Source organism: Campylobacter sp. IFREMER_LSEM_CL2256 (assembly GCF_025771645.1).
GTDB lineage: Bacteria > Campylobacterota > Campylobacteria > Campylobacterales > Campylobacteraceae > Campylobacter_D.
Genome location: NZ_JAKMQQ010000007.1, coordinates 56,114 through 104,402, shown reverse-complemented (window position 1 = coordinate 104,402; position 48,289 = coordinate 56,114). Strand labels below are relative to the sequence as shown.

The window sequence follows — 48,289 nt, the reverse complement described above, 5'->3', positions numbered from 1 at the left end:
GAATATCCGAGTTTTAAAGCTCAAGCAAAAACTATAGATTATATAGATGATTTTAGCATTAAAGTAAGTGGCTTATTACCAAATTCCACTATTGATAAAATTACTGGAAGTAATGGAGTAAAAGCTAAAAAAGACAGCTTTAATGTTAATGATAAGGGTGAAGCTGTTTTAGAATTTAATGGTATTGGTGATTTTAGTGTTAAAGAACTTACTATTAAGTTTAGTTATACTAAACAAGGTAGCGTTAAAGAGGAACTTAATTTAGATAAAATCAAACTTTATCAATATAATCTACAAATACAGTCAAATCGAAATTGGTTTTACAATAAACTCAATGAACAATCTGAAATAAAAATTACTGGAGGACGATTAAATTCTGAAATCACATGGAACATCCAAGGAGATGGGACAATAATCAATAAAGATAGCAAATTCAATTCTCAGGGTGAAGCTAAAGCAACTATTACTTCTAAAGATCCATTTGAAAATGAAATAACAATAAATGCTTCGACATTAGGAAAAAAATGGATCAAAAAATTTCCTATAAATGGGAAAAATTTTTCTTGCCAAAAATTATATTTCCTTATGGTTTGTTATATCCATATGAAGTTTATTATGTGAAACATTTTCCGGTAACAATAACTCATTTAAAGCCGGGATTTATTAAAGTTATACTGCCAGATGGAGTTAAAAGCGAAAAAGATCTTAGCAGATTATATACCAATGGAGAAACAACCATAAATCTATATGTTGATGACCCACATCTTAGATATTTTAGAATAGAACTTGAATGTGAATATAGAGAAAGTACAAGCGAATTAAAAAAATTTAAATCTGATGACGTTAAAGTACTGTTCCCAGAAGTTTATTTAGATAGAAAAAATTGGAGAGTAGGATACAATCCTATGACTCTTTTTTCACAATTTTCTTTAAAATTTAAAGATGAAGACATAAAAAATTCTCCAGATTGCAGGATAACTTCGTATGAATTAAAAAAATATATGACTAGGGTATCAAGTGGAGGTATAGGATTTAGTTCCATTACCTTTGTTAATAATGACGATGCGGGAAGCTATGATGAAGGTAAAATTAACTTCTCTTGTTTTGATGGGGAACGAAATTTTGGATTTACTGTAGAAGGAATATAAAATTTGCCATTTTACAATTTTATGCAATTTATATCTCTGTTAGCTCAACTTTCAGAGGTAGAAATTAAAACTCTTATGGAATATAAAGATTTATTATTAAAAGCATTGTCATCTTTAAATGAATCAAAAACATTTGATGTAAAAGAATGCGCGCGACTTGTTAACACTCTTGAAGAAACTTTTTTAGATAAACTACAAATAGAAGAAAGCAAAAAGAAAGAAATTTGCAAAAATATCATCAAAATACTAAAAAATCATTGGAAAATGTTTTTTTGAAAGCTAGATGGTGTCAAGGGGGAGACTTGAACTCCCGACCTCCGGCTTATGAGACCAGCGCTCTAGCCAGCTGAGCTACCCTGACATAAAAAGAAGTTAAAATTATACTTTATTTTGCTTAACATTTTATAAAACATTTATTTTATAAATTTTTCAACTTTTTTGTGATAAAAATATGAAATTATATTAGAAAGGATTTTTATGCAAATAAGCTCAAGTTATAGCAATGCTTTTTATACACAAAATCCTTATCAAAACAAAGACAAAGAAGAAATCAAAGAAAACATTTCTGAAAAAGAAAATCCACAGCAAACAAAAGAAGATAAAAACGATCAAGAAAAAGAAGGAAAAACTCAAAAAGTCAACGGCAAAGACTTAAACTCTGAAGAGGTAAAACAAGTACGAGAACTTGAAAAAATCGACAGAGAAGTAAGAGCTCACGAAGCAGCCCACCAAGCAGCTGGTGGAGCTTTAGCTGGTGCTGCGAGCTTTGGCTATACAAGAGGTCCTGATAATAAAATGTATGCAGTCGAAGGAGAAGTGCCTATAAGAATGCAAAAAGGCAATACTCCTGAAGAAACTATAGTAAATGCCATGCAAGTAATTGCTGCAGCTATGGCACCAGCTGATCCTAGTCCACAAGATTACAAAGTAGCAGCTAATGCTATGCAAATGCAAAATGACGCACGCGCTGAACAAGCTAAAATAAAGGCAGAAGAGTTAAAAGCACAAAATGAAAAAAGCGAAAATGAGAATGAGGAAAAAACAAATTCAAATTCCAAAGCTATAAAATCATACACACAAAATGTATCACAAGATTACATAGGAAGTCAGTATAACAAAAGTGCATAGTGGCAGAGAGGAAGGGATTCGAACCCTCGGTGAGTTGCCCCACACACGCGTTCCAGGCGTGCTCCTTCGACCGCTCGGACACCTCTCTAAAATTAAAAATTATAACTTATTTTTTTAAATTTATAATAAAAATTTTATAGACTTTCTGGGTATTTAATCTTGAGTATAAAATTTGCAGTCAAGATATGATTAAACTTTATAATGTTAAAATAAAAATAAAATATTTATTTTATTATTTAAAAACAAAAAGAGAATAGTTATGATAAAAAAACTACTTATACTTTTTTTTAGTCTTGTTTGTACTTATCAAGCACAGGCTGTTTTAAACAAAGAAAGCCTTGGAGAAGGCTTTGGAAATACAAGAAGCGAAGCGATTAAAAATGCTATTAATGATGCCTTGGGAAAAACAGAAGGTTTAAAACAAGTCAAATTAAAAAAATTTGAATTTAATTTTAATGGAAATTTTAATATAGGTTATGATGAAGAACTTGACTTTGTTAGTAATGGTGTTTTTAATAGTTATGATATAAAGTCTCTAACTCAAACAAATCAAAGTGAATTTCATGCAAAAGTTTTAATCTATAAAAAACTTTATAGCGACAAAAGTCTTGAAAACAAAAGCTCTCTAATCATCATTAATAGAATCAAAACTGGACTTTCAACCAAATTTGAACAAGAACTTTTAAGTGTTTTACTTCAGAATAAAAAATTTAAAATCTTAGACAAAACAAATCTTGATCTTTATAATCAGGAAAAATTTTTACTTTCTAAAAATTCAAGCGATGAAGAACTTGTAAAGCTTTATAAGACTTTAGAAGCTGATTTTTTACTCATTTTAAACCCAAAAATAAAACAAATACAAAATGAAAACAACACTCAATCTTATGATATTATCATTGATTATCGTTTAATTGAATTTGCTACAAATAAAAGCAAATCTTCTAATACTCTAGAGTTTAAAATGAGCTCTACAAGTAGTTCAAGCAAACAAAAAGCTCTTAGAGGTATTGCTACAAAAATTACTGAAGATATTTTTAAACATTCTAAAGACAATCAAGAAGAAACAAAACAAGACTTGGATACAAATCATCAAATCAATGATGAAGATGAAATTAATTTAGGTTTTTAGCCTCTAAAAACTCACACCTTTTGCAAAGTTCGGCTTTTAAAATTCCTTGTTTAAAACCTTCTTTTAGTTCTATATATAAAGAGGAATTTAAAAGCTCATTAAGATCTTTTTCAAAGCAATTTCCAAGTTTTATATCCCCTTTAGTATCCAAACAACAAGGTACTAAAGTCCCATCACTTAAAATAGCAATTTGCCCATTTAAAGCATGACAATATCCATTCTCTCTAATAATCTCATCTTTCAAAGAAGGCCATTTAAAAAGTCTAGCTTGGTGTAAGATAATATGCCTTTCTAAGCGATTTTTAGCTTTTTGCTTTTGAATTTTTATTTTAAAAATTTGCTCTAAAAAATCATAAATTTTCTCATTTTCTAAAGGTGGATTGAAATTTTTATCTAAATTCCAAAGTCTTAAGTTGATAAAAGAATTATTTTTATTTTCTAAGTGTAAAAAAATAAGTTTCAAAATAGGTTCAAAATATTCTTTTAAACTCATTTTACTTTGAGATAAAAAAGCACCTAAGGAAATATTGATTTGTCGTACGTTTTTAGAGTCTAAAATGAGTTTTATCTTCTCATCATCAAAATAAAACCCACTTGTAGTAAGCTCTATTTGCATATTAAATTTTAAAGCTATTTTTAGATACTCCATTAAATTTAAAATCCTTAAAGGATCTCCAAGCACGTGAAAAGTAAAAAGCTTGGCATAATTATGCACGCTTTTGCAAATTTTTTCAAAATTTTCAAGGCTCATTTGTTTTCTTTGGGCTTTTTGGCTAGGACAAAAATCACATTTTAACCCGCAAATATCACTTAATTCTATATAAATTTTCTCAAAATGCATAATCACTCTTTTTAAAAAGCTCAAGTGTTTTTAGAGCAAGTTTTGAAAGAGCAAGATGCTCTAAATCTTTATAAGAAAACGCTTTTGCTTTTAAATCTTCAAAATCATCATCTTTTAAAAAATACACCTTAGCATTGATTTTGTATTTGGTATAAGAATGCTTAAATTCTCCTATAAATTTTGCTTTTTTTTGATTTTTATATTCTAAAAAATTATACATATTAAAATACAATTTTTCCTCACTTTTAACAAGTAATAATTGCTCATTTTTTTGCACTATAAGTATTTTTAAAACAATGTTTTCATATTGAATTTTTTTAGATGAGTTAAATTTTTCATGTTCATTTTTTCCAGCACAAAAACCCTTTAAAGGACAAATTTCACATTTTGCATTTTTAGGCAAGCAAACCAAAGCCCCTATATCTAACAAAGCTTGGTTATGATCAAATGCATTATCATGGTTTAAAAACTCTTTTGCTTTTTGCATTAAAAGTTTAGAATTTGGATTTTGCAAACTATAAAATCTACCCAAAACTCTTTTAATATTTGCATCCACAAAAGACTTAGCTTGTAAAAAACCAAAACAAGCTATAGCGCCAGCTGTATATTCTCCAATACCAGGAAGTTTTTGAAGCTCTTTAATCTCAAATGGTAATTTTGCATCAAATTCTTGCACACAAATTTTTGCACATTTGTGCATATTTCTAGCTCTAGTATAATACCCAAGTCCTTGCCAAGCTTTTAAAACCTCATCTTCACTTGTCATAGAAAGTACTTTTAAAGAAGGAAATTTAGCTAAAAACTGAAAATAATAATTTTGCAAAACACTTTTTACCTGAGTTTGCTGAAGCATAATCTCACTGACATAAACAGCATAAGCAATATCAATATTTTTTAGTTTTTTTAAATCATCCTCGCTACCATATTTTCTATACTCTTCGTGTAAAATACGCCAAGGAAGGTTTTTCCTGCCATTTTGTTCATACCATTTTAAAATACTTTCATGAATTTTTTGCATTAAAACTTTCTTTATTTTTAAAAAAATTATACAATCTATTCTTAAAGGCTTTATGTTAAAATTAAAAAATATTTTTAAAAAGGAGCAAAAATGAAAAGTTTTTTAAAAGGCTTAGGCTTAGGACTACTTTGTTTGGTATTATTCGTACTAGGAGTAGTTTTTAACACTGAATTTTTAGGCTTAAAAAATCACGATAAACAAAATATAGAATTTTCAAGAAGCATAGAAGTATCTAATGAAATCATGCCAAATATCTTTAATGCTACTTTAAATTTTAGTGCTAGCGAAGAACTTAGTAAAAAAACCATTGTTTCTAGTGAAGAAAAAAATCATATTGCTAAAACATTTAAAGAAATCTCAGATCGTATTGCTAAAGAAAATTATTGCAAAGGTGGAAGTTATACTTTAGAACCAAGTTATAATTACTATCAAGGAGTAAAAACGCTAAATGGATATAGATTGCACTCTAATTTTGCTTGTCAAATCCCGCAAAACAAAAATAAAGACTATGAAAATCTTATAAAAGATATAGAAAGTATTAGCACTACTAATACTTTAATTTCTTTTAACACCAAAGCTTTGCAAGCTGGTTTTGATGAGGCTATTTTAGAAGCAAATAAAGAAGATTTATATGATCTTGCATTTAAAAAAGCTTTTGAAAAGGCTCAATATTATTCTAAAACTTTGGCAAAAACTTGCGTGATAAAAAACATTCATTTTGATAGTTGCAACATCAAACACAATGCTCCAAGTTTAGCAGCTAGTGCAGATAGTGTTGTATTGCCTATTATTAAAAGTGAAAAACAAAATTTAAGAGCTAATGTGCTTTTTATTTGTCAATAAATTTCATTTTGGCTTTATTTTGAGCTTTTATAATTTCTCATCATTAATTTAAAGGAGAAACAATGAAAAAAATTGTAAGTTTATTTATAGTGGGTTCTTTGGCTGCTTCATTTGCCATAGGAGCTGATTTTTCCAAAAAAAGCAATGATGAGATTTTAAATCTTGCAAAAAGCGTAAAAGCGCAAGATCAAGCTGATTTAGTTATTGAGATGAAAAAAAGAATGAATGAAATGAAATACAAAGATGCAAAAGATTTTCATCAACAATTTAGAGCTAATTTACACGAAAACATCTCTAAACTTTCTACTCAAGAAAGAAACCAAAGAAGAACTATCGTTCAAGAAGATATGCAAAAACTAACCGATGAAATGAGTGGCAAAGAAATAAGAGAGTTAAATTTGCATCATTACAACAATGCCCATTCCCATAAAAATCATCATGGTTTAAGATCACACCATGCAAATTGTCCGATGAGATAAAATGGCAGCAAAAATTCTGCTCTTAGAAGATGATTTAAGTTTAAATGAAATTATAAACGAAGCCTTAAGCGATGAGGGCTTTAAAGTCTCTTGTGTGTATGATGCACAAGAGGCACTAGAAAAAGCTTATGAAGAAAATTTTGATCTTTGGATTTTTGATGTTAAAGTCCCAAAAGGCAACGGCTTTGAAGTTTTAAAAGAATTAAGAGAAAGTGCTAAAAACACCCCTGCTATATTTTTAACTTCTTTATCTATGCTTGATGATGTAAAACAAGGATTTTTATCAGGTTGTGATGATTATATTAAAAAGCCTTTTGATATAGATGAATTAATTATCCGTGTAAAAAATATCATTAAAAGAAATTTTAGCCACCAAAAAGAAGATCTAATTTTGCTTAACTCCTCAAAAAATATTTCTTTTGATCCGCTTAATAAAACTCTTTATCAAGATAAAACAATCATCAATCTTACCAACAAAGAAAAAGAGCTCTTAGCCTTGCTTTTAAAAAAACGCCCACACTTTGTAAGCATAGAAACCATTTTTGATGAAATTTGGAGTTTGGATGAAGAGCCAGCAATTATGAGCCTTAGAGTTTATGTAAAAAATTTAAGAAAAATTCTTGGCAAAGATCTTATTATCAACCAAAGAAATATAGGCTATGCCATAAGGCTAGAAAATGAAAAGTGAAAATTTTAATAATACTATTTTTAAAATTCTAGCCCTTTATATCATCACAAGTGGTGTATTTCTAACGATTTTTTTTATCACTTTTTATCAAAAAGAAGCAAACTACATACGATTAAATCAAATAACACATTCATACACTCACTATAATTATATTTTGCAAAATATCATCGAAGCAAGACACGATAGAACATATTTAAATCAAGAAGATTTTTCCTATATATCCAAAAGACTCAACACTCAATTTGCCATTATCGCAAATAACCAAGTTATTTTTAGCAATTTAACTTTCGATGCTTTAAAAATATTAACACAACTTAAAAAAAATGATTTTATTTACAATGAAAACAAAAGATTATTTATAGATTTTTCAAGGATTAGAAATCTCAACACCTATATAGACACAAGTAATCTAAAAAAACCAAAACACCATTCTCATTTCTTAAGACATAAAAATATTCATATCATTATAGAAACTGATGATCTTGGTTTTAAAAAAGAACAATACCGCAAAGATAATTATAATAATCTAGACATCAATGATTTTTCCCATGAGCTTTGGAAATTAAAATTAAAAACTATTTTTTATACTCTTATATGTATTTTGTTGCTTGCTGTGGTTGCTTACATACTCATCTTACTTGTCTTTAAAAATATCAAAGAACAATTTAAAGCACTGAATGATTTTATCAAAGATACCACGCACGAAATTAATACGCCTTTAAGTGTGATTTTAGCTAGTATTAAAAAATTTGATGATACAAATTTAAATCCAAATAACATAAAAAAACTAAATCATATCAAACTAGCAAGTAAAAATTTAAACCACATCTATCAAAATCTCATAGCCTTGAATTTTTTCTTGCAAAAAGAAAATACAAAAGAAGATATCAATTTAAAAGAGCTTTTGGAACAAAGGTTAGAATACTTTGAAACTTTAATCGCCCAAAAAAATCTCATCATTGAAAAAAATCTTTTAGAGCAAAACTTTTATGCCAATAAAGAAGAAATGCAAATTTTAATCGATAATCTTTTAAGCAATGCCATAAAATACACCAATGCTCATAAAAAAATCTATATTTACTTAAAAGAAAAAACACTTAGCATTAAAGATGAGGGTCAAGGTATGAGTACTAAGGAAATAGCTCAAATTTTTACACGCTATAAACGCTTTAATCAAGATCAAGGTGGTTTTGGCATAGGTTTAAACTTAGTCAAGCAAATAGCTGATAAAAACAATATCAACATTAAAGTTTTAAGTAAAGAAAATGAGGGAAGTGAGTTTATACTTTCTTGGTAAGGATAAAAATGGATATTTGTTTAGAAAAAATAAAAATAGAACAAACTTGGAAAGAATTTTTAAAAGATGAGTTTTTAAAACCTTATTTTTTAGAGATAAAAACTCATTATATCAATGCCTTAAGCGAAGGAAAAACTATATATCCGCCAGCAAATTTAATCTTTAATGCATTTAACCTAGCTCCTTTACAGGATTTAAAAATCATACTTTTAGGACAAGATCCTTATCACAACCCTCATCAAGCTATGGGTTTAAGCTTTAGCGTACCAATGGGAGTTAGAATTCCCCCATCTTTACTTAATATCTACAAAGAATTACAAGATGATTTAAACATTCCTATAGCAAGACATGGAGATCTTAGCAAATGGGCTAAACAAGGAATTTTACTTTTAAACTCTATCTTAAGCGTAGAAGCAAACAAACCTGCTTCACACGCACATTTTGGCTGGCAAAAATTTACCGATGCAGTTATATCAAAACTTAGCGATGAAAAAGAGGGATTAGTGTTTTTGCTTTGGGGAAATTATGCTAAAAATAAAAAAGTTTTAATCAACCCTCAAAAACACTTTATCCTAGAAGCAGCACATCCATCACCTTTAGCAAGGAATGCTTTTTTAGGTTGTAAACATTTTTCAAAAAGTAATGAAATTTTATTAAAACTTGGCAAAAGTCCTATTGATTGGGACTTAAACTCATAATTTACTTTAAACCTATATACTTTAGGAAAATTTTTATAAAGGATAAATATGAATTGCCCAGTTTGTGCAAATACAGCTTTATTAATGAGTGAAAGAAATGGAGTTGAGATTGATTATTGTCCAAAATGCCGTGGTGTTTGGCTTGATCGTGGTGAACTTGATAAAATCATAGAAAGAAGTACATCTCAAAGCACGCCACAACAACCTCATCAACAAAACTATAACCAACAAGCAAACTATCATCATAACAATGGTTATAAATACAAGAAAAAAGAAAGTTGGCTCGGAGAATTATTTGACTTTTAAGCCAAAAGGCTTAAAAGTTTTGCTTAAACCCTCATTTTTACTTCTATATTATTTTTATTTTATCAAAAAATACTTTTTATTAATAATATATGCTACAATAAAATAATTTTTAACAAAAGGAGAGAAAATGAAAAAAATAATTCTAGGATCTTTACTAGCATCAAGTTTTTTAATTGGGGCAAATTTGGAAAATTTTGATCCAAAAGCACAAAAAGATCATTTAGTTATCAAAATGGAAATTCTTGATAAAAATGCCGACAAAAACGCAGGTGAAGTAGTAGCAGTGCAAACTCCTTATGGGGTAGCGTTTTACCCAAATCTTCAAGGCTTAGAAAGTGGAATTCATGGTTTCCATGTTCATGCAAACGCTGATTGTGGAGCAACTGATAAAGGTTTAGGTATGAAAGCTGGTGGTCACTGGGATCCTGAAAAAACTGACGCACACTCAAGCCCATGGGATGATAAAGGCCACAGAGGTGATTTACCACCACTTTATGTAGAAAAAGATGGCAAAGCAACTAATCCTGTATTAGCACCAAAAATCAAAACTCTTGATGAGCTTAAAAATCACTCTTTAATGATACATTTTGGAGGAGATAATCATAGTGATCATCCTGCAGCGCTTGGCGGTGGTGGCGCTAGAATGGCTTGTGGAGTTATTAAATAATACACATACTAAAGGCTTTTTGCCTTTAGTATTATTTAAAAAGCTTAGTAAAATCTAAATCATTCATAAAATCATGGCTTGATCCGCCAAAACTTTGACTAGGACTATAAGTAGCAATAGCCACTGCAAGTTCGCTAAGCATAGAAGCTATTTCTTCTCTTTTATCTATTATATAAGCTTTCATACCTTCATAATCACTAGTTTCTAAAATTTTTAAAGGGTTGTAAATTTCAAAAGTAAAAGCCTTTGAGCCTACATTTACATTATAATTATTATCAAACAAAGCATTGCCTAAAAATGAGCAATTATCTACTATTTTTAAACTTTCACTTGCAATTAATACCTTATCTTGCACATCTTCATAATTTTTATCTTCTAAAAGTTTTGAAATTTTTTTCAACGAAGAATCTAAAATTTGCAAAGCACCAACAAAATCATTTGCATCGGTAATATCTTCGCTAAATTTTTGTGTTTGATGCTTTAAATTTGCACCATCTATATTTAAACCTACTTGTCCTAAATGCTTTTGTAAGATTTCTAATTCATCTCTCATAATACACCTTCCTTGTTATTGCTATAACAAGAAAAGCATTTTTTATTCCAAATTTTGATCTATCCAAACTCTAAAATCTTTAGCAAAAAGCAAAAAAACCTCATCATAATTTTGGATTAAAATTTGAGGGTTATTATCATTTAATTCTTTTTCATAGTAAAAATACTTACTTGCTATAAGTTTTTTAGTGTTTATTTGCACCAAATTTAAATTAATGCCTAATTTTATTTTAGAATGCACCTCATCACTAAAATCTTGCTCTAAAATATCTACTTTACTTTCTAAAACATAATCAGCACTAGCTAGACTATCTTGGTTTAAAACCGCTTTAAATACTCCTAAATCTTGTAAATGAAATTCCAAAAAAGTTTTAATCATCAAAGCAGGATTTTCTTTCCAAAAATGATAAGCATAAGCATTAACAACATGATTTTTTTTATAAAAAATTTCATTTGTATAAGATAAGCCCTTAGGTAAAGAAACCATGATGGTAGAATTTTTTACTTTATTTTGACTTTGCTCTAGCTTTTCTAAATTAATGCTAAAATATTTATTTGCAGGCAAAGTTTGATTTGGACTAATCAAAGAACAAGCACTAAAAAAAATAGCTATTAAACTAATATATAAAAATTTCATTTTATTCTCCTGGAGCATATTGAATAGCTTTATCTTTATAAATCACATCTGAAGGATTTTGCTTTAAATTTTTTAATAATTGTGTAAAATCTAAAAACAAAACTCTTAAAATATCTAAATTTTCATTTAAAAGCATTCTACTTTTATTAAACTCATTAAGTTGGCCATTGGCATTATTTAAAAAATTTGAAAAATCATCTGAACTTTTACCAAGTTTAGAGCTTGTTTTATTTAAATTTTCCAAAAATACTGGTGCTTTAGTATTTAAATACGCAGAAAACTCGGATGTATTTTGTAAAATACGCTCTATGTTTTTTAAATTTTTATCACTTAAGAGACTTTCTAGTTTTATTTTTGAACTGGTAATTAATTCTAATAAATTTGATGTTTGTTTATCTATGCTTGCAAAAAAACTTTCTTTTGATTTTATAATAGGATATACATCACCATCTGCTTTTAAAACACTAGCTTCCTCACTACCCCCTGCAAGCTGAATAAACTTAAATCCTGTTATACCTTGAATTTGTAAACTTGCATAAGTATCTGTTTTAACCGCTAAATCAGAATCAAGCTTGACTAAGATTTTCACTCTTAGTTGATTACTTGAACTATCTATGCTGATATTTTCAACACTTCCAACATCCACTCCTAAAAATTTAACCGGAGCTTTAACGCTAAGCCCTGCAACCGATTCTTCCATATAGATCTCATAATATTTAAAAGATTTTTCATCTTTTAAATTCCCATACCACACTATAAAAAACAAGCTAATAAAAAATAATACACTAACAAAAATTCCAATCAAAATATAATTTGCTTTATTTTCCATTATTGCATAAACCTCTCATAAAGTCTTGGATTTTGCTCTTGTAAAGTCTCAACATTTCCCAAAAAACCAACTTTTTTATTCTCTATAATCAAAAAGCGATTTAATACATTTTTCATACTTTCTTTATCATGAGTAATTAAAACCACACATAATTTAAAGCTTTGTTTTAAACTCAAAAGCAACTCATCAAATTCTCTCGAACTATAAGGATCAAGCCCTGAAGTTGGCTCATCTAAAAAAAGCAATTTAGAATCAAGTGCCAAAGCTCTAGCTATAGCCACTCTTTTTTTCATACCCCCACTTAATTCACTTGGATAAAGCTTAGCTACACTCTCATCAAGTCCCACCATTTTAAGCTTCATCATGGCTATTTCTTTGATATCGTTTTTGCTAAGTTTTGTATATTCAACTAAAGGTATACTAATGTTTTCAAGTATATTAAAAAAGCTAAATAATGCTCCATATTGAAAAACAACACCCCATTGTTTTTGTAAAAATAAAGCATCTTCATCGCTTATATTTTTTAATCTCTTGCCTAAAATTTCATACTCACCCTTGTCAAAATGCTCAAGCATTAACATTTGTCTTAAAAGTACAGATTTGCCACTACCACTACCACCTAAAATACCAAAAATTTCATTATCTTGCACTTCAAAGCTAATATCTTCATGTACACATTTACTTCCAAAATAAGTACTAATGTTTTTAGCCTTTATAATCAAAATCCAGCCTTTGTTAAAAATACAGAAAAAATTGCATCAAAAGCTATCACCCAAAAAATAGCATTTACAACGCTTTTTGTCGTATAAACACCTATGCTTTCGGTGGTTTTTTGCACAAAAAATCCTCTAAAACAAGCAATAGAAGCAATCAAAAATCCAAAAATAGGTGCCTTTATAAGTCCTATGATGATATGTTTTAACTCCACTGCTTCTTTAAAGCGACTCATAAACTCACTCACACTAATTTCTAAACTAAACCAAGCAACTACAATTCCACCTATAATACTTAAAATATCAGCTACTATTACCACTAAAGGCATAGCAAGCGCTAAGGCTAAAACTCTAGGTAAAATGATAAACTCACTTTCTTTAAAACCCATAGTTTTCATCGCATCAATTTCATCAGTGAGCTTCATCACCCCAATTTGAGCTGTATAAGAACTTGCACTCCTACCAGCTATAACAATAGCACTAATTAATGGTGCAAGTTCTCTAGTAGCAGAAATTCCCATTAAATCAACAATATAAATATTAGCTCCAAATTGTGCAAGTTGATACGCAGCTTGATAAGCAAGCACCACACCCACAAGTAATGAGGTTAGCATAATAATAGGCAAAGCATTAATAGCACTATTTTCTACATGGTATAAAAATGCCTTAAAGCGAAGTTTTTTAGGGTTTAAAAGTGTTTTAAAACAAGTATAAATAATAAGTCCTATGAAATTTAAAAACTGCACCAAAAGCGTAAAAGATTCAACAACCTTTTTTCCTAAATTTTCAAAAAAATCTTTGATTGTTTTTTTATTTTCATGAGAATTATGAAAACTTTTATAGTGTTTTTGACAAAGTTCAAAAAGCTTAGCGTGCTCGCTTTTAAGATTTACTCTACTAAGTTCAAAACCTTTTTGCTTAAGTTCATTTTCTAAAGCTAGAAAATACCTAATCCCAGCAGTATCTATAAAATCTAAATTTGTAAAATCAAAAATAATATTTTTTTGAGTAGGAAAATCTAATTTTTCAAATTTTCCTACGCTAGTTTTATCCCATATACCAAAGACGCTAAAAATGCATTCTTGATTTTTAACATCTTTGATGATTTTATTTTTCATTACATAAACTTAAAACATATGAGCTTAATTTTTCCTCACTAAATCCAAAATGCTCAAATACATCTTTATCTTTACCACTCTCACCAAAACTTTCTATACCATAAAGCTCATCACAAATTCTATAAAGCTCGTTTGAATTTGCAGCTTCCACGCCTATAACCTTACCTTGTAAAATTCTTTCTTTATAAGATTTTTCTTGAGCGATGAATAATTCATAACAAGGCATAGAAACAACATTAGCAATCACACCTTTTTCTTTTAAAGCCTTAGCTACTTTTAAACACAACGATACTTCACTACCACTTGCTAAAAGTGTAAATTGCGCATTTGCGTTTTCTTCTAATAAATAAGCCCCATTTTCCACATCTCCAAAAACAGGCTCGCTTAAAGCGCTTAATTTTTGACGTGATAAAACAAAAACGCTTGGCATATTCGTTTTAAGTGCAATCTGCCATGCTTTTACATTTTCAACCCCATCAGCTACTCTAAATGTCAATGAATTTGGCATAGCTCTAAAAGTACTAAGTTGCTCTATAGGTTGGTGTGTTGGGCCATCTTCGCCAACCCCTATGCTATCATGAGTAAAGATGAAAAAGTGTTTAACCCTCATCAAAGCTGCTATTCTTGCAGCAGGTTTTAAATACTCACTAAATATAAAAAAGGTAGCACAATAAGGCAAAAACAAACCATATCTAGCAAAAGCATTTGATATAGCAGCCATTGCATGCTCTCTTATTCCATAGTGGATATTTTTTCCATTTGGAAAATCCCCCATATCTTTAAGTTCAGTTTTATTTGAAGGACCTAAATCTGCACTACCACCTAAAAATCCCGGTAAAGCTTTAGCGATAGTATTTAAAATCATACCATTACTATCTCTAGTAGCTAGATCTTTTCCTTTAAAATCAGGAAATTGTATTTTTGAAAAATCAGGTTCTAAAAGCTCTTTTAATAAAGCTTGTTTTTCTGCATTTAAATTTTGCACTTTTTGATTCCACTTAGCTTGTGCTAAATCTCCAAGCTCTATTGCGGCATTAAAGCGAATTTTAACTTCTTCTGGGATTTCAAAAGTTTTTTGTGGATCAAAACCTAAAGCCTCTTTTGCTTTTTTAATAAGCTCTTCACCCAAAGGCGCTCCATGAGAATGATGACTTCCTTCAAGCTCCAAAGCTCCTTTAGCTATGGTAGTATGAGCGATAATTAAACAAGGCTTTTTACTTTCTTTAGCTGTTTTTAATGCTAAATCAATTTGCTCAAAATCATGCCCATCTATCTCAAGCACTTCAAAATTTTGTGCTCTAAAACGCTCTTTTACATTTTCATTAAAGGCAATAGCCACATCACCTTCGATTGAAATATTATTACTATCATAAATGATGATTAAATTATCAAGTTTGTGAAGTCCTGCTAAAGAACAAGCTTCATAAGAAATTCCTTCTTGCAAATCCCCATCACCACATAAACAATATACTTTGTGATTGATAATATCCTCACCCAAAAGCAAACTTGCCTTTTTAGCTGCCATAGCAAAACCAACCGCATTTGCAATGCCTTGTCCTAAAGGTCCTGTGGCGATTTCAATACCTGGAGTGAAAATTTCAGGATGACCTGGAGTTTTAGAGTGTAATTGACGGAAATTTTTTAAATCCTCTAAACTTACATCATAACCACTCAAATGCAAAAAGCTATAAAGCAAAGCGCTAGCATGACCACCTGAAAAGACTAATCTATCGCGGTTTAACCATGTAGGATCTTTCGGATTATGTACTAAATGAGTACTTAAAACACTCATAATATCTGCTAAACCCATAGGTGCACCTGGATGACCTGAATTTGCCTTTTGTATCATATCCGCACATAAAAATCTTATAGTGTTGGCTTGTTTTTGTAACATTGTTTAACCTTTTAAATATTTATCAATCAAAATTTGAAGCTCATTAGCAAGCTTAGAGTCTAAATTTTTCATTTTTTCTTCGCATAAAGCAATTTTATCATCTTTTGCCTTTTTAGCACCTTCTAAACCCAAAAGTTTTACAAAAGAATTTTTATGCAAGTCATTATGAGTTGGCTTTCCTGCTTCCTGGGTCTCTAAAGTCGCATCGATAATATCATCTTTGATTTGAAAAACTAATCCTATCAAAAGCCCTATTTCATAAATTTGCTCGCATTCTTTTTCATCTAATTCACAAATTTCACAACCCATTTTTAAAGCCGCTGCGATTAATCTTGCAGTTTTATGAATATGTAAAAACTCAACTTGTTCTAAATTTAAAGGTATATCTTCAAAATAACAATCAATAGCCTGACCGATAATCATACCATTAAGCCCTGCATTAAAAGCTAGGGTTTCTATGAGTTTTAATCTAATATTTTCTTTTAAATCAAGTTTTGAAAGTAGTAAAAAAGCTTCAGTATTTAAAGCATCACCTACTAAAATAGCGGTGGTTTCATCGTATTTTTTGTGTAAAGTTTGCTTTCCTCTACGCAAAGAAGCATTATCCATAGCAGGTAAATCATCATGTATTAAAGAATAAGTATGGATAAATTCCAAAGCCAAAGCTGCATTTAAAGCCTTTTCAAACAAAGCAGGATTTTTAGCATTCACTATACCCAAAAGAAGTTGGGCTCTAAAATGCTTCCCGCCAGCTTCTAACATCCATTTTAAAGCCTCATTGAAAAACGGATGAAAGCTTTGAGTTTTAGGAAAATTTTGCTCTAAATGTTGTTTGAATTTTTCTAAAATCACTTATTTAGCCTTATAAAAAAGTCAAAGTATCCTTTATTAAAATGCTCAAAATCATTATTTTTCGCTGAAGGGATATTGCTTGCTTGTCTTGAAACTAAAACATCAAAAGTATTAGCTTGAGCTAAAACAGCTTGAAGTTCATTAAAATTGTTGATTTTTTGATTATTAATTCTTAAAATCTTATCCCCTTTCATAAATCCAGCCATTTGTGCTTTAGAATTTGGAGTTACCTCTGTAACATTCATTTTCATATCTACGCGCAATCCTAGATTACTATAAAAAGAAGTCGGCTTAGCTTGAACTACTTTTTTAGGTTTAGCAAATACACCCAAATCTTTATCAAAAACTGTCGTAGAAATATTGACATCTTTATTATCTCTTAGCATATTAAAATACAAAGTTGCACCGCGATCAGCAAATAAAATTTTCTCATTTAATTTTCTTATATCATCATAAACTTGCCCATCTACACTCACAAGCTCATCATTAAGCAAAAATTGCCCATTTTTACGCACATTTTTTACATAAATTTTACCATCACGCATATCAAAATCCACACCTATATCACCCCAATAAACATCAGGATATTTTGCAAAGTGTTTTAAATAGCGATTGCCTATAAGCTTGCCATCTTCTAAGCTTATACCAAGCATTTTACAACATGGCGAGTTAAGTTCTCCGATTTTAGAAGTAAAATCAAGCTGATCACGCTCTGTTAAACTTTGTCCAAAATACTTCAAATGCCCTATATAGCTTTTATTACTATCTAAAATTCCCACCCAGCTATTGCGCGTTAATTCTTCTTCATTTCCCATAGGCGCAGGGATTAAACTAAAATCTGTCTTTACCAAATATAAATTTAAAAAAGGATCATACTTGGTATAGCTGTTTAATTTCGCGTTTTTAGTTTTAACTACTGCTAAAGTATTTTCATTTAAAGCAAAGGCAGGCAAACCCTCATAAATTAACATACTAGCTTTGTTTTTTTCATAACAGCCCAAAAAATCATTAAAAGTCGGTCTTGGTACAGCAAAAAGTACACAAGTTATACCCAAAATACAAAGTAAAATTCTCATAGCATTCCCATTCCGCTAAATAAATTACTAGCCATTGATTTTTTATTTTGTTCTACCATTTTCATCACATCATTCATCGCTGCTATTAGTAAAATTTGCATAGACTCTTTATCTTCAAGCAAAGAATCATCAATGCTTATATCGATGATTTCACCTTTTCCATTAGCACTAACTTTTACTAAACCACCGCCACTTTTTGCACTAAATTCTTTTTTTAAAGCTTCTTGCTCTAATTCATTTGCTTTTTCTTGAGCCTTAGTTAAAAGCTCGCCCATTTTAGAAAAATCCATATTTTCAAACATTTATTTTCCTTCTTTTAATATCTCTAATACTACTTCTTTATCATTAAAAGGATATTTTACACCCTTAATCTCTTGATAAGTTTCATCACCCTTACCCAAAATCACTACAAAATCATCTTTTGCTTTAAGCTCTAATGCTTTTTTGATCGCTTCTTTTCTATCACATTCTATAAAAACACTCTCATCTTTTTCTATACCACTTAAAATATCATTAATGATATCCATAGGCTCTTCTGAGCGCGGATTATCGCTTGTGATGATGAGTTTTTTGGCATAGTGTTTGGCGATTTTAGCCATTAATGGACGCTTAGTTTTATCCCTATCTCCCCCTGCTCCAAAAACCACAATCAAATCACGATATTTTAAAGTATCTAAAACCTTTTCTATGCCATCAGGCGTATGAGCAAAATCTACAATCACATCTTTTGCAACTACTTGCATTCTACCCTCAATACCACCAAAATTACTAATGGCCTTTTCAAGCTCTTTTAAATTTGGCTTAACAAGTTCATTCACACAAGCACTTGCAGCTAAAAGATTATAAAGATTAAAAAGCCCTACTAAAGAAGAGTCAATCATAAAAGTTTCTTTGCCAAAATTTACCACAGCTTCAATGCCATTTTTTAAAGCATAAGCTTTGATATGATAATAACTTGGATTTTCTACTCCATAAGTAAAAGCACCTTTGACGTTAAAATTTATAGCTTTTGCGTCTTTATTGATAAATTTCATACACTCATCGGTAAAAAAACTTTCTTTTGCCGCTTGGTAGTTTTGAAAGTTTCCATGAAAATCTAAATGATCTTGAGTAATATTAGTAAAAATTTTAGCCTTAAACTCAAGCCCTTCAATGCGGTTTTGTACCAAAGCATGTGAGCTTACTTCCATAATTAAAAATTCACATTTTTCCTTACTTGCTAAAGATAAAAGCTCTAAGGTTTGCAAAATAGGAGCAGTAGTTAAGCCTTTTGGAGTGATATTTTTATCATTTATAAAACTACCCCTAGTTCCCATCAAGGCACATTTATAACCTAAATCAAGCAAGATAGAGTAAATAGCCCCTGCAGTAGTTGTCTTGCCATTTGTGCCTGTAATACCTATGATTTTTATATTTTCATCTATATTTAAAAGTTTCTTGCACTCAGTTATATTTATAACTTTTGCTTGTTTTTCTAAAGCTTGATGGACAAATTTTTCATTTTGAGCAGTTTTTAAGAAAAAACAATCTTTTTCGCATTCATTAGAATTATCACAAATGAAAGTATTTTCAATCTTTACTATCATAATTTAATTCCTTGATTTTCTCACTAAGCTTGATAAATCTATAATTAGAATAAAAATGCACCGAAACATCTTCCATATAAGCTACAAGCATATCTTTATAACCATGCTCTAAAAGTTTTTCTAAAAAATCCACAAAATCTTCTTTATCATTAATGATAAGTTTATTCGATATTATAACATTTTCCAAAGCTTGTTTAAACCCAACTTTTGCTTCACTAAGTAAAAAATCTTGATAACTCAACCCCTCAAAGTCTTCACTTTCTTCTTCATACTGCACACTTTGACTAAGACTAATGAGTTTTTCTAAGTCTTTATCTACTTTAGTATTTTTATAATTTTGCATAAAAAACTCAAAAAACACAAAAGCTTCTTCAGGGCTTTTTAAAGCTAAATCGCAAATGTTGATAAAAGTTAAAAGTCTTTTATTTTTACGCTTTTCATAAGCAAGAGAAAAATACATCTTAGCGTTTTTAAAATCTTTTTTATAAAAGCATTCTATGGCTATTTTTTTATAATTTTGCAAATTCGCTTTCCCCGCCTGCTAAATTTACTATAGTTATATCTGGGTGTATGTCGATTTTAAGCTGTTTTTCTAAGCCATATTTCAAAGTCGTTCCACTTGAAGGACAACCATGACAAGCTCCGGTTAGCTTCACATAAACCACGCCATTTTTAACCCCTAAAAAATCAAGCCCACCACCATCATTTTCTAAAATATGCATAGTTTTAGCCAAACTTGCTTTTACAGGTTCGATTAATTCCTCATCACTAAAAGGCATATTCATAACTTTTCCTTGATTGTTTTTTAATTTAATTTTATCTTATTTGCCTTTAAAAAATGTAAATTATTGTTTATTTTAGACTTTTTGCTATACAATGGTAAAAATATTTTAGGATTTTGTATGCAAAAACGCACTCAAATAAAAGGTTTTGAAAAACTCAAACTCATTTTCATACTAGGCTTTTTATCTGCCATAGCACCACTTTCAACTGATATGTATTTACCTGCTTTAAATGAAGTAGAAAAAAGCTTTCAAACAAATTCTTTTTACACTCAACTTTCTCTTGCAAGTTTTTTTATAGCCTTTTCTTTGGGTCAGCTTTTTTATGGGCCATTAAGTGATGTATATGGTAGAAAAAAACCTTTATATATAGGACTTTTTCTTTTTATTTCTTCAAGTATTGCTTGTGTTTTAGTTGATTCCATTCATGCTTTTATAGCTTTGCGTTTTTTTGAAGCTTTGGGAGGTTGTGTGGGCGTAGTTGTGGCAAGAGCTATAGTAAATGATGTTTTTGAGCTTAAAGAAGCAGCGGGGGTTTATGCTTTGATGATGGTTTTTACTTCTTTAGCACCTATGCTTTCCCCTACTTTTGGTGGGATTTTGCTTGAGTTTTTTTCTTGGCGTAGTATATTTTGACATTATTTATCTTAGGTTTTATTTTATTTTTACTTGTTATTCTTGCTCTAAAAGAAAGCAACCTCAACACCCAAGGTAAAAAATTTAATCACAAAGAAGTTGCAAAAAGTTACAAAAAAATCTTAAAAGATCGTCGTTTTGTGGTGTATTTGCTTTGTGGGAATTTAATCTTTGCAGGATTTTTTGCTTATTTAACCGGCTCATCTTTTGTTTTTACGCGTGTTTTTGAACTCAGTCCTCAACAATACGCAGCCCTTTTTGGAGCTCATGCTTTAAGTTTTGTTGTATGTGCTAATATAAACGCAAGGATAGTTCTTAAACTCTCGCCTTATTATGTTTTACCAAGAGCGCTTATGATGATTACTTTTTTAACTTTTATACTCATTTTAGGAGCAACTTTTGATCTAGGTTTTTGGGCTTTTGAAATTCCTTTGTGTTTTATCATAGCAAGTTTAGGTTTTATCCTGCCAAATACCACCACTTTAGCTATGGCAAGATCAAAACAAAATGCAGGTAGTGCTTCAGCACTCTTAGGGGCAGCACAATTTGCTATGGCAGGAGTAATGGCATTTTTAGTAAGTCTTTTAAATGCTAATACACCTATATTTTTATCGCTTATTTTAGGAACTTGTGCATTTTTATCTTTGATTTCTTATCTGAGTTTGATTAATAAAAGAAAGTTAAGTAAAATCAAAAAGAAGTTAAGCGTGATTTCTCACGCTTAATTAAGCAATATTTTTGAAAAGATTCACTGACTATATCGAACCTTTTTCAAAAAACTTTACATCAACAAATAATATTTATATTTTTCTTGATAATTTTAGTGTTTTTGATCATGATAGCAAAACAAAATATTTTAAATTTACAATGACTAAAACTATTAATAGATGATTAGCTTTATAAATTTTTATTTTAACTTGTCGATATGCAAATCATGCTACTCACTCCTTAAGGCAAGAAAGAAGTGAGTTAGCAATAGATTGAAGGCTTCAAGGTCATCAAGTATTACAAGGCTACCTTGATAACCTTGTAAAGCTTGATCCCAAGGTTTTAAAACCTTGGGTTAGAATTATTGTTTTAATTGAAGCAAAGTATTTAAAAGCTGATCACTTGTGGTAATCGTTTTTGAGTTTGCTTGATAACCCCTTTGGATTACGATAAGCTCGGTTAATGCACGACTTAAATCCACGTTTGACATTTCTATGGCTGAGCCTTTTAAGCCCCCTCTACCACCTTCACCAGCATGGCCTATAGTAGGTGTTCCTGAGTTTGCTGTCGCTTTGAAAAGGTTATTACCCATTTCTTCAAGACCCATATTATTTGGGAAAGTAGCTAGAGCAACCTTAGCTAGAGCTAGAGTTTTACCATTTGTAAATTCTCCATAGATATAACCATTCTCATCAGTTCTTAATGCATCTGGCTTTAAGTTACCCCCTGTGTAACCATCTGTTTCTTGTTTAGTGGTAGCTGAGTCTTTATCATAGCTTGTTAAACCATCAAAACCACCTGTTGTACCAAAGTCAAGTTTTATAACTTGATCAGGTTTTGAGCCATTATTTCCAGTGAAGTTTAATACATTTGGCGTATAGCTTTGAAGCGAGCCATCATTACCAAATCTTAAATTTCCTACTACTATATTTCCTGGAGCTCCATCACCACTAAAATTTATCTCTGCAGGCTCAGGCACTGAGATGATGATAGACCACTCAGCCCCGCCATCTGCTGTTTTACTTTGTTTAGTAAATTGCACAGTTAGCTCATGTCTAGTTCCTAATGAGTCAAAGATTTCTATACTAGCAGTATGAGCTGATAAATACATATCTTGAGAGTATTTTTCATTATTACCTGCATTGAAATTTCCATCTAAGGCACTAAACATAGCTGTGAATTTATCATTAGTAGCTATTTTATTGGCCTCATTAGAATAACCTGTAACTTTAAAAGTCATGTCTTTGGATTCTGTTGTTTTTGGATTTGTGATTTTAAATCTACCATCACTTTCAACTACTACTTCTACAGCAGCATTTGCATCCTCTTTTGATCCTTGGCGTCCATCAGCACTTGCCCAATTTTCTATAGTTCCATCTCCATCATAATCCACTGCCCATCTTGCATCTCTTTGCAAAAGCTCTCTTAAGTCTTCGGTTGTATGAAAAGTTCTTTGACCATTAGCACTAGGCATATTTGCATCAGCTTTATTTGCCGCATTTGGGTTAGGATTTGGTCCTATATCTACACTGTTTGGACTATAAATATACTCATGAGCAGTAATTACTTGTACTTTATCCTTAGCAGGACTACCTGGCTGCCCATCAGTAGTTCCAAGCCAAGCTCTACGAGCTGTTCCCCTAAGAGTTATAACATCATTTAAATTTCCATTTTGCGGGTCATTATTAACAGTAATTTGTCCACCTGCAGTAGTATCTTCATGTATAACAATATCCAAATTTTTAGATTTTGCTGTAGTTCCTGTGCTATTATCGTTTGTAAAAGTGATTTGTCCATTTACTACCGAAGCCACTACACCAGTTTCAGCTGTCTTAGCATTGATAGCGTTTATAAAAGTTTCTTGTCCCACACCTTCTGCTTGAATATTTACACCATTAATGGTAATATTTAATTTTGCATTTTGCACCGTATCGCCATTTTTAAATCCCCAATATGTATATTCAGTATTTGCTGTCCATTTTGATCTATCTTGAGGTAAATCAGAGCTCATTTTAACATTTGAAGTATGCTTCGCATCAGCATAACTTACCCATATACCTTGACCACTTCTTAGGTTTAAGCCTTCACCTTGGGCATTAAATACTACACCCATATCCACACCTTTTTCTGTTACTTGGGCTCCACTTTTTGAAGTAGTGTAAAATTCAGTATGACCAGTATCATTTTCATCTATTACTGTTCCTGTGTCATTTCTCATACCATGAGTAGAATCTAGTGCATAAATGGGTCTTTTAGCAGAAGCATTAGCACCTAGAGTATTACCACTATCTAAATTTGCTGTAAGGCTTACTGAAGTACTTGGTCTAGCAGGCATACTCATACCAGGTGGGATCACTATATCGCCTACTGAGGTTGAAGAGTCGATTTGTCCTGTTTCTTGATTATAGTTCCAACCTTGAACAGTATAGCCATTATTATCTACGAAATTTCCTACTGCATCTGTTTTAAAGTCACCTGCACGGGTATAATACTGAGTAGTACCACCATCATTTGAAACGATGAAAAATCCGTCCCCATTGATAGCCATATCGGTGTTTTTATCTGTGGTTTGGATATTACCTTGAGAGTGAATTCTAGTAGTAGAATTTACACCAGAACCAAGTCCAACTTGCATAGGGTTTTTACCACCTAGGTTACCATCTGGAGCTGTAGCTATCTTAGAAGTTTGACTCATAAGCGTTGAGAAATCCGCACGAGAATATTTAAAACCAAATGTATTAACATTGGCTATGTTGTTACCTTCTACATCCATTGCGTATTGGTGTGCTTGGAGTCCAGAAACCCCAGCCCAAAGAGATCTCATCATAATTAAATCCTTTAAAAAATATTGCTTTGTGAATATCTCACAATCTTCTATTGCTTATGCAGATATAAAGCAATAAGTGTTCCAAAAATACAAATAAAATGAAATTAAAAATTAGAAAATAAATCAAAAATTAGATTTTAATGTGTAAAGTTTTTTTAAAATTACTCGATATAGTCAGTGAATCTTTTCAAAAATATTGCTTAATTAAGCGTGAGAAATCACGCTTAACTTTTATTTCTCTCTTTTAATTTAGCAATCACATCATTTAAACTCAAATCCGCATCAGCTAATAAAACATCTAAATGATAAAGCAAATCAGCTGCTTCATTTATCAGCTCATCTTTGTCTTTAACAGTGGCAGCTAAAGCCGTTTCAACGCCTTCTTCGCCTACTTTTTGTGCTATGCGTTTAGTGCCTTTTGAAAAAAGTTCAGCTGTGTAAGAAGAGCTTGCACAGGTGCTTTTACGAGAATTAATTAGCCTTTCAAGACGCGATAAAAATACAAAATCAGCCTTTTTAGAAAGTGTTTCAAAACAAGAAGTATCGCCTGTATGACAAGTAGCCCCGCTAGGTTTAACTAAAATCAAGATACAATCTCTATCGCAATCAAGCCCCATATCTATAATATGCAAAAAATTCCCACTTTGCTCGCCTTTCATCCACAAACGCTCTTTAGTGCGTGAGTAAAACACAACCTTTTGGTGCTTAAAACTCTCTCTTAGAGCTTGTTCATTCATAAAACCTTGCATTAAAACTTCACAAGAATGATAATCTTGAATGATCACAGGAACAAGGTTATTAACCTTTTGCCAGTTAATGCTTTTTATGAATTCTTCTTCATTTATCTTCATAGCCTTTCCTTTAAATACGAATTTGTATGCCTTGATCTTTTAAAAATAGTTTTAATTCTTTAATATCTATAAGTTTTTTATGAAATACTGAAGCTGCTAAAGCTCCATCAACACCAAGTTTAAAAGCGTCTAAAAAATGCTCTTTAGCTCCTGCACCACCACTTGCCACTAAAGGCACAGGGCAAATCTGTCTAACTTTAGCAAGTTGATCAAGATCATAGCCCTTTCTCATGCCATCTTGATTCATCATATTTAACACGATTTCGCCAGCTCCTAGCTCACATACTTGCTTTACCCACTCTAGTGTTTTTTTACCGCTATGATGAGATTTACTCTCATCTCCGGTGTATTTATAGACTAAAAGCTCGTTGTTTTCATCTTTAAAAGTATCTATGCCTACGACTACGCATTGCACTCCAAAGCTTTTTGCAAGGCGTGAGATTAAATCAGGGTCATTTAAAGCAGGGGAATTAATAGAAATTTTATCAGCACCATTTGCTAAAAGTTCTTTTGCGTCATCTTCACTTTTTATACCCCCTGCAACGCAAAATGGTATAGAGATATTTTGTGCTACTTTGCTTACCCAAGTTCTATCAATGCGCTCATTTTTAGCTGAAGCGGTTATATCATAAAATACAAGCTCATCAATGCCATTTTGTGAGTAAAATTTAGCAAGCTCAATGATATCGCCCATATCTTCATGGTTTTTAAACTGCACCCCTTTAACTACTCTACCATCTTTTACATCCAAACATGCAATTATGCGTTTTGCAAGCATTCTTGAGCCTCCTTTATGCTAAATTCTTTATCAAGCAAGGCTTTACCTACGATGATACCACTTACTATACCATTTAGCTTTTTAAAATCTTCTAAGCTTGCCACACCTCCACTTGCTTGGGTTTGTAAATGTGGGAATTTCTCATGCAAAGCTTTATATAAAGTGATATTTGCTCCACTCATCGTGCCATCTTTAGAGATATCTGTGCATAAAATATGCTTTACATCTTTATAAAAATTTAAAAGCTCAAATAATTTTTCATCGCTTGTTTTACTCCATGCATCAACAGCCACAAAAAACTCATCTTTAACGCAAATACTATCAAGTGCTAAGACTATATTTTCTACGCCAAATTCATTTAAAAGCTCTTGTGTAAAGGCTTTGTTTTTAACCGCTAAAGAGCCTATAACTACGCGTTTAACACCACTATCAAACAAAGCTTTAACCTCATCTTTAGTGCGAATTCCTCCGCCTACTTGAAGATTTACTTTGATTTTAGAAGCTAGATTTTCTATGAGTTTTAGTTGTCTTTTACTAGGATCTTTTGCACCGCTTAAATCCACCAAATGAAGCCAAGCAATGCCTTGAGCCTCATACTCTTGAAATTTAGCTAAAGGATCAAAGCTGTATTCTTGCTTTTTAGCATAATCACCCTTATAAAGCCTTACTACTTTACCATCTATTAAGTCTAATGCTGGAATGATTTGAGTTTGCATTTTTACCTACATATTTATGAAATTTTTTAATAATACTTCACCCGCTTCGCCACTTCTTTCAGGGTGAAACTGCACACCATAAAAATTGTCTTTGTTTAAACTTGCACTAAATTTAGTAGAGTACTCACACTCTGCGATGGTGTATTCATTTAAGCCCACACAATAACTATGCACAAAATAAAAATAAGCCCCATCTAAGTCTTTAAAAAGCTCGTGCGAGCTAAAGACTTGATTCCACCCCATATGTGGGAAAGTAAAATTTGCTTTTTCTTGGAATTTTTGTGTCTCAAAAGGCATAATGCCAAGTGTTTTTTGGTGTAATTCTTCTGAAAATTTACCCAAAATTTGCATACCAAGACAAATACCTAAAAGTGGTTTTGTGGTAGTTTGGATAAAATTTTCTAAATTAAGTGCTTGTAAATTTTCCATTGCTTTAGCTGCTGTGCCAACTCCAGGAAGCAAAAGCTTATCTGCTTGTGAGAGTTCTTTTAAATCATGCGTGATGATACTTTTTTGTCCTAAACGCTCAATTGCAAAAGCAAGAGAAGCTAAATTCGCACAACCTGTATCTATAATAGCTAGTTTCATATCACTCCTTTAGAGCTTGCTAGGTTTTCATTTTCTATTTTTATAGCCATTTTTAAAGCTCTTGCAAAGGCTTTAAAAAGTCCTTCGGCCTTGTGATGATCGTTTTTGCCTTTAACTTTTAAATGCAAACTCGCACCCATAGCATAACTTAGTGAGTAGAAAAAATGCTCTATCATTTCTGTGCTTAATTCTCCAAGCTTTTCTTTTTTAAACTTAGCCTTATAAACTAAATGCGGTCTATTGCAAAAGTCAATCGCACAACTTGCCAAGCACTCATCCATAGGCAAAACAAAGCCATACCTTGCAATGCCTATTTTTTGATCAAGTGCGCTTTTGATAGCCTCGCCCAAAGCAAGTGCAACATCTTCTACGCTGTGATGTTCATCAACTTCTAAATCCCCTTTGCATTTTATCTCTAAAGATATATTTGCATGCGTAGCAATTTGCTCTAACATATGATCAAAAAATGCGATATTTGTTTTTATATCAGCTTTTGCTTTCTCATTAAAAGCTATTTTAACTTGAATTTGAGTTTCTTTGGTATTACGCTCTATACAGGCGCTGCGGTAATTTTGCAAGATAAAATCAGCGATTTGCTCCCAGTTAAAATCGTTTTTATCATATTTTAAACCTTGAATTCCAAGATTTTGTGCCAAAAGCATATCGCTGTCTCTATCGCCTATAACAAAACTTTTATTTTTATCATAAAGTTTATTTTTGATATAGTTTTCAAGCATGGCAGTTTTTGGCTTCCTACAGGCGCAATTTTCATGCTCAAAATGTGGGCATATAAAAATATCTTCAAATTCTATACCACAACTTTGAAAAACACTTAGCATTTTTTCATGAGCCTTGTCAAAATTTTCCCTAGGAAAAGAATCTGTGCCTAGGCCATCTTGATTACTCACCATAACAAATTTAAAACCAAAATTTTTTAACTTTAAAAGTGCATTGATGGCACCTTTTTCAAACTCAAGTTTTTCTAAAGAATCGATTTGAAAATCATCTTTTGGCTCATCAATGAGCGTGCCATCTCTATCGATAAATAAAATTTTTCCACTCATTTTAGACTTTCTAATCTTAAACTCACGGCATTTTTATGCCCATCAAGCCCTTCAGCTGCTGCTAAAATTTCCACCACAGGCCCAAGTTTTTTAAAGCCTTCTTTACTAAGTTCTTGTACAGTCATTCTTTTCATAAAATCAGCAAGCCCTAAAGAAGAATAAGACTTAGTAAAACCATAAGTTGGTAATACGTGATTTGTCCCACTTGCATAATCTCCCATGGATTCTGGAGAATACTCACCTAAAAATACTGAACCTGCGTGCATAATATCATCAAGCAAGCCAGATGGATTTTGTGTATGAATGATCAAATGCTCGGGTGCATAGTCATTTGAAATACTTATGGCATGTTTTATATCTTTTGCAAGAATGATTTTAGAGTGCGCTAAAGATTTTGAAGCAATTTCTTTACGCGAGAGTTTTTCAAGCTGTAAAGCAACTTCACTATCTACTTCTTTGGCTAGTTTTTCACTTGTACAAACTAAAATCGCTTGAGAATCTGCTCCATGCTCAGCTTGTGAGAGTAAATCTGAAGCTATAAATTTAGCATTAGCAAATTCATCTGCTAAAACTAATACCTCTGAAGGTCCTGCTTGCATATCAATAGCTACTCCATGATTATTAACTTGCTTTTTGGCTTCAGTTACAAAAGCATTTCCGGGACCAAAAATTTTATCTACTTTTTGCACACTTTGCGTTCCATAAGCAAGCGCTGCTATGGCTCCTGCTCCGCCTATTTGATACACTGCATCAACTTTGCAAAGTTTTGCCACAAAAGCAATGGCAGGATGAAGTGGTGCTGGGGAAGCTAAGGCTATAAATTTACATTTTGCAATTTTAGCTGGGATAGCTAACATGAGTGCAGTTGAAAAAAGTGGTGCTAAGCCTCCTGGTATATAAAGTCCTACTTTTTCAATAGCTCTTGTTAGCACCTTGCAAGTTACCCCTTCAAAGGTTTGAACTTCTATGGTTTTACTTTCTTGAGCTTTGTGGAATTTATAGATATTTTCATAAGCTATTTTAATAGCTTGTTTTAACTCATCATCAATTTGCTCTGCTAAATTACTAAGCTCTTCATCGCTTAGTTTAATGGAATTTAACTCTACTTTATCAAATTTTACAGCCATTTGTTTTAAAGCTTCATCGCCATTTATTTTGACATCTTCAATGATTTGTTCTACTATGGTTTTAACCTGTGCATTAGCACTTATAGCAGGACGCTTAAGTGCTAATTCTTGTTCGCTTTGGTTTAATTTTTCAAAATCAAGTATTTGCATTTTTATCCTTTAAGAGAGCATTTTTTCAATAGGTAAAACTAAAATCGCACTTGCGCCTTCTTTTTTCAAAGCTTCCATAGTTTCCCAAAATAAATTTTCTTGACTTACCATATGTAGCGCCACTCTAGCTTTATCATTTTCTAAAGGTAAAATCGTAGGTTTTTCAACACCTGGTAATAAAGCTGTGATTTTTTCCAACTTTTCAATAGGAGCATGCAACATGATGTATTTTGACTCTCTTGCTTGCATAACTCCATTAATCCTAATGAGTAGTTTATCGATTAATTCTTGTTTATGTGAAGCTAAACTTTCTTTTCTTTGGATTATGCAAGCTTTTGACTTATAAATCACCATAACTTCTTTAAGTCCGTTTGCTTTTAAGGTAGCACCACTTGAAACTAAATCACAAATTCCATCAGCTAAATTTGCACTTGGCGCTACTTCAACTGAGCCTGTTAGCATACAAGTTTTATAAGGAATGTTATTTTCTTCCATAAAACGCTTTAAAAGCTGTGGATAAGAAGTTGCTATGCGTAAATTTTTAAAACTTTCTATACCTTTATACTCACTATTTTCTGGCAATGCTAAAGACAAACGACACCCACCAAAATCAAGCTTTTTAAGCATTGTAAAATCTGCGTTTTCGTTTTTTGATTTTCTTTCTAGTTCATTTTCTTCTAAAACATTTTCTCCAACTATGCCAAGATCTACTACTCCATCAAAAATTAGCCCTGGTATATCATCATCTCTTACTCTAAGTAAATCAATAGGTAAATTTGTAGAAAAAGCAATCAAGCTTTGATCGTGTATGCGAAGTTTTACGCCTATGGACTCAAGCAAGGCGATAGAGTCTTTACTTAAACGACCTGATTTTTGTATAGCTATGCGTAATCTTGAATTTTCTTGCATTTTTTTCCTTTTTTGTAGTTAAAAAGATTAATAGTAGCAAAAAATGGATAAAAATACAAAAAATAGTAAGTAAATAAAAAAAATTAAGAAGTTTTTAGCCTTTAAAAAGGCTAAAAATTAAGCTACGAATTCGATGAAAGCCATTTCTGCAGCATCGCCACGGCGGATTCTTGTTTTGATAATTCTTGTATAACCACCGTTTCTATCTGCAAATTTAGGTGCGATTTCTGTTACAAGTTTATTTGTAGCTTCTTTATCTTGCAAGCTAGCAAAAACTGCTCTATGGGCATTGAAATCACCTTTTCTTGCACGAGTGATCAATCTTTCAACATAACCTCTTAATTCTTTTGCTTTAGGTAATGTTGTTTCTATTTTACCTGCTTTAATAATAGCAATGGTAAGGTTTTTTAATAAGGCTGCACGGTGAGTAGAAGTGCGACCTAACTTTCTATATCCATGTCTATGTCTCATTGATTATCCTTCATTTTGTGCTTTTAATTCTGTAATTTTTCTTTTTAGCGTTTCTTTTGCACTATCACTGAGTTTTGAATTTCCTATAGGAAAACCTATAGACTCCATCACACTTTTAATCTCATCTAAAGATTTTTTACCTAGATTTTTTAAATCTGCAAGTTCGCCTACACTCATTAAAGCAAGCTCACCGATATAAACCACATTTGCTTTTTCTAGGCAATTAAAGCTTCTTGCGCTTAAATTTAACTCAGTTATATTTTGAAGTAATTTTACATGTTCTACTTCATTATTTTGTGTTTGGCTTCTTACAACGCTTTGAGCATTAGTGATTTTATCAAACACCGATAATTGTTTATACATTGCTTCTAAAGCATTTTTAAAAGCATCACTTGGTGAAATTTGACCATCAGTTGTGATTGTAAAAACAACTTTTTCATAATCTGGGTTATCTTCAAAAAGCACTTTTTCTATATCATAAACTGCATGTTTTACTGGAGTAAAGAATGCATCAAGTGCTATAAATTCAGGATCTAAGAAATTTTGCACTTCTTCAGAAGGTACATAACCTATACCTTTTTCAATGATTAAGGTAAATTCTAAATCTGCATCTTCATTGATCGTTGCAAGATAGCTATCTGCGTTCACAACCTCAACAACATCGTTATCTAAGTCTTTTCCGCAAATTTCTTTTGGTCCTTTAAAACTAAAAGTTATAACTTCTTTTTCAGAATCTGTTTTTAGTTTAAATCTTAATTTTTTTAGATTGATAATAAACAATGCTACATCTTCAAGCATACCACGCATACTATCAAATTCATGTGCTACGCCTTTGATTTTAACTCCTGTTGGAGCAAAACCTACTGTGCTTGAATAAAGCAAACGACGCAAAGGATGCGCCAAAGTAATAGCATAGCCAATTTCAAAAGGCCATGCGCTTACTTTTGCTACTGTATCACTGATATTTTCAATACTAAACTCTGTCGGTGTATAAGCAGAAGTTGTAATATGTCTCATATCAAAAACCTTTATTATTTAGAGTACAACTCAACGATATATCTTTCCTCAACTGGAATGATAACTTCTTCTCTTTCAGGTTTTCTTGTAAAAATTCCAAATCTTTTATCTTTTTCTACATCAACCCAAGCAACTATACCAGTTTGAGCAGTAAGTTCGATCGCTCTTGAAATTTGAGGATTGTTTTTGCTTTTTTCAATCACTTCAATTTTTTGACCTGCTTCTACTCTATAACTAGGAATATCCACTCTTTTACCATTTACTAAAATATGTCCATGAGTTACAAGTTGCCTAGCAAAACGGCGTGTTGTAGCAAAACCCATTCTATAAACAACATTATCAAGCCTTTGTTCTAAAAGCTGGATTAAAAGCGCACCGGTGTTGCCATCTTTTCTAGCAGCTTCGCTAAATAATCTTCTAAATTGTTTTTCGCTAACTCCATACATAAACTTAGCTTTTTGTTTTTCTCTTAATTGAAGTCCGTATTCGCTGATTTTAGCTTTTCTTTGTCCATGCTGACCTGGTGCGTAAGGGCGTTTATCTAAAGCACTTTTACCTGCTAATCTTCTTTCGCCTTTCATTGCCAAGCTTACGCCAAGTCGTCTTTCTAATTTCTCTACTGGTCCTCTATATCTTGCCATTATAATTCTCCTAAATCTTATATCTTATTCTTAGACACGACGACGTTTTGGTGGTCTACAACCATTATGAGCTAATGGGGTAATATCTTTTAAGAAAGTTACTTTAATACCTTCCATAGCACCTACACTCTTAACCGCTGTCTCACGACCACTTCCTGGTCCTTGTACTTTAATACCTACTTCTTTAATACCATGTTCTTTTGCTTTATTTAAAGCATCTTCTACTGCTTGTTGTGCTGCGTAAGGAGTTGATTTTTTAGAACCTTTAAATCCTAAACCACCTGCACTACTCCAAGCGATAGCATTTCCCATTTCATCAGTTACAGTAACCATAGTATTATTAAATGTTGCACTGATATAAACTATACCTTTAGCTATATTTTTTTTAACTACTTTTTTCTTAACTACTTTTCTTTTTGCCATTTTCTATCCTTATGATTTTGCACCAACGGTTTTTCTCTTACCTTTTCTAGTTCTGGCATTTGTTTTTGTTTTTTGACCACGAACCGGTAAGCCTTTTCTATGTCTTAAGCCTCTAAAGCTTCCTAGATCCATTAATGCTTTGATATCCATAGCAACTTGTTTTCTAAGATCACCCTCAACCATATAGTTTTCTTGAATTTCTTTACGGATAGCTGCTGCTTCATCTTCACTTAGTTCATGAACTCTTTTATCATAAGAAATTCCTGTTTTATCTAAGATTTTTCTTGAAGTATGCAAACCTATACCATAAATATAAGTCAAACCATATTCAATTCTTTTTTTCTTTGGTAAATCCACACCTGCAATACGAGCCATAAATTATCCTTGTCTTTGTTTGTGTTTTGGATTTTCGCAAATAATGCGAACTACGCCTTTACGACGAACTACTTTGCATTTGTCACACATCTTTTTAACAGATGGTCTAACTTTCATGCTTTACTCCTGTTATTGTAAATTCCACTTTTTTTACAACTGCACCAGGTTTTTAGAGCAACCAACTATTTTCAAAATAAGTGGTGATTTTGAAAATACTTCTTCATACAGTTTTATTGCAATTTCTGCAAAAGTGCTAATTATACTTTACTTTTGCTTTTAAACAACTTAGACTTATTTGTATCTAAATGTAATACGACCCTTATCAAGGCTATAAGGCGTTAGCTCTACTTTAACTCTATCGCCAGGCATAATCCTAATATAATGCATACGCATCTTACCTGCAATATGACAAAGTATCACATGTTTATTATCTAATTCAACTTTAAAAGTTGCATTAGGTAAAGCTTCGATTACATTACCATCAATTTCGATAATATCATCTTTTGCCAATGCTTTTCTCCTTTCTACAAAATACAAAGCTATTATTTTATCACAATTTTTCTTTTTAAATTTTTAATATTTTTTACAAACTACGGCATTTTTTATTATAATTATCAAAACACTATAAAAGAAAGTATTTAAATGTTAAAAAGTTTAAAAAGAAAAGATTATAAAACACTTTCCTTATCTTCTTTGGGAGGAGCTTTAGAATTTTATGATTTTGTGATTTTTGTCTTTTTTGCTAATTATATTTCAAGAAATTTTTTTCCAAGCGATATGAGTGATTTTTGGAAACTTTTAAATACTTATGGAACCTTTGCAGCAGGATATTTGGCTAGGCCACTTGGTGGTATAGTTATGGCGCATTTTGGTGATAAATTTGGCCGTAAAAAAATGTTTATGCTAAGCATATTACTCATGGTGCTTCCAACTTTTTCTTTAGCTTTTATACCTACTTTTGAAAGCATAGGTTATCTAGCTCCGGTATTTTTACTACTTGTTAGAATAGCTCAAGGTGTAGCTATAGGCGGGGAACTACCTGGTGCTTGGGTATTTGTAAAAGAACATGCGCCTGATGGGAAAGATGGTTTTTGTGTTAGCGCTATTAATGCTTCTATGGCTTTTGGAATTCTTTTAGGATGTGCTGTTGCATTGGTAATTAATCATTGTTTTGAGCAAGAATCAATTTATGATTATGCTTGGCGTATTCCTTTTGCTATTGGTGGATTTTTTGGCATTATTTCTATATATCTTAGAAAATTTCTAGAAGAAACACCGATTTTTCAAAAAATGCATCAAGAAAATAATTTAGAAAAATTTCCGCTAAGGACACTTTTTAAAGAAAAAAATATTTTTTTAGACATCATCGCCTCTATGCTTTTAACATGGATGCTTACAGCTTGCGTGATCATACTCATTTTACTTATGCCAAATTTTATACCTGAGGTTTTAGTTCTTGATAAAACAGATGCTATTTTAATACAAATGATTGCGATAATAATTTTATCTTGTGGAACTTTGCTTGCTGGAATTTGGGTAGATAAATTTGGCTTTTTAATCACTAGTTTGATATTTACAATAGGTTTTAGTCTTTCTTGCTTTTTTTATTTTTATTTTTTCTATGCTCAAATTTTACATTTAAGTATATATTTTTATTTTATTGCATGTTTTTTTGGTGGTATTAATGCCTTAGCGCCTATTTTAATGTGTAAAATTTTTAAACCAAGTATTCGCTTTAGTGGAATTTCTTTTTCTTATAATATAGCCTATGCTATAGCAGGTGGTTTTACACCTCAGCTTGTATTTATATTGCATTCTTTAGCTATAAGACCTGAGAATCCTTTTGTTTATGGAATTTTTATTTATATTTTATTTCTATCATTTATAACACTTCTAACCACTGTATTTACTTATAAAAGATTAAGATTTTAGTGCTATAATTAATAAAAATTATTAACTAAAAATTTATAAAATAAAGGAAAATGATTATGAAAACTTTTATTGTTTTAATATTTTCTTTACTACCACTTTTAGCACTTGAAATGATTACCCCTTTGCCTGAAAGTATTCCTTATGATAAAGAAAAAGCTATCTTAGGTAAAAAGCTTTACATGGATACAAGTTTATCAAAAGATAAAAAAGTATCCTGTAATACTTGTCATGATATTACAAAATTTGGAGTAGATAATAAAACTTTTTCAACGGGTATTAATGGCATAATAGACGAACCATTTCATACACCTACAAATTTCAATGCTGTTTTTAATCTATCTCAATTTTGGAGAGGCAATGCAAAAGACTTGCAAGATCAAGCCAAACATCCTTTATTAAATCCCAAAGAAATGGGCTTAAAAGATGAAAGCGAAGTAGTACAAATTGTAAAAGCTAACCCAATTTATGAAAAAGAGTTTAAAAAACTTTATGGAGAAATTAGCTTTGAAAATATAACACACGCTTTAGCTGAGTTTCAAAAAACCTTACTCACTCCAAATTCTCCTTTTGATCGCTACTTAAAAGGTGATAAAAATGCAATAAGCGAGCAAGCAAAAAGAGGTTACAATGCTTTTTTGTCAAATGGTTGTATAGCATGCCATCAAGGTCAAAATATAGGTGGCAATATGTATCAAAAAATGGGAGTATTTGTACCTTATGATAATGGAACAAACTGGAAAGGGCGCTATGAGATTACCCAAGATCCTCATGATCAATTTGTAGTAAAAGTGCCAAGTCTTAGAAATATAGCCAAAACTGCTCCTTATTTTCATGATGGCTCCATGCCAACACTTGATGCTTGCGTGCAATTTATGGCTTATTATCAACTTGGTAAATTTTTAGAACAAGATGTGGTTGATGATATAGTTGCTTTTTTAAATTCTTTAACAGGAGAATACCATGACCCACTCAAATAAAAAATCTTTTTCTTTTTTAAAACAATTCATCACTTTGTCTATAGTGGTTTTGGTATTACTTTTAACTTTGACATTATTTATCTTTAATACCTACAACACCACAAAAAGAAATTCACTCATCATGGGTTCTTTTCAAAAATTAGAAATTCTAGATACCAAAATAGATGAGATTTTTAAAAACAAACTCAATTTGCAAAATTATGACACTAGCGTTGCTTTAATACAAGATTTTGAAAATACTTTAGCAATTTTAAAAGCCAATAAAATAGACACTAAAAAAATACAAACGATTTTTGAGAAAAAAAATGCTCAATTACAGCATTTTAAATCAGCTAATTCTATTGCTATAAATTCAAAACTTTATCTTTATGAAATTCAACAAGAAATCATTAAACAAACAAACAAGCTAGCACTTACTGCTCAAGAAGCTAGACAAATAGAATCTATCGGGGATATATTAAGCATCATAGGAACTATGGATATACTAGAACCTTTAGCACAAAATCGTCTCCAGAGTTTAGTAGCAAATTTAAACACAAACGATCCACAGCTTCCACAAGAATTATTTGAACTTTTTAGCACACATTGTAAAATGATACTAAGTCAGATTAAAATTTTAAAAGATAATTCTCAAAGTTTTCTTGATCAAGAATTACAAAAAGAAATCATATCTCATAAAAATTTTATTGCTCAAGAAATTAATCTTAACAACAAATACAATCTTTACACCGCTATAGGAATTTTCTTATTCACCTTAGCTGTATTGATTTTCTTCATACTTTTAACATTAAAAAAAGTAATCATACCTATATCTTTACTTGAAAAACTAAGTGCAAACTTAGCTGGCGAGCATGCGAATTTAAGTGCAAGATTAGATATTGATAAAAAAAGTGAATTAGCAACAAGTGCTGGCTATATAAACTCTTTTATACAAATAGTGCAAAATTCGGTTTTAGAAGCTATACAAACTGCAAATTCAAGTCACAAAAGCTCACAAAAGCTTTCTCAAAATGCTGAAGTTTTACAGCAAAGCTCACTTTTACAACATGAACAAATTTCTAATGTCCATGAAATAAGTTCTATCTTAGAAAGCCATATAGACTTAACACAAAATTTAGCTAAAAACACTATAAATGATATGCATGGCATGCAAGAAGTAATGGCTAAAGTTGAGCTTACACTTAAAGAATTAGTAGAGCTTATATTATTAAGCGGCGAAAAAGAACAAAGTGTTTTAAGTGCTATGGATATGCTAGTACAAAGTGCTGATAGCATAGTAGAAGTTACTACAACCATAAAAGATATAGCCGATCAAACCAACTTACTTGCGCTAAATGCAGCTATTGAAGCAGCGCGTGCAGGCGAGCATGGACGTGGCTTTGCTGTGGTTGCTGATGAAGTGAGAAATCTAGCAGATAAAACCACAAAATCTTTAGTTGCTATAGAAACCACCGTAAGAACTATAGTGCAACAAATCAATGACAATAAAAGTTTGATGGATGGAATTCATCAATCCATGAATGATACCTCTAACAAAGCTAATATCTTACAAGGTGAGGTTGGAACTTCTATAGAAAAATTAAAAACAAGTATTCATTCTACTAAAATCATGGAAGAAAAAAGCGATGAATCAAAAGCTAAAATGAATGAACTAGAACAAAATATAGAAAAAGTAACTGAGCTTGCAAATTGTGTTAAAAACTACTCCCTTGATTTAACGCAAATTTCACAAGATGTTTTAGAAAATGCTTCTAAACTTTCAGAAAAATTAAAAACATTCGAGTAAGAAAGATTAAACTTTCTTACTTAGATAAAATATCTGCCTTACCATTTATAATAGCAATACAATGCTCATAATGAGCTGCATTTAAACCATCTTTGCTTCCTGCTTCCCAATTACCTTTTAAATGCACCGGTGTGCCATCTTTTTGACATACCATAGGCTCTATGCAAAATACCATGCCATTTTTGATTTTAGGTCCACTTTTTGCACTAGCACCTGGTTCTAAATAATTTGGAATTTCAGGCTCACCGTGAGGTTTTTTACCTATACCATGACCACAATAACCTTTCAAAGGCACAAAACCTCTTTTAGTAATAAACTCACCAAGCTCATAAGAAAGCTCTTTAAAGCGCATACCCTCTTTGATAATATCTATAGCATAATACAAAGCATCTTTAGCACAAGCAATTAACGCCTCATCAGTAGCTGAAATTTTACCTATAGGTATAGTCCTTGCTGCATCTCCATAGTATCCATCTATGCAAGTACCTACATCAAGACCTAAAATATCGCCTTCTTTTAAAATACGTTCATCGCCTACACCATGAATACAAGCTTGATTAAGCGAGATGCAAATACTGCCTGGAAAACCATATAAACCTTTAAAAGATGGTTTTGCACCATGATCAAGTATAAATTCTTCCGCTTTAATATCAATTTCTTTTAAACTCATACCTGGAGCTATAATGCCCTCTAGATAATCAAGCGTTCTAGCTACAAGCTCATTTGCTTTGCGTAGTTTTTCTATCTCTGCTGGTTTTTTGATTTCTATCATTTATGTTTTCCTTAAAATTTTTAAAAATTTAGCATTTATGCGCTTTTAAAAGCTTTAAGGAAAAACCTTAAGTTTTACAACTTAAGGTTTTAACATACACTTGTAAGATTGGTAGCTAAACCACCTAAAGAAGTTTCTTTGTATTTTGAGTTCATATCCTTGCCGGTTTCATACATAGTTTTTATAACCTCATCAAGACTTACTTTTGGAGTTGATTTTCTACTCATTGCCATTCTAGCAGCCGAAATAGCTTTAATCGCTCCAAAGGCATTTCTTTCTATGCAAGGAATTTGCACTAAACCACTTACTGGATCACAAGTTAATCCTAAATGGTGTTCCATCGCAATTTCAGCAGCATTACAAGCTATCTTTGCATCAAAACCCATCACAGTGGCCATAGCTCCTGCTGCCATAGAACTTGCACTACCAATTTCAGCTTGACAGCCAGCTTCAGCACCACTTATGCTTGCATTTTTCTTATAAAAAGAACCTATTAACATAGCAGTTAGTAAAAAATTAATAGCCTTTTCATCATTAAAACCAACCGTATGGTTTTTAAGATAAAGCATTACAGCAGGCACAACAGCACAAGCTCCATTGGTTGGAGCAGTTACTACTCTAGCTCCACTTGCATTTTCCTCTGCAATAGCAATAGCATATAAAGAAATAAAATCAATAATCCCCAAAGGATCGCTTGTCATAGCCAAACGCTCATTAAGCCCTTTAGCACGGCGCTTTAAGTGCAAATTTCCTGGAAGAAAATCTGAACTTGGATGAATACCATTATAATAAACTTCTTGCATTACTTCCCAAATTTCTAAACAATAAGCTCTAATTTCTTCTTTGGTATGAAATTGAAGCTCATATTCATAAGAAAGTTTTGCTAGATCCCATGATTTTTCTTCACAAATTTTTAAAGCATCACTTGCATTGTTAACATCAAGTTCTAATTTAGTATGTTTTTGCTCACAAGCCCCATCTTTGTGTTTTTGAAGCTCAGCTTCACTCATAACAAAACCACCACCCACTGAATAATAAATTTCTTCAGCAATGATTTCTCCATTTTCATCATAAGCGCTTACTTTTAACCCATTTTCATGTAAAGGTAAAAAGTCTTTTTCAAAAATCAAATCTTTATCATAATCAAAATTTAATTCTTTTTGAGCATTTAAAACCAAAATTTTATCTTGTAAAATTTTATTAAACACACGATCTTGCAAAGCAGCGTTAAGTTCTTTTGCTCTTAAGCCACTCAAACCCCATATAATAGCCTTATCACTTAAATGGCCTTTACCAGTAAGTGATAAAGAGCCATAAAGTTTGATTTGAATTTTTGTAATTTGCGTGATTTTATCTTTAATCTTTTCACAAAACATATTACCCGCTAGCATTGGTCCTAAGGTATGAGAAGATGAAGGACCAACACCAACTTTAAATATACTTAAATTACTACTCATTCACTAACACCTTAAAAAGTATAAATTACAGTAATAATTGTCAAAATACCTGTGATAAATACAAATGCATCTAAAGCTTTATTTTGGAATTTTTTCATTTTAGATACAGTATAAATTGCAATCATAGGCATTAAGAATAAGATTGCAGCAATAATTGGACCACCTAAGCTTTCAATAAAACCTAAAATGCTTGGATTTACATAAGCAGTAATTAACATAACAATATACATTACTAAAGTAGAATAAACTGCGATTTTTTTCAAATCAGGGTTTTCATTACCTGCTAATTTGCAGCATTTTCTAACTATACCATAAGCACCTTCTCTAGCACCAAAATAATGACCAAAAAATGAACTAGAAATTGCTAAAAATGCGATTAATGGACCACCATAAGAAATAAATGGATTATCAAGCTTATTAGCAAAATAAGAAAGCACAGGTATGTTTTGCGCTCTAGCTTCAGCAAGTTCAGCTGGAGTTAAAGAAAGCACACAAGATACCACAAAAAACATAACAAAAGCAAGCAACATTACAGAGGTTCTAAGCAAAATTTGATTTGCTTTTTGTACCGAATTTTCAGGATATTCTCTTTTTACACTTAGAGAAAAAGTAGAAATAGCCGGTGAGTGATTAAACGAAAACACTAAAACTGGTAAAGTTAGCCACACTATAGTGATAAATTCTTTCGTACCAGGAATAGCACTAAAACTTTCAAATGACCATTGTGGAATAAGATATAAAGAAAATAAAAATAAAATAGCACATAAAGGATACACAAGCCATTCGCATACTTTAGTGATTAATTCTTCACTAAAAAGCATAATAAGCATAAAAATACTTACCAAAACAAAAGCAAAAAGCGCTCTATAAAAAGGAAGTAAATTAGCTATAGTTTTTCCTTGTTCATTAACACTTGTTTGATACATAGCACTAATTGCACTTGCAAAAGAACCATTTGGATCTAAAAGCGGTAAGAATTGATTATAAATAAAACTCTCAAAAGTATTAGTTATACCTACACAATATGCTAAACAAATTGGGAAAATTGCAAAGAAATAAAGCACAGAAATAAAAATACTTACTTTTCTACCAAAATACTCTTCAGCCGCATGAGTAATGTCTTTATCATTACCATTTGCTTGGCATACAAAACGACTTAAGGCTCTATGGCTTAAATACACCATTGGAAAAATAATCAAAGCCATCACAACAACTGGCCAAAAACCACCAACACCTGCCTTAATAGGTAAAAATAAAATCCCCGCACCAACTGCAGTCCCAAAAAGAGAAAGCATCCAACGCGTATCAAAAGAATTCCACTTAAGATTATCCACATTTTCTCCTTGTAAAAAATAATAAAAAAAGCTTTTACCTAAAAAACTTTTTGTATTATTTTACAAATATGCTCTGGAGTAATTTGGCATAATTTTTTCTCTTTCATTTAAAGCAACTGCGGCTTCATTTGCAAAATTTGGATTTCTTAGTAATTTTCTACCATAACAAACCAAATCACACACCCCACCCAAAAGCAAAGCCTCACCTTCGCTAGAACTATTTATAAGACCTACACAAGATATAGGAATTTTAACAACTTCTTTTAAGGCCTTAGCATAAGGAGCTTGATAAAGTGGTGCTATGTTTGGCACTAAAGAAGGTTTATTGATATTTCCTCCTGCTGAAACATCTAACATATCAATACCTAATTTTTCTAAAATCAAGGCAAGTTTTTTACTATCTTCTAAATTCCAACCACCTTCTTGCCATTCCGTGGCTGAAATTCTTACAAATAAAGCAATATCAACTTCTTTTTTTATGCGCTTAATAATATCACACAAAAGACGTATTCTATTTTCAAAACTACCACCATATTCATCATCTCTTTGATTTGATAAAGGCGATAAAAACGAGCTAAGCAAATATCCATGAGCACCATGAAGCTCTACTGCGTCATAACCTGCTTCTTTAGCTCTTTTAGCACTTTGAATAAATTCTTGCTCGATTTGTAAAATTTCATCTTTGCTTAAAACATGAAGTTTGGAAAATTTTTCACTAAAAGCTATATTGCTTGGGGCTTTTGATATGGCTTCTTTACACGAATTTTTACGGCCACTGTGATTTAGCTGAATGGCAATTTTAGCACCAAAATGATGACAAAGCTCAACAAGCTCTTTATGTCCTTGAATTTGAAAATCTTCCCAAAGACCAATATCATTATCAGCTATTTTTGCATTTTCATTAATCGCACAAGCTTGAACTATGATAAGCCCAACACCACCCAAAGCTCTGGCTCCATAATGTATCAGGTGAAATTGATTAATCTTACCATCTAAAACTTGTGTTTCATACATATCCATAGGGGGCATTACAATGCGATTTTTTACATAAAAATTTCCAATCTTTAGCTCACTTAAAAGTAAAGACATAATATCCCTTGAAATATTTTTATATTACTATAATAGAAAAAAATTAATTTTTCTTAAAATACATTGTATTTTTAATTGATATTGTAAATTTTAATAATTAATTATCAAAAAAATATTTTTTGAATATATTTTTTTATCTTAATAATAATATTTCAAATGTTAATTTTTCTATTTTTTGTCAAAGAAAATGAAAATTTAAAATAAAAAAGTGTAAAAACCACACATTTTAATCGAATAAGCTTTTCTCAAAACACTTTAGCATAAAGCTTTTGCGGTGCAAGGGCGAATAACCAAATGCTTTAATTTTTTCTATATGAGCTTTTGTACCATAACCTTTGTGTTTATCAAAATCATAATGATTATATAATTTAGAAAAATAACACATTTTTTGATCACGACTTACCTTGGCTAATATACTAGCTGCTGAAACTTCTTGTACTTTCATATCAGCTTTAATCATGGTTTTTATGCCTAAAACTCCATAATTTAAATTTCCATCATATAAAATCTCATCTTGATTAAAGTGTTTTTTTATGATTTTTAAAGCTAGTTGTAAACACTGATTAAGCCCTAAAGTATCAATCTGCAAAGGCGAAAAAGCAAGGATTAAAAAATTTGAGCTAGAAAGAATTTGCTCATATAATTCTTCTCTTTTTTTTGCGCTTAATTTTTTAGAATCAGCCAAACCATCAATATTTTTTAAAAGCTTGCAAGCTCCTATGTGCATATCTCCAGCCAAAGCCCCACGTCCAGCCTCATCTACTCCAACTAAAGCCATTATCTTTCCTTTATAATGCTATATTTTTCTACTAAATTTTCTAAAGAATAATTCATATTAGCAGGAGAGCTTGAAGGAAGTTCAAAAAAATCTTGCTCAGGATAAAATTTGCTAAAATATTTACTTGCAACTTTACCTAATACACAAATTTTTTCTATATTTGCCTTATCTAAAATAATATTTATATCATTTGCTTTAGCATAAGAAATAGTTTTATCGTCTGAATTTTTTATCTTACAACTTGCTATAACATCCCAAAGCGCTATATGATTTGCTTTTAAAAAAACTTTTTGATCTTGCACTGTTTTTAACTCACACTTAAATAATATTTCAAAAATACGCCAAAAACGATTTTTGCTATGTTGATAATAAAAATTTTCTTCTCTTGATTTAATAGATGGAAAAGAACCTAGTATCAAAACTTTTGAGTTTTCATCAAAAAAAGGTTCAAAAGGATGAATTAGAATTTGCATATTAGACCTTGATAAAAATAAAATATTTTATCATTTTTATCAAGGTTTTTAAAATTATCCTAAAAATTCACGTTTGAAGTATTCTTTTGGAGCTTTACATAAAGGACAGGCATTTGGTGCTTTTTTACCACGGTGTATATGCCCACAAACTTCACAAACCCATAACTCTTCTACTTCTGAATTAAAGAAATCTTCTTCTTCAAGCATTTTTTTAAGCGCTAAATATTCTCTTTCATGTTCAATTTCTACTTTACCTATAGCTGTAAATAATCTTGCTATATTTCTTTTGCCCTCATCTTCTGCGATTTTTGCAAAATTTGGATACATAGTAGTATGCTCATAGTTTTCACCCTCTGCTGCGCAGATTAAATTTTTAGCAGTCTCTTCTAAAGCTTTACCATCTACTAATTCATGATAAGCTTTAAATTCAGCTCTTGCGTGCCATTTTTCATTTTCTGCAGCTTCTCTAAAATGTTTTGCAATAGCATGCCAACCTTCTTCTTGAGCAATATCTGCAAATAAATCATATTTATTTCTTGCCATAGATTCGCCAGCAAAAGCTTTCATTAAATTTACAGCTGTTAAATCTTTAGTAATACACTCCATTTCTTGACCACAGCAGCTAAGCTTTCCACCACCTACATTTTGTACTTCTACTTCATTGCCACATTTTTGGCATTTATAACTTTCATATTGTTTCATTTAATATCCTTGTGATTAATTAAGTAAGATTTTTATTGAAAAATCCACCCAAATGTTATTTTAGCATTTGGGTGTTAAAGGTTTTAGTATTTTAAGAAATATTCTTGGATTTTCTTAGGATCACTTGTTTTAGTTAGAGCAAGCATTAATAACACTCTAGCTTTTTGAGGACTCATATCACCTGTATCAATGAAACCAAGTTTTGCATCAGTATCACTTACTGCAACTCTACCAGCTACTACGCGTGAGCTTACTGCTACATTAAGACCTTTTTTAAGTAATTCTTTTAATACATCTTTTTGATAATCATGAATACTACCAGCACCTGTTCCAGCTACAACTATACCTTTGGTTCCATTTTCAAACAAAGCTTTTGCTGCAACACCACTACCATCATTTGCATAACTATAAAGAATATCTACTTTTGGTAATTCTTTTAGTTTGCTAACATCAAATGGAGATTTTTTGGTGTGTAATTTTGTATTAGTATTATAGAAAAATGCTTTTCCATCTACTATATAACCCATATCACCCATATCTGGTGAGCTAAATGCATTTACATTTAAACTATGAGTTTTCATAACGCCTCTAGCACTTTGAATTCTATCATTCATAGCCACCATTACGCCTTTATTTTTTGCTTGAGGATTTGCTGCTAATGCTACAGCGTTGTAAAGATTTTTAGGACCATCTGCACTAATTGCAGTTGATGGGCGCATTGCACCAACCAAAACAACAGGCTTGTCGCTTTTTACGGTTAAATTTAGGAAATATGCAGTTTCTTCCATAGTATCAGTACCATGAGTAATTACAACTCCATCTACATCAGATTTTAAAAGTCTATTAACTTCTTTAGCAAGTTTTAGCCAAATTTCATTTGTCATATCTTTGCTATCAATATTAGCAATTTGATCTCCGCTAATTACTGCCAAATCTTGAATTTGAGGTACTGCCTTAATCAAAGCATCAACCCCCAAAACTCCAGCTGTATAACCTGTAGTAGCTACTGAACTATCAATCGAACCAGCGATGGTTCCACCTGTAGCTAAAATCGCAACTTTTGGTTTTGCTTCCAAAATTCCTGCTCCTAAACTTAGTGCCATAGCTGCACACATTAACATTTTTTTCATGTTAGTCCTTTCATTAGAAATGATAAAGATTATAATGCAACTATGTTTAAATAAAAATAAATTATAAATATAAAAAATACTTTAGTAAACAACCATTAATTTAAAGCCATAAATTTGCAATTTTTTTTAGTTTTTCTACATCACTTGAAGCATAAAATTCAATATTAGCTTCTTCTTGGATTGATGTTAAGTTAAATTCTTGCTGTAATTGCAAAGCTATAGCTTCACCTGAATGAATAAGTTTTGTGTTTTTACCAAAATACTCTTCCAAAGAATGAGCGATTAAGGGAAAATGTGTACATGCTAAGATTAAAGCATTAGGGTGAAATTTGAGCTTATTAAAATAATACTCAAAAGCAGCTTTTAAAAAATCTCCTTGAAAAATCCCTTCTTCAACCATAGGTACAAAAAGCCCAGTTGCTTTTTCTTCCACTTTTAAAAAACCTTCTTTGATTAAAGCTTGTTTATAAGCGTGAGAATCCACGGTAGCTTGTGTTGCAATGACTAATATATTAGAGTTTTTATCTTCTAAAGAGTTTTTAACCGCTAAAACTCCTGCTTCTATAACTCCAAGAACCGGAAATGGTGCATTTGCTTTTAGAATTTCTAAAGCATGCGCACTAACTGTATTACACGCAATGATAAGCATATCTACTTTTTTTTCTTTGAAAAATTCTAAAGCTTCTAGGGAAAATTTAATGATGGTTTCTTTATCTTTAACCCCATAAGGCACTCTTGCAGTATCCCCATAGTAAATGTATTCTTTAAAAAGTTTTGCTTGAAGTAAAGATTTTAAAACACTAAGCCCACCTACACCACTATCAAAAACGCCTAGTCTCATCAAAATCCTTTAAAAAGGAAGAAAGTAGAAAATCTACTTTCTTATAAGCCTACTGCACTTAAAGTTTGGTATTTATTCATATAAATTTGGGCTTCGATTTTTCTCATTGTATCAAGTGCTACTTGAACTACAATCAAAACAGAAGTTCCACCAAAATAAAAAGGCACACCAAACAACTTCACAATAAGCCATGGTAGTGTAGCTACAAGCCCTAAATAAATAGAACCTGACAAGGTAAGTCTTGACGCTACTTCATTAAGATAATTCGCAGTTCCTTCACCTGGTCTAATACCTGGTATGAAACCACCTTGTCTTTTAAGATTTTCAGCTATATCTTTTGCATTAAATACAATTGATGCATAAAAATACGCAAAGAAAATAACAAGTAAGAATGTTAAAATATGAAAGAAAAATCCATTTGGATTTAAAAAGTCATAAATTTTTAACACATATTCATTTGTACTTGTTTGTAAAATAGTACTTGGAAACATCAAAATCGCACTTGCAAAAATAGGAGGAATAACACCACTTAAGTTGATCTTAATAGGTATATAGTTCATAATGCGTTTGTTTTGATTTTGCATGATTACTTTTCTTGAGTAAGAAATAGGAATTCTTCTTTCTCCAAGTTCTACTACTATAATAGCCCAAATAGTAAGTAAAATTACAACTAAAATGGCAATGATAGTCAAGAAATTCATCTCACCTGTATTTACCAAATTTACTGTTCCACTAATTGCACCTGGAATTGTAGAAACAATACCACCAAAGATAATTAAAGAAATACCATTTCCTATACCGCGTTGAGTGATTTGCTCACCTATCCACATCAAAAGCATGGTACCTGCAAGCATAGAAATAGCAGAAAGTGCGATAAAAGTATTCATATCAATCATAATGGCTGATTGACCTGCTTTTCCATGAAGACTTTGTAAGCCTATAGAAACGCCTATACTTTGTATCAAAGTGATAGCTATAGTAGCATAACGGATAATTTGCATATATTTTTGCATACCATCGCGTTCTTTTTTCATTTTTCCTATGTTAGGAAAAGTTGCCGCTAAAAGCTCCATAATAATCGAAGCAGTAATATAAGGCATAATGCCTAGAGAGATGATGCTAAGTCTTTCAGCAGCACCCCCACTAAACATATTAAACAAGCCTAATGCATTAGATGCATTAGAATCAAAAAATTCCTTGATAACACTGACATTAACCCCCGGAACTGGAACATAAGCTAATATTCTATAAGCGAATAAAAAAGCTAATGTTATGAGAATTTTATTTGTCAATGTTTTATTCATTATTTTTGTCCGCTAAAAGTAATCTTCTCGTCTTTAATTTTACTAGCAAGATCTTTAGCGCTTGCTCCAATAAGCTTAACTTTATTTACATTTTTTGAAAGCTTATGAATGCTATTGATTGTTTCAAATGTAATTTCGCTAAGCTCTTTGAT

55 protein-coding genes, 2 tRNA genes and 1 pseudogene (1 of these 58 only partly in view) are annotated in these 48,289 nt (G+C 31.4%); 16 read left to right on the top strand and 42 right to left on the bottom strand.

Annotated elements, in window-relative coordinates; all coding sequences use genetic code 11:
• The 3 genes from L8U00_RS05090 to L8U00_RS05080 form a co-directional block, all read left to right on the top strand.
• Nucleotides 1–621 (top strand): hypothetical protein (locus L8U00_RS05090; RefSeq protein ID WP_263708750.1); only part of this gene is annotated, 621 nt, incomplete at its 5' end.
• The gene (locus L8U00_RS05085) at nucleotides 525–1,148 is read left to right on the top strand and encodes a hypothetical protein (RefSeq protein ID WP_263708747.1); all 624 of its coding nucleotides are present in this window, start codon (nucleotides 525–527) and stop codon (nucleotides 1,146–1,148) included. The genes L8U00_RS05090 and L8U00_RS05085, both read left to right, overlap by 97 nt.
• Nucleotides 1,149–1,151: 3 nt before the next feature.
• Nucleotides 1,152–1,424, top strand: coding sequence for a hypothetical protein (locus tag L8U00_RS05080; protein WP_263708745.1), 273 nt, complete (start codon nucleotides 1,152–1,154; stop codon nucleotides 1,422–1,424).
• 8 nt (nucleotides 1,425–1,432) lie between these two features.
• Here the strand turns inward: L8U00_RS05080 and L8U00_RS05075 are convergent.
• Nucleotides 1,433–1,509, bottom strand: a tRNA-Met gene (locus L8U00_RS05075).
• Nucleotides 1,510–1,625: 116 nt separating this feature from the next.
• On the opposite strand from L8U00_RS05075, the gene L8U00_RS05070 reads away from it, so the two are divergent.
• On the top strand, nucleotides 1,626–2,276 hold the full coding sequence (locus tag L8U00_RS05070; protein WP_263708743.1) for a putative metalloprotease CJM1_0395 family protein: 651 nt from the start codon (nucleotides 1,626–1,628) through the stop codon (nucleotides 2,274–2,276).
• Here the strand turns inward: L8U00_RS05070 and L8U00_RS05065 are convergent.
• Nucleotides 2,277–2,364: transfer RNA gene (locus L8U00_RS05065), tRNA-Ser, on the bottom strand.
• 171 nt (nucleotides 2,365–2,535) lie between these two features.
• Between L8U00_RS05065 and L8U00_RS05060 the strand changes: the two genes are divergently transcribed.
• Nucleotides 2,536–3,405, top strand: a complete 870-nt coding sequence (locus L8U00_RS05060) for a hypothetical protein (protein WP_263708741.1) — start codon at nucleotides 2,536–2,538, stop codon at nucleotides 3,403–3,405.
• On the opposite strand, the gene L8U00_RS05055 is transcribed toward L8U00_RS05060, so the two are convergent.
• A complete protein-coding gene (locus L8U00_RS05055) occupies nucleotides 3,389–4,246 on the bottom strand; it encodes a radical SAM/SPASM domain-containing protein (protein WP_263708738.1) in 858 nt (285 codons plus the stop codon). The two genes, L8U00_RS05060 and L8U00_RS05055, sit on opposite strands and share 17 nt — an antisense overlap.
• Entirely contained in the window at nucleotides 4,236–5,279 is a 1,044-nt protein-coding gene (gene mutY, locus L8U00_RS05050) for an A/G-specific adenine glycosylase (protein ID WP_263708752.1), read from the bottom strand. The genes L8U00_RS05055 and mutY overlap by 11 nt, the downstream gene beginning before the upstream one ends.
• A 75-nt stretch (nucleotides 5,280–5,354) precedes the next feature.
• Here mutY and L8U00_RS05045 point away from each other — a divergent pair, with 75 nt between their 5' ends.
• The 7 genes from L8U00_RS05045 (at nucleotide 5,355) to L8U00_RS05015 (ending at nucleotide 10,242) form a co-directional block, all read left to right on the top strand.
• Nucleotides 5,355–6,107, top strand: a complete 753-nt coding sequence (locus tag L8U00_RS05045) for an SIMPL domain-containing protein (protein WP_263682950.1) — start codon at nucleotides 5,355–5,357, stop codon at nucleotides 6,105–6,107.
• Nucleotides 6,108–6,169: 62 nt separating this feature from the next.
• Nucleotides 6,170–6,586 carry a DUF1104 domain-containing protein gene (locus L8U00_RS05040; protein WP_263685042.1) on the top strand — a complete coding sequence of 139 codons (417 nt, stop codon included), beginning with the start codon at nucleotides 6,170–6,172 and terminating at the stop codon, nucleotides 6,584–6,586.
• Nucleotide 6,587: 1 nt separating this feature from the next.
• A complete protein-coding gene (locus L8U00_RS05035) occupies nucleotides 6,588–7,274 on the top strand; it encodes a response regulator transcription factor (protein WP_263708734.1) in 687 nt (228 codons plus the stop codon).
• On the top strand, nucleotides 7,264–8,571 hold the full coding sequence (locus L8U00_RS05030; RefSeq protein ID WP_263708732.1) for a sensor histidine kinase: 1,308 nt from the start codon (nucleotides 7,264–7,266) through the stop codon (nucleotides 8,569–8,571). Before L8U00_RS05035 ends, L8U00_RS05030 begins: the two co-directional genes overlap by 11 nt.
• Before the next feature lie 8 nt (nucleotides 8,572–8,579).
• On the top strand, nucleotides 8,580–9,269 hold the full coding sequence (ung, locus tag L8U00_RS05025; protein ID WP_263708730.1) for a uracil-DNA glycosylase: 690 nt from the start codon (nucleotides 8,580–8,582) through the stop codon (nucleotides 9,267–9,269).
• 48 nt (nucleotides 9,270–9,317) lie between these two features.
• Nucleotides 9,318–9,575, top strand: coding sequence for a zf-TFIIB domain-containing protein (locus tag L8U00_RS05020; protein ID WP_263708728.1), 258 nt, complete (start codon nucleotides 9,318–9,320; stop codon nucleotides 9,573–9,575).
• A 127-nt stretch (nucleotides 9,576–9,702) separates the two neighbouring features.
• On the top strand, nucleotides 9,703–10,242 hold the full coding sequence (locus L8U00_RS05015; protein ID WP_263708727.1) for a superoxide dismutase family protein: 540 nt from the start codon (nucleotides 9,703–9,705) through the stop codon (nucleotides 10,240–10,242).
• Between the two features lie 31 nt (nucleotides 10,243–10,273).
• Here the strand turns inward: L8U00_RS05015 and L8U00_RS05010 are convergent, their stop codons facing one another.
• From L8U00_RS05010 to L8U00_RS04955, 12 genes are read right to left on the bottom strand one after another with little or no spacing between them, the layout of a single operon-like run.
• Nucleotides 10,274–10,795: a flagellar FLiS export co-chaperone gene (locus L8U00_RS05010; RefSeq protein ID WP_263708725.1), complete on the bottom strand. Its 522-nt coding sequence runs from the start codon at nucleotides 10,793–10,795 to the stop codon at nucleotides 10,274–10,276.
• A gap of 42 nt (nucleotides 10,796–10,837) precedes the next feature.
• Nucleotides 10,838–11,431: a hypothetical protein gene (locus L8U00_RS05005; protein WP_263708723.1), complete on the bottom strand. Its 594-nt coding sequence runs from the start codon at nucleotides 11,429–11,431 to the stop codon at nucleotides 10,838–10,840.
• A gap of 1 nt (nucleotide 11,432) precedes the next feature.
• Nucleotides 11,433–12,260: an MlaD family protein gene (locus L8U00_RS05000; protein ID WP_263708721.1), complete on the bottom strand. Its 828-nt coding sequence runs from the start codon at nucleotides 12,258–12,260 to the stop codon at nucleotides 11,433–11,435.
• Entirely contained in the window at nucleotides 12,260–12,982 is a 723-nt protein-coding gene (locus tag L8U00_RS04995; RefSeq protein ID WP_263679224.1) for an ABC transporter ATP-binding protein, read from the bottom strand. The genes L8U00_RS05000 and L8U00_RS04995 overlap by 1 nt, the downstream gene beginning before the upstream one ends.
• Complete coding sequence (locus tag L8U00_RS04990) at nucleotides 12,979–14,079, bottom strand: MlaE family lipid ABC transporter permease subunit (RefSeq protein WP_412175423.1); 1,101 nt, start codon at nucleotides 14,077–14,079, stop codon at nucleotides 12,979–12,981. The genes L8U00_RS04995 and L8U00_RS04990 overlap by 4 nt, the downstream gene beginning before the upstream one ends.
• 1 nt (nucleotide 14,080) lies before the next feature.
• A complete protein-coding gene (gene tkt / locus L8U00_RS04985) occupies nucleotides 14,081–15,985 on the bottom strand; it encodes a transketolase (RefSeq protein WP_263708718.1) in 1,905 nt (634 codons plus the stop codon).
• A 3-nt stretch (nucleotides 15,986–15,988) separates the two neighbouring features.
• Nucleotides 15,989–16,834 (bottom strand): polyprenyl synthetase family protein, encoded by an 846-nt coding sequence (locus L8U00_RS04980; protein ID WP_263708751.1) that lies wholly within the window; start codon nucleotides 16,832–16,834, stop codon nucleotides 15,989–15,991.
• On the bottom strand, nucleotides 16,834–17,913 hold the full coding sequence (locus tag L8U00_RS04975; protein WP_263708716.1) for a PDZ domain-containing protein: 1,080 nt from the start codon (nucleotides 17,911–17,913) through the stop codon (nucleotides 16,834–16,836). Before L8U00_RS04975 ends, L8U00_RS04980 begins: the two co-directional genes overlap by 1 nt.
• A complete protein-coding gene (locus tag L8U00_RS04970) occupies nucleotides 17,910–18,215 on the bottom strand; it encodes a YbaB/EbfC family nucleoid-associated protein (protein ID WP_039640540.1) in 306 nt (101 codons plus the stop codon). Before L8U00_RS04970 ends, L8U00_RS04975 begins: the two co-directional genes overlap by 4 nt.
• A complete protein-coding gene (locus tag L8U00_RS04965) occupies nucleotides 18,216–19,499 on the bottom strand; it encodes a UDP-N-acetylmuramoyl-L-alanyl-D-glutamate--2,6-diaminopimelate ligase (protein WP_263708714.1) in 1,284 nt (427 codons plus the stop codon).
• Entirely contained in the window at nucleotides 19,483–20,022 is a 540-nt protein-coding gene (locus L8U00_RS04960) for a histidine kinase (protein WP_263708712.1), read from the bottom strand. The genes L8U00_RS04965 and L8U00_RS04960 overlap by 17 nt, the downstream gene beginning before the upstream one ends.
• Nucleotides 20,009–20,278, bottom strand: a complete 270-nt coding sequence (locus L8U00_RS04955; protein WP_041570315.1) for a NifU family protein — start codon at nucleotides 20,276–20,278, stop codon at nucleotides 20,009–20,011. The genes L8U00_RS04960 and L8U00_RS04955 overlap by 14 nt, the downstream gene beginning before the upstream one ends.
• Nucleotides 20,279–20,401: 123 nt before the next feature.
• On the opposite strand from L8U00_RS04955, the pseudogene L8U00_RS04950 reads away from it, so the two are divergent.
• Nucleotides 20,402–21,642 (top strand): annotated as a pseudogene (locus L8U00_RS04950) (multidrug effflux MFS transporter).
• 344 nt (nucleotides 21,643–21,986) lie between these two features.
• Here L8U00_RS04950 and flgE read toward each other — a convergent pair.
• The 15 genes from flgE to infA form a co-directional block, all read right to left on the bottom strand.
• Entirely contained in the window at nucleotides 21,987–24,452 is a 2,466-nt protein-coding gene (flgE, locus tag L8U00_RS04945; protein WP_263708710.1) for a flagellar hook protein FlgE, read from the bottom strand.
• Nucleotides 24,453–24,676: 224 nt separating this feature from the next.
• Nucleotides 24,677–25,303 (bottom strand): bifunctional phosphoribosyl-AMP cyclohydrolase/phosphoribosyl-ATP diphosphatase HisIE, encoded by a 627-nt coding sequence (gene hisIE, locus L8U00_RS04940; RefSeq protein ID WP_263708708.1) that lies wholly within the window; start codon nucleotides 25,301–25,303, stop codon nucleotides 24,677–24,679.
• Between the two features lie 10 nt (nucleotides 25,304–25,313).
• A complete protein-coding gene (gene hisF, locus L8U00_RS04935) occupies nucleotides 25,314–26,081 on the bottom strand; it encodes an imidazole glycerol phosphate synthase subunit HisF (RefSeq protein ID WP_039625107.1) in 768 nt (255 codons plus the stop codon).
• The gene (hisA, locus tag L8U00_RS04930; protein ID WP_263708706.1) at nucleotides 26,063–26,797 is read right to left on the bottom strand and encodes a 1-(5-phosphoribosyl)-5-[(5-phosphoribosylamino)methylideneamino]imidazole-4-carboxamide isomerase; all 735 of its coding nucleotides are present in this window, start codon (nucleotides 26,795–26,797) and stop codon (nucleotides 26,063–26,065) included. Before hisA ends, hisF begins: the two co-directional genes overlap by 19 nt.
• 6 nt (nucleotides 26,798–26,803) lie before the next feature.
• Nucleotides 26,804–27,385, bottom strand: coding sequence for an imidazole glycerol phosphate synthase subunit HisH (gene hisH / locus L8U00_RS04925; RefSeq protein ID WP_263708703.1), 582 nt, complete (start codon nucleotides 27,383–27,385; stop codon nucleotides 26,804–26,806).
• Nucleotides 27,382–28,449, bottom strand: coding sequence for a bifunctional histidinol-phosphatase/imidazoleglycerol-phosphate dehydratase HisB (hisB, locus tag L8U00_RS04920; protein ID WP_263708700.1), 1,068 nt, complete (start codon nucleotides 28,447–28,449; stop codon nucleotides 27,382–27,384). Before hisB ends, hisH begins: the two co-directional genes overlap by 4 nt.
• Nucleotides 28,446–29,726, bottom strand: coding sequence for a histidinol dehydrogenase (hisD, locus tag L8U00_RS04915; protein ID WP_263708698.1), 1,281 nt, complete (start codon nucleotides 29,724–29,726; stop codon nucleotides 28,446–28,448). The genes hisB and hisD overlap by 4 nt, the downstream gene beginning before the upstream one ends.
• A gap of 9 nt (nucleotides 29,727–29,735) precedes the next feature.
• On the bottom strand, nucleotides 29,736–30,635 hold the full coding sequence (gene hisG / locus L8U00_RS04910; RefSeq protein WP_263708696.1) for an ATP phosphoribosyltransferase: 900 nt from the start codon (nucleotides 30,633–30,635) through the stop codon (nucleotides 29,736–29,738).
• Between the two features lie 117 nt (nucleotides 30,636–30,752).
• A complete protein-coding gene (gene rplQ, locus L8U00_RS04905; RefSeq protein WP_012660847.1) occupies nucleotides 30,753–31,106 on the bottom strand; it encodes a 50S ribosomal protein L17 in 354 nt (117 codons plus the stop codon).
• Between the two features lie 3 nt (nucleotides 31,107–31,109).
• The gene (locus L8U00_RS04900; RefSeq protein WP_263663730.1) at nucleotides 31,110–32,123 is read right to left on the bottom strand and encodes a DNA-directed RNA polymerase subunit alpha; all 1,014 of its coding nucleotides are present in this window, start codon (nucleotides 32,121–32,123) and stop codon (nucleotides 31,110–31,112) included.
• Nucleotides 32,124–32,137: 14 nt separating this feature from the next.
• The gene (rpsD, locus tag L8U00_RS04895) at nucleotides 32,138–32,764 is read right to left on the bottom strand and encodes a 30S ribosomal protein S4 (protein ID WP_039617184.1); all 627 of its coding nucleotides are present in this window, start codon (nucleotides 32,762–32,764) and stop codon (nucleotides 32,138–32,140) included.
• A 30-nt stretch (nucleotides 32,765–32,794) separates the two neighbouring features.
• Nucleotides 32,795–33,187, bottom strand: a complete 393-nt coding sequence (gene rpsK, locus L8U00_RS04890; RefSeq protein WP_012660844.1) for a 30S ribosomal protein S11 — start codon at nucleotides 33,185–33,187, stop codon at nucleotides 32,795–32,797.
• A gap of 9 nt (nucleotides 33,188–33,196) precedes the next feature.
• The gene (gene rpsM, locus L8U00_RS04885) at nucleotides 33,197–33,562 is read right to left on the bottom strand and encodes a 30S ribosomal protein S13 (protein WP_012660843.1); all 366 of its coding nucleotides are present in this window, start codon (nucleotides 33,560–33,562) and stop codon (nucleotides 33,197–33,199) included.
• 3 nt (nucleotides 33,563–33,565) lie between these two features.
• The gene (rpmJ, locus tag L8U00_RS04880) at nucleotides 33,566–33,679 is read right to left on the bottom strand and encodes a 50S ribosomal protein L36 (RefSeq protein ID WP_002781429.1); all 114 of its coding nucleotides are present in this window, start codon (nucleotides 33,677–33,679) and stop codon (nucleotides 33,566–33,568) included.
• A gap of 174 nt (nucleotides 33,680–33,853) precedes the next feature.
• Nucleotides 33,854–34,072: a translation initiation factor IF-1 gene (gene infA / locus L8U00_RS04875; protein ID WP_012660842.1), complete on the bottom strand. Its 219-nt coding sequence runs from the start codon at nucleotides 34,070–34,072 to the stop codon at nucleotides 33,854–33,856.
• A gap of 132 nt (nucleotides 34,073–34,204) precedes the next feature.
• Here infA and L8U00_RS04870 point away from each other — a divergent pair, with 132 nt between their 5' ends.
• The 3 genes from L8U00_RS04870 to L8U00_RS04860 are packed head-to-tail and all read left to right on the top strand — an operon-like array spanning nucleotide 34,205 to nucleotide 38,257.
• A complete protein-coding gene (locus tag L8U00_RS04870) occupies nucleotides 34,205–35,494 on the top strand; it encodes an MFS transporter (RefSeq protein ID WP_263708694.1) in 1,290 nt (429 codons plus the stop codon).
• A 53-nt stretch (nucleotides 35,495–35,547) separates the two neighbouring features.
• On the top strand, nucleotides 35,548–36,471 hold the full coding sequence (locus L8U00_RS04865) for a cytochrome-c peroxidase (protein WP_412175422.1): 924 nt from the start codon (nucleotides 35,548–35,550) through the stop codon (nucleotides 36,469–36,471).
• Nucleotides 36,455–38,257, top strand: coding sequence for a methyl-accepting chemotaxis protein (locus tag L8U00_RS04860; protein WP_263708690.1), 1,803 nt, complete (start codon nucleotides 36,455–36,457; stop codon nucleotides 38,255–38,257). The genes L8U00_RS04865 and L8U00_RS04860 overlap by 17 nt, the downstream gene beginning before the upstream one ends.
• Before the next feature lie 16 nt (nucleotides 38,258–38,273).
• On the opposite strand, the gene map is transcribed toward L8U00_RS04860, so the two are convergent.
• The 11 genes from map to rplO form a co-directional block, all read right to left on the bottom strand.
• Nucleotides 38,274–39,029 carry a type I methionyl aminopeptidase gene (map, locus tag L8U00_RS04855; protein WP_263708687.1) on the bottom strand — a complete coding sequence of 252 codons (756 nt, stop codon included), beginning with the start codon at nucleotides 39,027–39,029 and terminating at the stop codon, nucleotides 38,274–38,276.
• 89 nt (nucleotides 39,030–39,118) lie between these two features.
• On the bottom strand, nucleotides 39,119–40,486 hold the full coding sequence (locus L8U00_RS04850) for an L-serine ammonia-lyase (RefSeq protein ID WP_263682900.1): 1,368 nt from the start codon (nucleotides 40,484–40,486) through the stop codon (nucleotides 39,119–39,121).
• An 11-nt stretch (nucleotides 40,487–40,497) separates the two neighbouring features.
• Nucleotides 40,498–41,781 carry an aromatic amino acid transport family protein gene (locus tag L8U00_RS04845; protein ID WP_412175027.1) on the bottom strand — a complete coding sequence of 428 codons (1,284 nt, stop codon included), beginning with the start codon at nucleotides 41,779–41,781 and terminating at the stop codon, nucleotides 40,498–40,500.
• A 99-nt stretch (nucleotides 41,782–41,880) separates the two neighbouring features.
• On the bottom strand, nucleotides 41,881–42,909 hold the full coding sequence (locus L8U00_RS04840) for a tRNA-dihydrouridine synthase (RefSeq protein WP_263708685.1): 1,029 nt from the start codon (nucleotides 42,907–42,909) through the stop codon (nucleotides 41,881–41,883).
• A gap of 226 nt (nucleotides 42,910–43,135) precedes the next feature.
• Entirely contained in the window at nucleotides 43,136–43,687 is a 552-nt protein-coding gene (locus tag L8U00_RS04835) for a ribonuclease HII (RefSeq protein WP_263708683.1), read from the bottom strand.
• Nucleotides 43,687–44,160: a DNA-deoxyinosine glycosylase gene (locus tag L8U00_RS04830; RefSeq protein ID WP_263708681.1), complete on the bottom strand. Its 474-nt coding sequence runs from the start codon at nucleotides 44,158–44,160 to the stop codon at nucleotides 43,687–43,689. The genes L8U00_RS04835 and L8U00_RS04830 overlap by 1 nt, the downstream gene beginning before the upstream one ends.
• A 54-nt stretch (nucleotides 44,161–44,214) precedes the next feature.
• Entirely contained in the window at nucleotides 44,215–44,862 is a 648-nt protein-coding gene (locus L8U00_RS04825; protein ID WP_012660833.1) for a ferritin family protein, read from the bottom strand.
• An 83-nt stretch (nucleotides 44,863–44,945) separates the two neighbouring features.
• Nucleotides 44,946–45,977, bottom strand: coding sequence for a type II asparaginase (locus L8U00_RS04820; protein ID WP_263702458.1), 1,032 nt, complete (start codon nucleotides 45,975–45,977; stop codon nucleotides 44,946–44,948).
• Between the two features lie 115 nt (nucleotides 45,978–46,092).
• Nucleotides 46,093–46,833, bottom strand: a complete 741-nt coding sequence (murI, locus tag L8U00_RS04815; RefSeq protein WP_263663720.1) for a glutamate racemase — start codon at nucleotides 46,831–46,833, stop codon at nucleotides 46,093–46,095.
• A gap of 41 nt (nucleotides 46,834–46,874) precedes the next feature.
• Nucleotides 46,875–48,137: a preprotein translocase subunit SecY gene (secY, locus tag L8U00_RS04810; RefSeq protein WP_263663719.1), complete on the bottom strand. Its 1,263-nt coding sequence runs from the start codon at nucleotides 48,135–48,137 to the stop codon at nucleotides 46,875–46,877.
• Nucleotides 48,137–48,289, bottom strand: the 3' end of a protein-coding gene (gene rplO, locus L8U00_RS04805; RefSeq protein ID WP_039617163.1) for a 50S ribosomal protein L15. Its footprint extends 240 nt past the window's final position; only the last 153 of its 393 coding nucleotides appear in the window; the start codon falls outside the window, past its right edge — the gene reads right to left on this strand; the stop codon is at nucleotides 48,137–48,139. The genes secY and rplO overlap by 1 nt, the downstream gene beginning before the upstream one ends.

Excerpts from the sequence above, each read along its gene's own strand:
- rpmJ (WP_002781429.1), bottom strand. The coding sequence starts at position 33,679 with ATGAAAGTTAGACCATCTGTTAAAAAGATGTGTGACAAATGCAAAGTA.
- L8U00_RS04825 (WP_012660833.1), bottom strand. The coding sequence starts at position 44,862 with ATGAAACAATATGAAAGTTATAAATGCCAAAAATGTGGCAATGAAGTA.
- L8U00_RS05055 (WP_263708738.1), bottom strand. The coding sequence starts at position 4,246 with ATGCATTTTGAGAAAATTTATATAGAATTAAGTGATATTTGCGGGTTA.
- L8U00_RS04900 (WP_263663730.1), bottom strand. The coding sequence starts at position 32,123 with ATGAGACATATTACAACTTCTGCTTATACACCGACAGAGTTTAGTATT.
- L8U00_RS04870 (WP_263708694.1), top strand. The coding sequence starts at position 34,205 with ATGTTAAAAAGTTTAAAAAGAAAAGATTATAAAACACTTTCCTTATCT.
- L8U00_RS05085 (WP_263708747.1), top strand. The coding sequence starts at position 525 with ATGGATCAAAAAATTTCCTATAAATGGGAAAAATTTTTCTTGCCAAAA.
- ung (WP_263708730.1), top strand. The coding sequence starts at position 8,580 with ATGGATATTTGTTTAGAAAAAATAAAAATAGAACAAACTTGGAAAGAA.
- hisIE (WP_263708708.1), bottom strand. The coding sequence starts at position 25,303 with ATGAAGATAAATGAAGAAGAATTCATAAAAAGCATTAACTGGCAAAAG.
- murI (WP_263663720.1), bottom strand. The coding sequence starts at position 46,833 with ATGAGACTAGGCGTTTTTGATAGTGGTGTAGGTGGGCTTAGTGTTTTA.
- L8U00_RS04820 (WP_263702458.1), bottom strand. The coding sequence starts at position 45,977 with ATGTGTGCAGCTATGGCACTAAGTTTAGGAGCAGGAATTTTGGAAGCA.
- hisF (WP_039625107.1), bottom strand. The coding sequence starts at position 26,081 with ATGCTTGCAAAACGCATAATTGCATGTTTGGATGTAAAAGATGGTAGA.
- L8U00_RS05030 (WP_263708732.1), top strand. The coding sequence starts at position 7,264 with ATGAAAAGTGAAAATTTTAATAATACTATTTTTAAAATTCTAGCCCTT.
- L8U00_RS04965 (WP_263708714.1), bottom strand. The coding sequence starts at position 19,499 with ATGATAGTAAAGATTGAAAATACTTTCATTTGTGATAATTCTAATGAA.
- L8U00_RS04835 (WP_263708683.1), bottom strand. The coding sequence starts at position 43,687 with ATGGCTTTAGTTGGAGTAGATGAGGCTGGACGTGGGGCTTTGGCTGGA.
- hisH (WP_263708703.1), bottom strand. The coding sequence starts at position 27,385 with ATGAAACTAGCTATTATAGATACAGGTTGTGCGAATTTAGCTTCTCTT.
- L8U00_RS05005 (WP_263708723.1), bottom strand. The coding sequence starts at position 11,431 with ATGAAATTTTTATATATTAGTTTAATAGCTATTTTTTTTAGTGCTTGT.
- L8U00_RS05020 (WP_263708728.1), top strand. The coding sequence starts at position 9,318 with ATGAATTGCCCAGTTTGTGCAAATACAGCTTTATTAATGAGTGAAAGA.
- hisG (WP_263708696.1), bottom strand. The coding sequence starts at position 30,635 with ATGCAAGAAAATTCAAGATTACGCATAGCTATACAAAAATCAGGTCGT.
- L8U00_RS05040 (WP_263685042.1), top strand. The coding sequence starts at position 6,170 with ATGAAAAAAATTGTAAGTTTATTTATAGTGGGTTCTTTGGCTGCTTCA.
- L8U00_RS05060 (WP_263708741.1), top strand. The coding sequence starts at position 2,536 with ATGATAAAAAAACTACTTATACTTTTTTTTAGTCTTGTTTGTACTTAT.
- L8U00_RS04975 (WP_263708716.1), bottom strand. The coding sequence starts at position 17,913 with ATGAGAATTTTACTTTGTATTTTGGGTATAACTTGTGTACTTTTTGCT.
- hisD (WP_263708698.1), bottom strand. The coding sequence starts at position 29,726 with ATGCAAATACTTGATTTTGAAAAATTAAACCAAAGCGAACAAGAATTA.
- hisB (WP_263708700.1), bottom strand. The coding sequence starts at position 28,449 with ATGAGTGGAAAAATTTTATTTATCGATAGAGATGGCACGCTCATTGAT.
- L8U00_RS05000 (WP_263708721.1), bottom strand. The coding sequence starts at position 12,260 with ATGGAAAATAAAGCAAATTATATTTTGATTGGAATTTTTGTTAGTGTA.
- L8U00_RS04845 (WP_412175027.1), bottom strand. The coding sequence starts at position 41,781 with ATGCTTTCTCTTTTTGGGACTGCAGTTGGTGCGGGGATTTTATTTTTA.
- tkt (WP_263708718.1), bottom strand. The coding sequence starts at position 15,985 with ATGTTACAAAAACAAGCCAACACTATAAGATTTTTATGTGCGGATATG.
- L8U00_RS04850 (WP_263682900.1), bottom strand. The coding sequence starts at position 40,486 with ATGAGTAGTAATTTAAGTATATTTAAAGTTGGTGTTGGTCCTTCATCT.
- map (WP_263708687.1), bottom strand. The coding sequence starts at position 39,029 with ATGATAGAAATCAAAAAACCAGCAGAGATAGAAAAACTACGCAAAGCA.
- L8U00_RS04970 (WP_039640540.1), bottom strand. The coding sequence starts at position 18,215 with ATGTTTGAAAATATGGATTTTTCTAAAATGGGCGAGCTTTTAACTAAG.
- secY (WP_263663719.1), bottom strand. The coding sequence starts at position 48,137 with ATGAATAAAACATTGACAAATAAAATTCTCATAACATTAGCTTTTTTA.
- L8U00_RS05045 (WP_263682950.1), top strand. The coding sequence starts at position 5,355 with ATGAAAAGTTTTTTAAAAGGCTTAGGCTTAGGACTACTTTGTTTGGTA.
- rpsK (WP_012660844.1), bottom strand. The coding sequence starts at position 33,187 with ATGGCAAAAAGAAAAGTAGTTAAGAAAAAAGTAGTTAAAAAAAATATA.
- L8U00_RS04955 (WP_041570315.1), bottom strand. The coding sequence starts at position 20,278 with ATGCCTTTTAGTGATGAGGAATTAATCGAACCTGTAAAAGCAAGTTTG.
- hisA (WP_263708706.1), bottom strand. The coding sequence starts at position 26,797 with ATGCAAACTCAAATCATTCCAGCATTAGACTTAATAGATGGTAAAGTA.
- L8U00_RS04840 (WP_263708685.1), bottom strand. The coding sequence starts at position 42,909 with ATGTCTTTACTTTTAAGTGAGCTAAAGATTGGAAATTTTTATGTAAAA.
- rplQ (WP_012660847.1), bottom strand. The coding sequence starts at position 31,106 with ATGAGACATAGACATGGATATAGAAAGTTAGGTCGCACTTCTACTCAC.
- L8U00_RS04830 (WP_263708681.1), bottom strand. The coding sequence starts at position 44,160 with ATGCAAATTCTAATTCATCCTTTTGAACCTTTTTTTGATGAAAACTCA.
- L8U00_RS05070 (WP_263708743.1), top strand. The coding sequence starts at position 1,626 with ATGCAAATAAGCTCAAGTTATAGCAATGCTTTTTATACACAAAATCCT.
- L8U00_RS05015 (WP_263708727.1), top strand. The coding sequence starts at position 9,703 with ATGAAAAAAATAATTCTAGGATCTTTACTAGCATCAAGTTTTTTAATT.
- L8U00_RS05035 (WP_263708734.1), top strand. The coding sequence starts at position 6,588 with ATGGCAGCAAAAATTCTGCTCTTAGAAGATGATTTAAGTTTAAATGAA.
- L8U00_RS04860 (WP_263708690.1), top strand. The coding sequence starts at position 36,455 with ATGACCCACTCAAATAAAAAATCTTTTTCTTTTTTAAAACAATTCATC.
- rpsD (WP_039617184.1), bottom strand. The coding sequence starts at position 32,764 with ATGGCAAGATATAGAGGACCAGTAGAGAAATTAGAAAGACGACTTGGC.
- rpsM (WP_012660843.1), bottom strand. The coding sequence starts at position 33,562 with ATGGCTCGTATTGCAGGTGTGGATTTACCAAAGAAAAAAAGAATTGAA.
- flgE (WP_263708710.1), bottom strand. The coding sequence starts at position 24,452 with ATGATGAGATCTCTTTGGGCTGGGGTTTCTGGACTCCAAGCACACCAA.
- L8U00_RS05010 (WP_263708725.1), bottom strand. The coding sequence starts at position 10,795 with ATGAGAGATGAATTAGAAATCTTACAAAAGCATTTAGGACAAGTAGGT.